Source organism: Microcoleus sp. B4-D4, assembly GCF_036705185.1.
In the GTDB taxonomy this organism is placed as follows: Bacteria; Cyanobacteriota; Cyanobacteriia; order Cyanobacteriales; family Microcoleaceae; genus Microcoleus.
Genome location: NZ_JAUBTX010000028.1, coordinates 1 through 47,331 on the forward strand (window position 1 = coordinate 1; position 47,331 = coordinate 47,331).

Annotated in this window: 37 protein-coding genes and 1 pseudogene; 20 read left to right on the forward strand and 18 right to left on the reverse strand. The window is 46.4% G+C overall.

Annotated features, from left to right (window positions below; translation table 11 throughout):
• Together QUB13_RS19585 and QUB13_RS19590 are read right to left on the reverse strand one after the other, a co-directional pair.
• Positions 1–1,863: DUF4347 domain-containing protein (locus QUB13_RS19585; RefSeq protein ID WP_333383663.1), on the reverse strand; the 1,863-nt coding region annotated here is incomplete at its 3' end.
• Between the two features lie 171 nt (positions 1,864–2,034).
• A complete protein-coding gene (locus QUB13_RS19590) occupies positions 2,035–2,292 on the reverse strand; it encodes a hypothetical protein (protein WP_333383666.1) in 258 nt (85 codons plus the stop codon).
• A gap of 298 nt (positions 2,293–2,590) precedes the next feature.
• Between QUB13_RS19590 and QUB13_RS19595 the strand changes: the two genes are divergently transcribed.
• On the forward strand, positions 2,591–2,848 hold the full coding sequence (locus QUB13_RS19595; RefSeq protein WP_333383669.1) for a hypothetical protein: 258 nt from the start codon (positions 2,591–2,593) through the stop codon (positions 2,846–2,848).
• Positions 2,849–2,956: 108 nt separating this feature from the next.
• Here the strand turns inward: QUB13_RS19595 and QUB13_RS19600 are convergent, their stop codons facing one another.
• Positions 2,957–3,937, reverse strand: a complete 981-nt coding sequence (locus tag QUB13_RS19600) for an ABC transporter ATP-binding protein (protein WP_442921575.1) — start codon at positions 3,935–3,937, stop codon at positions 2,957–2,959.
• A gap of 257 nt (positions 3,938–4,194) precedes the next feature.
• Here QUB13_RS19600 and QUB13_RS19605 point away from each other — a divergent pair, with 257 nt between their 5' ends.
• On the forward strand, positions 4,195–4,383 hold the full coding sequence (locus QUB13_RS19605; protein WP_194070604.1) for a hypothetical protein: 189 nt from the start codon (positions 4,195–4,197) through the stop codon (positions 4,381–4,383).
• A 162-nt stretch (positions 4,384–4,545) separates the two neighbouring features.
• On the opposite strand, the gene QUB13_RS19610 is transcribed toward QUB13_RS19605, so the two are convergent.
• Positions 4,546–5,475: a phosphoribulokinase gene (locus QUB13_RS19610; RefSeq protein WP_333383672.1), complete on the reverse strand. Its 930-nt coding sequence runs from the start codon at positions 5,473–5,475 to the stop codon at positions 4,546–4,548.
• Positions 5,476–6,217: 742 nt separating this feature from the next.
• The gene (locus tag QUB13_RS19615) at positions 6,218–7,849 is read right to left on the reverse strand and encodes a YcjF family protein (RefSeq protein WP_333383673.1); all 1,632 of its coding nucleotides are present in this window, start codon (positions 7,847–7,849) and stop codon (positions 6,218–6,220) included.
• A 531-nt stretch (positions 7,850–8,380) separates the two neighbouring features.
• Between QUB13_RS19615 and QUB13_RS19620 the strand changes: the two genes are divergently transcribed.
• Together QUB13_RS19620 and QUB13_RS19625 are read left to right on the forward strand one after the other, a co-directional pair.
• The gene (locus tag QUB13_RS19620; RefSeq protein ID WP_333383674.1) at positions 8,381–10,201 is read left to right on the forward strand and encodes a sensor histidine kinase; all 1,821 of its coding nucleotides are present in this window, start codon (positions 8,381–8,383) and stop codon (positions 10,199–10,201) included.
• A gap of 532 nt (positions 10,202–10,733) precedes the next feature.
• Complete coding sequence (locus QUB13_RS19625; RefSeq protein ID WP_333383677.1) at positions 10,734–11,267, forward strand: hypothetical protein; 534 nt, start codon at positions 10,734–10,736, stop codon at positions 11,265–11,267.
• Positions 11,268–11,324: 57 nt separating this feature from the next.
• On the opposite strand, the gene ilvD is transcribed toward QUB13_RS19625, so the two are convergent.
• A complete protein-coding gene (gene ilvD / locus QUB13_RS19630) occupies positions 11,325–13,010 on the reverse strand; it encodes a dihydroxy-acid dehydratase (RefSeq protein ID WP_333383679.1) in 1,686 nt (561 codons plus the stop codon).
• A gap of 375 nt (positions 13,011–13,385) precedes the next feature.
• On the opposite strand from ilvD, the gene QUB13_RS19635 reads away from it, so the two are divergent.
• The 3 genes from QUB13_RS19635 to QUB13_RS19645 all read left to right on the forward strand — a co-directional run bounded on the left by QUB13_RS19635 (position 13,386) and on the right by QUB13_RS19645 (position 15,483).
• Positions 13,386–14,228: a pentapeptide repeat-containing protein gene (locus QUB13_RS19635; RefSeq protein WP_333383807.1), complete on the forward strand. Its 843-nt coding sequence runs from the start codon at positions 13,386–13,388 to the stop codon at positions 14,226–14,228.
• Positions 14,229–14,378: 150 nt separating this feature from the next.
• On the forward strand, positions 14,379–15,239 hold the full coding sequence (locus QUB13_RS19640; protein ID WP_333383682.1) for a sulfite exporter TauE/SafE family protein: 861 nt from the start codon (positions 14,379–14,381) through the stop codon (positions 15,237–15,239).
• Positions 15,232–15,483 (forward strand): hypothetical protein, encoded by a 252-nt coding sequence (locus QUB13_RS19645; protein ID WP_333383685.1) that lies wholly within the window; start codon positions 15,232–15,234, stop codon positions 15,481–15,483. Before QUB13_RS19640 ends, QUB13_RS19645 begins: the two co-directional genes overlap by 8 nt.
• A 94-nt stretch (positions 15,484–15,577) precedes the next feature.
• Here the strand turns inward: QUB13_RS19645 and QUB13_RS19650 are convergent, their stop codons facing one another.
• The gene (locus QUB13_RS19650; protein WP_333383687.1) at positions 15,578–16,420 is read right to left on the reverse strand and encodes a hypothetical protein; all 843 of its coding nucleotides are present in this window, start codon (positions 16,418–16,420) and stop codon (positions 15,578–15,580) included.
• A 136-nt stretch (positions 16,421–16,556) separates the two neighbouring features.
• On the opposite strand from QUB13_RS19650, the gene QUB13_RS19655 reads away from it, so the two are divergent.
• Together QUB13_RS19655 and QUB13_RS19660 are read left to right on the forward strand one after the other, a co-directional pair.
• Positions 16,557–16,883 carry a hypothetical protein gene (locus tag QUB13_RS19655; protein WP_333092324.1) on the forward strand — a complete coding sequence of 109 codons (327 nt, stop codon included), beginning with the start codon at positions 16,557–16,559 and terminating at the stop codon, positions 16,881–16,883.
• A 59-nt stretch (positions 16,884–16,942) separates the two neighbouring features.
• The gene (locus QUB13_RS19660) at positions 16,943–17,482 is read left to right on the forward strand and encodes a GIY-YIG nuclease family protein (RefSeq protein ID WP_333383691.1); all 540 of its coding nucleotides are present in this window, start codon (positions 16,943–16,945) and stop codon (positions 17,480–17,482) included.
• A gap of 376 nt (positions 17,483–17,858) precedes the next feature.
• Here QUB13_RS19660 and QUB13_RS19665 read toward each other — a convergent pair whose 3' ends face one another.
• Positions 17,859–23,372 carry a PAS domain S-box protein gene (locus QUB13_RS19665; protein ID WP_333383694.1) on the reverse strand — a complete coding sequence of 1,838 codons (5,514 nt, stop codon included), beginning with the start codon at positions 23,370–23,372 and terminating at the stop codon, positions 17,859–17,861.
• A gap of 380 nt (positions 23,373–23,752) precedes the next feature.
• Between QUB13_RS19665 and QUB13_RS19670 the strand changes: the two genes are divergently transcribed.
• Entirely contained in the window at positions 23,753–27,604 is a 3,852-nt protein-coding gene (locus QUB13_RS19670; RefSeq protein ID WP_333383697.1) for a glycoside hydrolase family 2 protein, read from the forward strand.
• A 41-nt stretch (positions 27,605–27,645) separates the two neighbouring features.
• On the opposite strand, the gene QUB13_RS19675 is transcribed toward QUB13_RS19670, so the two are convergent.
• From QUB13_RS19675 to QUB13_RS19700, 6 genes are all read right to left on the reverse strand, one after another.
• A complete protein-coding gene (locus QUB13_RS19675; protein WP_193972755.1) occupies positions 27,646–27,891 on the reverse strand; it encodes an HNH endonuclease in 246 nt (81 codons plus the stop codon).
• Positions 27,888–28,328 (reverse strand): KGK domain-containing protein, encoded by a 441-nt coding sequence (locus QUB13_RS19680; protein WP_333383701.1) that lies wholly within the window; start codon positions 28,326–28,328, stop codon positions 27,888–27,890. Before QUB13_RS19680 ends, QUB13_RS19675 begins: the two co-directional genes overlap by 4 nt.
• A gap of 28 nt (positions 28,329–28,356) precedes the next feature.
• Positions 28,357–28,722, reverse strand: a complete 366-nt coding sequence (locus QUB13_RS19685; RefSeq protein ID WP_193972757.1) for a type II toxin-antitoxin system PemK/MazF family toxin — start codon at positions 28,720–28,722, stop codon at positions 28,357–28,359.
• The gene (locus QUB13_RS19690; protein WP_193972758.1) at positions 28,703–28,906 is read right to left on the reverse strand and encodes a hypothetical protein; all 204 of its coding nucleotides are present in this window, start codon (positions 28,904–28,906) and stop codon (positions 28,703–28,705) included. The genes QUB13_RS19685 and QUB13_RS19690 overlap by 20 nt, the downstream gene beginning before the upstream one ends.
• 38 nt (positions 28,907–28,944) lie before the next feature.
• A complete protein-coding gene (locus QUB13_RS19695; RefSeq protein ID WP_333383704.1) occupies positions 28,945–31,380 on the reverse strand; it encodes a dynamin family protein in 2,436 nt (811 codons plus the stop codon).
• A gap of 179 nt (positions 31,381–31,559) precedes the next feature.
• Positions 31,560–32,621, reverse strand: coding sequence for a DnaJ C-terminal domain-containing protein (locus QUB13_RS19700; RefSeq protein ID WP_333383706.1), 1,062 nt, complete (start codon positions 32,619–32,621; stop codon positions 31,560–31,562).
• On the opposite strand from QUB13_RS19700, the gene QUB13_RS19705 reads away from it, so the two are divergent.
• Positions 32,620–32,832 (forward strand): hypothetical protein, encoded by a 213-nt coding sequence (locus QUB13_RS19705; protein WP_333383708.1) that lies wholly within the window; start codon positions 32,620–32,622, stop codon positions 32,830–32,832. The genes QUB13_RS19700 and QUB13_RS19705 overlap by 2 nt on opposite strands.
• Here the strand turns inward: QUB13_RS19705 and QUB13_RS19710 are convergent.
• Both QUB13_RS19710 and dnaK read right to left on the reverse strand, forming a co-directional pair.
• Positions 32,820–33,173, reverse strand: a pseudogene (locus QUB13_RS19710) (four helix bundle protein). The gene QUB13_RS19705 and the pseudogene QUB13_RS19710 overlap by 13 nt on opposite strands.
• 170 nt (positions 33,174–33,343) lie before the next feature.
• Entirely contained in the window at positions 33,344–35,464 is a 2,121-nt protein-coding gene (gene dnaK / locus QUB13_RS19715) for a molecular chaperone DnaK (protein WP_333092333.1), read from the reverse strand.
• Positions 35,465–35,735: 271 nt separating this feature from the next.
• Here dnaK and QUB13_RS19720 point away from each other — a divergent pair, with 271 nt between their 5' ends.
• The 7 genes from QUB13_RS19720 (at position 35,736) to crtB (ending at position 42,876) form a co-directional block, all read left to right on the forward strand.
• On the forward strand, positions 35,736–36,986 hold the full coding sequence (locus QUB13_RS19720) for an FAD-dependent oxidoreductase (RefSeq protein ID WP_333383711.1): 1,251 nt from the start codon (positions 35,736–35,738) through the stop codon (positions 36,984–36,986).
• A gap of 55 nt (positions 36,987–37,041) precedes the next feature.
• Positions 37,042–37,272: a hypothetical protein gene (locus QUB13_RS19725; RefSeq protein ID WP_333383714.1), complete on the forward strand. Its 231-nt coding sequence runs from the start codon at positions 37,042–37,044 to the stop codon at positions 37,270–37,272.
• A gap of 168 nt (positions 37,273–37,440) precedes the next feature.
• Positions 37,441–37,563: a hypothetical protein gene (locus QUB13_RS19730; protein WP_333092337.1), complete on the forward strand. Its 123-nt coding sequence runs from the start codon at positions 37,441–37,443 to the stop codon at positions 37,561–37,563.
• Between the two features lie 150 nt (positions 37,564–37,713).
• The gene (locus tag QUB13_RS19735; RefSeq protein ID WP_333383718.1) at positions 37,714–38,802 is read left to right on the forward strand and encodes an SPFH domain-containing protein; all 1,089 of its coding nucleotides are present in this window, start codon (positions 37,714–37,716) and stop codon (positions 38,800–38,802) included.
• A 188-nt stretch (positions 38,803–38,990) separates the two neighbouring features.
• Positions 38,991–40,199 carry a hypothetical protein gene (locus QUB13_RS19740; RefSeq protein WP_333383721.1) on the forward strand — a complete coding sequence of 403 codons (1,209 nt, stop codon included), beginning with the start codon at positions 38,991–38,993 and terminating at the stop codon, positions 40,197–40,199.
• A 165-nt stretch (positions 40,200–40,364) separates the two neighbouring features.
• Positions 40,365–41,738, forward strand: coding sequence for a 15-cis-phytoene desaturase (gene pds / locus QUB13_RS19745; RefSeq protein WP_333092341.1), 1,374 nt, complete (start codon positions 40,365–40,367; stop codon positions 41,736–41,738).
• A gap of 208 nt (positions 41,739–41,946) precedes the next feature.
• Positions 41,947–42,876, forward strand: a complete 930-nt coding sequence (gene crtB / locus QUB13_RS19750) for a 15-cis-phytoene synthase CrtB (RefSeq protein WP_194065592.1) — start codon at positions 41,947–41,949, stop codon at positions 42,874–42,876.
• Between the two features lie 46 nt (positions 42,877–42,922).
• On the opposite strand, the gene QUB13_RS19755 is transcribed toward crtB, so the two are convergent.
• A complete protein-coding gene (locus QUB13_RS19755; protein WP_333383724.1) occupies positions 42,923–43,393 on the reverse strand; it encodes a hypothetical protein in 471 nt (156 codons plus the stop codon).
• Positions 43,394–43,408: 15 nt separating this feature from the next.
• On the opposite strand from QUB13_RS19755, the gene QUB13_RS30525 reads away from it, so the two are divergent.
• On the forward strand, positions 43,409–43,615 hold the full coding sequence (locus QUB13_RS30525; RefSeq protein WP_442922183.1) for a hypothetical protein: 207 nt from the start codon (positions 43,409–43,411) through the stop codon (positions 43,613–43,615).
• 125 nt (positions 43,616–43,740) lie between these two features.
• Here QUB13_RS30525 and QUB13_RS19760 read toward each other — a convergent pair whose 3' ends face one another.
• On the reverse strand, positions 43,741–46,530 hold the full coding sequence (locus QUB13_RS19760) for a valine--tRNA ligase (RefSeq protein WP_333383728.1): 2,790 nt from the start codon (positions 46,528–46,530) through the stop codon (positions 43,741–43,743).
• Positions 46,531–46,685: 155 nt separating this feature from the next.
• On the opposite strand from QUB13_RS19760, the gene QUB13_RS19765 reads away from it, so the two are divergent.
• The gene (locus QUB13_RS19765) at positions 46,686–47,063 is read left to right on the forward strand and encodes a GxxExxY protein (protein WP_194063366.1); all 378 of its coding nucleotides are present in this window, start codon (positions 46,686–46,688) and stop codon (positions 47,061–47,063) included.
• Positions 47,064–47,331 lie beyond the last annotated feature (268 nt).

Sequence of the window (47,331 nt, forward strand, 5' to 3'; positions counted from 1 at the left end):
AGTTGTTGGAGTCGGAGTTGTTGGAGTCGGAGTTGTTGGAGTCGGAGTTGTTGGAGTCGGAGTTGTTGGAGTCGGAGTTGTTGGAGTCGGAGCTACAGCGATGTCAACTTTCGCATTATTGTTCGTAATATCAGGGTCATTGCGATCCGCAGCAGCGATCGCGACTGTGTTACTAATAGTTTGCCCACCACTACCAGGATTGACTGTAGCTTTGAGAGTCAACGAGGTAGTATCATTAACCGCTAACTTGCCCACATCCCAAACACCTGTTACAGGATCGTAAGTGCCTTGGGTTGGAGTATTGCTTGTAAGACTGAGAGTTGTAGGTAACAAACTTGTCAACTTGATATTGGCAGCATCATTGCCTAGTGCCACATTTTTTGCACTGACAGTGTAGGTAATGACATCCCCTTCTTTGGGTGCGGGGTTGTCCACCGTGACAGTTACCCCCAAGTCAGCATTTAATTTCCAACCTATATCTTCCAGTATGCCAAGTGTAAGAGGCCCAGGGTCATGGATAGCTACTCCCAAACCTCGAACGTTTGTCATCAACGAATTAGTGCCATCTCCATAGGTGGCTTCGTCTAGGTGAGCGATGCTTGCACCGTCGTTAAAAATGTTAGGTGCGTAAATTTTAAGTTTGCTGCCGCCATTTGCTGCGACAGCTTTCGGGCCATTGAAGAACAGGTTATTGCTGATTAGCTGGTTTCCTAGTGCGACAGAAGGCAGGGGAAACAGCGCTGTGTCAGTGATTTTTTGACCTGAACTATTCTCAATAAATTTGTCGTAGATTCTGGGATAGTTACTGGCACTAACCAAACTGCCCTGTTGATTGCCTGTATTGTACACAAAAGAGTCAGCGAATCCCATTCCGTGAGCAATTTCATGGAGGAGTGTACTAACCAAATCCGTTTGATTAGCACCGGGATTAGCATCGGTTCCAAAGTACCAAGAAATTCCCGGCGAACTAGCGCTGGGATTGTTGTTAACACTGACGGTAATATCAGGGGAACTTCCATTTAAATCCGTCCCTGCTAATTGGTTGGCTAACGCCATTCGATAAGTAGTATTTGTTAACGGTGCGCCCGTAAAGTTTGCTGTGCTAGAGCCTCCTCCTTTTGCCAAAAAACCAGTTACAGTTTCCCAAGTTGCGTCAATTACTACATCTACTTTCGAGGTGTCGATGAGTCGGTTCCAGATATTAACCGCGTAATCAAAAGAATTTTTAGCTTGCGGAGGAAATACTGCATCGTAAGTAACTTTAATCGCCAAAATCCCTTGGTAAGCCTCTTGCACCTGTGGCCCAAACGCCAAAGAGGCATCCATCGCCCCAGTGGCATACCCCAATTCCCAGTCGCCGCCTTTCTGGGCACTACCAGTCAGACTCGTAGAAGCTGCCACATTAGCCCCTGTTAGCTGACTCAACCGCTGTGCGAAAGCAGCACCCAAATCTCCCTTTGCTACGTTGCAGCCATACAAAAGAATCTCAGCATTACTTGCCAGCCCTTTTGCCCATTCCTTTACCCACATCACAAAGTCGCAATTTCGGGAGGGGGAAAGAGACACTACACCCCGGTTTTCTTCGTTTATGATATTGCTTGGAGTGGAATCGCTCAATGTATCCAAAGTCAACACCGTATTGCCAAGTTGCAGAGAACCGACAGCGCCGTGGGATACAACGTGAACTGCTGAGAAGTTACCGCCCCGCAGTTTTTGAGCAATTTGTTCTACCCCGTTGCGGTTAGAATCCAGCAGGATTACTTCTGTTCCAGGGGTAACGCCGTCAACTAGAGTCTTCCAATTAGGGACAGCAGTATCGATAAATGCGATCGCTTTCGGAGTTTCAGAGATTTTGTGTGACATGATCTACCTTTAGCTATTTGGAAAATGGGAAATTATGGACTTGCAACTTTGTCAGTTGCTTTAATTGAGTTTAATATTGTTTAGATTAAACTCAGTAATTTTGCAGCAAAAAAGCTTGCTTGAAGAGGATTTTTTTTGAATCTAACTATTACTTGTGTGAACATAGCGACTCTAAATCAGTTTGGCAAAAGCATCATACTTTTTGAAGTCAGGAGAATTAAAAAGTTGATATTTGAAGAAAATCTCCACCAATCGTTTAACTGAAGCAAAACTCTTACAGCGGTAAGGCCAACGCCTAATAAAGTTTTTAACTTGTAGCCCAATTCCCTCAACGGGATTTCTCGCTATACCTAATCTTTGATGATTTTGAGGATCGGTGCTGCTCAAACTTCCATCAATCGTTTGCCCTAAGCTAAAATTCGTCATCATCCCATCTCCTCAAAAATATAGTTGCGTCAAAACCAGCAAAGCCCGCCTAGCAAGCTTTCCTAAATATCTATCAGGGCCTTCCTCTGCTTTTTATGCAGAGCGCCCTATTTTGTTACAAAACTTTACATTTCTCCCAAGAGCAGATAAGCTGTATGCCCGATCGCCCGCCAGATGCACCGTCACCAGATGCACCGTCACCAGATGCACCGTCCAACCTAGCTGACAGCCAGAGAAATCATTTCACAATCCTCGACAATCCTTAATCTGTACCGCCCACAACCAAGCTTATAATTATTATATGAGTATTCCCCTGAAACCAGAATCGGAATGGCAAGATATCGAGGATATTCAGCCCTTAATCAGAGCGCATTATCATGCCTCCAAAGCAGAAAAATTAGATACGGCAAATGCGATTATTTCTAAAGTTTGTGAATATTTGCGACAGTGGAATTGTGCAGAGTTGGCGTGTGGAAATTTACAGTGGCTATTGTTAAAGGAAGTAAAAAATATTAGCCTTTCAGACACGGAAAATATGCCCACCCCACAAGAAAATTAACCTCTTGTGGAACGGGCATCTTGCCCGTTTTCTTAGTCCGCGAAGGCGGACTTCGTTTGTGTAGACGCGGTTTCAACCGCCCGGTTTCAACCGCCGATTTTATCAACTTCAACTGCTCGAATAAATGCCTCTTTCTTGCAGTTGCTGCATAAAAAACTCTTCCAAAGAAGGCTTAGCCAAATTCATCCCAATTAGCTGCCCTCCCGTCGCGCTCAGACTAGAAATAAACTCCTTCGGCTCGCCCTGCAAATGCCCGTACCACAAATCATTATCAACTTCCATATCCGGTATCCATTTTTTGAGGATATTCAAGTGGCCGCCCCTACCTTCAACCCGGTAAGTTTTAGTATTTCCCAGAAGTTCGTCGATCGCACCAATGCAGATTAACTCACCGCGAGCCAAAATTGCCACCCGATCGCAAATCTTCTCCACATCCGACAGTACGTGCGAATTAAAAAAAATCGTTTTTCCTTGATTTTTAAGCGATAAAATTATCTCCCGCATCTGATAGCGCCCCATCGGATCTAAACCAGACATCGGCTCATCCAAAAATACCACATCTGGATTGTTAATCAAAGCTTGAGCCATGCCGATCCGTTGCAGCATTCCCTTAGAATACTGGCGCAACTGTTTTTTGATTGCCGCCGATTGAGATAGCCCAACTAAGTCCAACAAATGCGGAATTCGCTGCCGCTGAATCGAGCGGGGAATTTCAAACAAGCCCGCCGCAAATTGCAAGAATTCCCAGCCCGTGAGATAATCGTAAAAGTAGGGATTTTCTGGCAAATAACCGACTCGCCGCTTCACGTTGCGATCGCCCAAAGGCCTCCCCAACAGCAGCCCCCTGCCAGAAGTCGGCCGCACTATCCCCAGCAAAGCCTTCAGCAGCGTAGTTTTCCCCGCTCCATTCTGCCCTAACAACCCGAAAGTTTCCCCCTCAGAGACAGTCAGAGTGCAACTTTTGAGCGATTCTATTTTTTCGTTCATCCAGAAGCCGGTACGGTAGAACTTCCCCAGATTGAATATTTCCACCACAGGGGTAGCTCCGGGCATCTCGGTGGAAGTTGGCGCATCTATAAGAGGTTCCATTTTCGTCATCTAAATAAGCAGCATCTGATTATATTCTATTGCATTACAGAGAGTCATTAGTCATCAGTCATTAGTCATCACGAAGAAGGAAGAAGGAAGAAGGAAGAAGGAAGAAGGAAGAAGGAATGAAGAAGGCAGAAAAAGATACACACAACAAGCTTTTTAATAGCCCGTATTTTATATTGAATTAGGTGGATTTACTGAATTGCTCTTTTTAATGTTAAACTAATACTACCTGCCATTGATTTTTACTGAATATGGAACGTTCAAAAATTATTGCTATTATCACCGGCGTGATTTCTATAGTCTTAGCAGTTGCCTACCTGCTACTCGTTACCCTCCTCGACTTCCGAGGCGAAATGTTACCCGCACCTCAAAGTCAATTGCCATTCTCAATGCAGCTTCAGCAATTAGCGACTTTTAATCTGAATTTGTTAGTACATTAGTCATTAGTTAGTTGGCAGTAGTTAGTTGGCAGTAGTTAGTTGGCAGTAGTTAGTTGGCAGTAGTTAGTGGTAATTGGTAATTCGGAATTAGAACCAACTAGCAAAATAATAACAAACAACAACTAACAACTAACAAATAACAACTAACCAACCACCAACTAACTAATACAAATGGATTGCTTTCATCATGTGATATGAAACTAGCAACTGCGTCAAAGCTAGCGGGTAACTTTGCAGAACTTCACCAGTTGTCCCGATTAGTTTGCCAATTTCCGGGTTGCCTTGGGCGCTGCAAAATCCCCGCAGGTGCGGCATTTCGTTGCACAAAATCTTTTCCAGTTCGTTTACTTGTTCGTTAGTAGCGTGGGAGTCTACTTCCAACACGTCAACCGGTTTGCCCATATCGCGATCGAGTCCTAGGCGAATTGCAGGTTTAAAATTATCGCTGCCTCGGGCTAAAATCTCAGTAAAATCCGGGTGAGGAATTGTCGGTCTCAGCACTAAACGGACGTTCAAATTTACTTCATTGTCCTCTTGAGGTAGGTAAAAACTAACTACAACATCGGCAAACTTACGCTGGGGACGAATAAAATCTTCTGAATCATTTTCCCGCTTTTTCATTTCTGCAAGCACCTGTTCATCAGTATAACCGCGCTTCATGGTATCGCGCTTAACTTTCCACTGAGTTCGCAACTCTTCTGGGGGAGCGAGATACACTTTTACATCGTAAGCATCGCGGATTGCACGAGTTGAGTAACCAAGCAAACCTTCAACTATTACAAATTTATTGGGCTGGATGTATTCCGGCGGATCGAATGTACCTGAGTCGTGGTTGTAAATAGGTTTAAGAATTGCTTGTCCGGTACGCAACAGGCCCAGGTGCTGCTGCATGATGTCTAGATAATTGCAGTCAGGATGCAGTGCTGTAATCCCGATTTCTGCCCGCTGCTTTCTGTCGTACCTATGATAGTCGTCCGTGCAAATTATCGTGACATTTTCTGGCCCCAATACTTGGGCAATTCCCCGCGTCAGGGTGGTTTTTCCCGCTGCGCTGTCTCCGACAATACCGAGAATGATTGGTCGATCGCTCATTGTTTTTACCCCGACGGACAATAGCAAATTTTTTATCAACCTTAAATCTTATCAAAATTCGGTTCGATCCGATCGCTAATTGCATAGTTTGACTTGAACCCCCCGGATTCTCCCCAACGTGTAAAATTATTGTAAAATTTCTTAATAAAATGCGGCACCGGAGACTCCCAGAACATCTGATTAAAAAATCACGCTGATTTCTCAATCTCCCGCGAGGTCGATCGCACTTTTGAATCTGGCTACAGTCAAAAATTAGGGGAAAATACCGCTGTCAACTGTCCCCCTCGTCTTTGAGTGTAGTACAAATTGCAGCAGCCGTCGGACTGGTGGGTGCTTTTTAGTTTTAAAACTGGCCGCTAGCAGTGCATCAACTTGCCGATAAATCTACGCGGAGGGCGATCAAATTTTCCCTAAATATAAAGTTTTAACCAAAGCTTTCCCCGTGCCTGAAAAATTAGGATAAATTCAAATTGACGGTGTACTCCCGCCCTCTGAAATTAATTATTTTTGCTCTTTTTGACCTGCTGCAATCAAATGTTTTCGTGAATAAACCCGATTTCGACGCACCAGGGCATAAATTCTAAATTTAAACAAATCTTAAGTTGAATTAATACTGCATTATAGAGCGGACTCGCATTCCGCACGCGCGATCTAATTCTGTCGCGTGGTGGGGGCGGGTTGATGTAGATTATTTGTCTGAATCAAAGATTGTTGGTGAACCCGCCCCTGCAGGATTTACGTTTTACCAGTCATCTTGGCGCTTGTTGCTGTTGATTTCCCAATCATCGCCTTGCTGCTTATACAATAGTTCTGGTTCCACTTCTGCTGGCATTTCTAATTCGGGTTCCACTTCTTGTTGCTGATAAATGTTCAGAGGTTCGACAACGCGGGCGATCGCATCTTTGACAAATGCTTTGACAAACTCGTCTTTCCGGTTTAACTGAAACTGCCTTTGCACGACTTCGGCGATGCCGCCGTCGCCCCAATCTTGGTCGTGTCGGAAATATTCAATAAAACTTTTCCCGGCAATTCTGGTTAAATAAGCGGCGCTGACTGCTTGAATTGCTTTGCCGAGCACAAACCCAGCTACGCTTAATTGCAGCGCCCTTGAAACTACTTGAATTACGCCTTCTACTATTCCCAAACTTGCTAGAGTTTTTGCCAGAGACAATGCCAATTCTTTGGCGCGATCGATATTTAATTCGCAGCCGTAAATCTTGGCAATTTCTACTACCATTTGAGCGTTAACTGCTGCTGTCGCTAACAAATCCACAACGGGCAAAGGCGTGACGGCAATTACTCCGGCTCCGATCCACTGAAATCGCTCTACTACTTTATCAGCGGCGCGCCGTCTTTGAGCGTCAATTAACTTGCGCGCTTGGTCTCCCAAGTGCTGAGATTGCAACAAAATATTGTCGGCAATTAAGTCTTCGCCTTCGGCTCGCAAAATTGCTGCGATGCGCCGAATTAATGGCATCATATCCGGGTCTGGTTGAAATATTGTGCCGCTTTCTAGTACAAATTTTTGCGGGTTGGCGCTAATTGCAACTACATCCATTGCTGATACAAAACCTTTGACTCGCAGCCGCAGCCGATCGAGAATTTCGTCTCTGTCGCTGTCGGGATAAAGGTCAACTTTATTAAAAACCACGATCGACCTTTTGCCAATTTCTGCCAAAGTCCGCAGCGGTTCGTACTCAGATTTACGCAAATCGCCGTCCAAAACAAATAAGATCAAATCTGCCCGGGCCGCCAACTGACGTGCCAATTCCTCTCTGTAAGTCCCCGCTACTCCCGCTTCCAAGATGCCTGGGGTATCAGTAATTGCTAATTCGCGATCGATTCCTTTCAATGAAAGAGTGTAAGTTTCTCCAACTTCCGTAGTTCCCATCGGCGCGCCCACCTCTCCCGCCATCCGCCCCACCAACGCATTGACAGCCGAAGTTTTCCCCGCAGAACCGGTGCCGAAAACCACGATCCGAACATTGCCGCGGGCCATGTTAGCTTCAATTTCGCGGGCTCTCAACAGCAAAGCTTGCCGCGCTACTTCATCTTGAATGCGATCGACTTGCTGCCTAATTGCTTGAAGATTTTCCGAAGCAGCCTCACTTTTGACAACAGGAACCTTCGGATTAATCGCCCGTTTTCCCTTGACTTTTCCCGGACGTTGCAGCAGCTTAAAATAATAAAACAGCGCAAAAATTAGCGTTCCCAAAAGTATAATTATTAGGAAAATCAGCAAATTAGCCAGCAACGGAGAAGCAGACAGCGCAACTTGACTGTAAAGCCCTGTCAAGGAACTTATCAGGCCAATAATCAGCCCCAGGGTGAGGCAGAAAGCAGCAATTAAGGTTAACAGGCGCGGCAAAGGCATGAGGGGGCGGCAAATAAAAGGGTTATACTTTGATTCTTACATTGTGATGATAATTCGGAACCGATCGAGTGCCCGATCGCACTGCTTAGTCTGCAAATCCCGATTTGCGGGGATTTGAGCGCCAGCGGGACGGACAAGTGCGATCCTCTTCGAGGGCTTCGCTAACGCCCTCTTGCTGCAATTGTAGCTTGCACGATAACTTAGCTACAGCTTATCACCCGCCCGAACGGTAGACTGGTTTATTTGCATCTACCTACTTATTTATGCGGTGATTTATTCGATCGCCAGTTTAGCCATACTTTTTTATTAACAAACAAATCTGACATTAAGTACACAGAAACCAGGTTTTTTAACGGCAGTGCCTCCTGGAAGCTCCGAAAGCGGAAACGAGAAACCGGGTTTATTAGGCAGGCTAAGAGCGTCTTTATTTACAAAAACTTTATATTAAGTATCGATGCGGTACTTTCTAATGATCCGCGAGTTAAGTTAGACTTAATTCTCAGTGCGTGAATTATTCACAGGTTCGCATCTATGCAGCTCAAACATCACAAACAGGCTTCACAAGAACTTCCTACATCTTTCGACTATAAAATCAAACAGAGCCACCCACCAAAGCTTAATTATTTTGCTCAAATAGCCCGCTCCTTCGGAAACCTCAGTATTAGCGACAAAATCAGCCGCGGCTACGCATTGGCTCTTTGTGTTGCGATTGGGGGCACGACTATCGGGATGCTGGCGGGGAATCATTACTATCGCAGAACTAACAATCAACTACACATCGATCGAGAAAGTCAGCTTTTAAATAAGTTGCAGGTGGCTTTGCTGCGGACGCAAAACAGCCAACAGCGATTGATTTACGGGATAGAAAAGCCCGAAATTTTTGACAGCAAATACCAACAGCTACAAAATAATATCTACATTTTGAAGTTGTCGCTATCTGAAGTTAAAAATCAGAAAGAGATGGAACAGGCAGCAGGCTTACAGGCTTTTATAAAAAGTTATAATTCGCTTATTTCAAATTACATTCAGCAGCTAGAAACAGTTAACGTTCAAATTAGTAAAATGCCAAATTCGCTAGCTCAAACAAGTGTGAAACGCAAGTTGCTGTTGAATTTAGAGCGAAATAAAATTGGGTTGAAATTAGAGAAAGCGACTAATGATTTAGGAGCAATTATCGATCGCGCCCAAGAGCAAGAAAATGCAGCACGGGAAGCCCTGCTCAGAGCGCAGACACTGCGGGTGCAAATAATTTTTGGTAGCATGGCACTGTCGATCGTAATTGCAGCACTGCTGGCGAGCTTCACCAGTCGGGCGATCGCCAAACCCCTCGCCGCTGTCACCAAAATAGCGCAGCGAGTCACCGAAGAATCTAATTTTCAGTTGCAAGTACCAGTTACTAGCACCGATGAAGTGGGAGTATTAGCAGCTTCGTTCAACCAACTGATTCAGAAAGTAAATAACTTGCTAGAAGAATTGAAATCTGAGCAAGAAATTCATATCCTTCAAAATGAGAAAATGGCAACTTTGGGGAGGATGCTGGCCGGTGTTGCTCACGAAGTTAACAACCCAATCAATTTTATCTATGCCAACATCGATCCAGCAAAAACTTACGTTGAAGATATTTTAGATTTGCTCAAAACTTACGAAACAGAAATACCCAACCCGCCTGCTGCTGTCACCGCCAAAGCAGAAGCCATAGACCTCGATTTTCTCCAAGAAGATTTGATGAAAATATTTAACTCAATGCAAGTGGGTGCTGAAAGAGCCAAAGCCATTATCTTGAGTTTGAAAGATTTTTCTCGCCTCGACGATACAGCGCCTCAGCCAGTCGATTTACACGCCTGCATAGATAGCAGTTTGCTGATTCTCAACAGCCGTGTCAAACAGGGCGTTGAAGTGGTACGAAATTACGGGAAAATCCCAAAAATTGAAGGCTATATGGGTTTGCTTTACCAGGTGTTTGTCAACCTGATCAGCAATGCACTAGATGCTGTGGAAGAGAAAGCAAAACTTGAAAAAATTAGCTATGAAGAGGCGAAAAAACAATCTAATTTTGAGTCAAAGCAAGCAGAAACATCTAGTTTTTCGCCGAAAATTTCAATCACTACAGAATACTTGGACGACGACTCTGTGGTAGTGCGAATTTCCGATAACGGTACGGGGATACCTGCGGCCAGTCAAGAAAGAATGTTTGAAACGTTCTTTACGACTAAACCGAGGGGTGTCGGTACTGGTTTGGGATTGGCAATCGGCCGCGAAATTATTGTCAAGAAACACGGCGGGACGATTAACTGTTGGTCGGAGGTGGGAAGGGGAACAGAATTTGCGATCGCCCTACCGATCAAACATTAGTAGTCAGTAGTCATTAGTCAATAGTCAGTAGTCAGTAGTCAGTAGTCAGTAGTCAGTTGGTAGGGGCGGTGGATGGTGCGTGCCCGCCCTCTTAGTAGTCATTAGTCAGCAGTCATACCAAATCAGAGTTTGCCACCCCCTTTATCTTCTGACTCTTCTGTTTCCTCTTCTCTTCGCGTTCTTTGCGTCTTCGCGGTTCAATCATAAAGGAGGTATATTACCTAGATTTGGTATCATTATTTATGGCAGCCGTAAATCAGCAGCAAAATCGATTTAGACTCGAATATTTTTAGTGTAAGCATCTTGCTTGCGTAGGATTTTTCAAATGATTTAAGATTGCTATAGCAGTCATTAGTTATTGGCAATTGGGTTAACCTGTCAATAATTGCCTAAAACCAACAATTTAGTCAACCCGTCTCGGTCGGATATTATAAGTAATTACCCGAACTTGATATAAGTTCTGTAATGGGGAATTTGGCAATTGGCGATCGGTTAATCTAGAGTGGAACAAATACGGCAAGGAGCAAAAATTATGGGACTATTTGACCAAATTTTGAACGCGATCGACAATCCCAACCAACAAGCAAGTTCCAATCAGTTGGGCAACATTATCGGTGCGGTAGAGCAGTTGAGCGGCAACCAGGGCGTAGATGCGGGTACGACTCAGTTGGCGATGTCGGTTTTGGGCGGATACGTGCGATCGGCATTGCAAGACGTGCGATCGCAGTCGGGAGAAGCACAAGCTCAACAAGTTGTCAACCAATTTAGCGGCACAAATCCCAATCCGCAAGCAGTACAGAGTTTGTTCGGAGCCGGTCAACTAACGCAAATAATCGCCGATATCGCCCAAAGAACCGGTTTAAATAACACAACAGTGCAAGCAATGATACCTGTTTTAGTGCCGATCCTGCTGAATTTGCTGCAAACCGGCGGCAACGCTCAAAATAATCCAGCCCAAGGCCAAAATCCCGTTTTGAATACGTTTTTAGATGCCGATGGAGACGGCGACGTAGATATTACTGACGCCATGTCGATGGCTAGCCGCTTTTTGAATCAGCGCCGTTAACTTAGGATTTTGTAACCGCAGATATCTGCCTTCATCTGCGGTTACAAAAACTCCAAATTAACCCAAACCCAAATCAGTCACAGCACCAACACTGCTAGAAGAAACCAATTTAGCGTATTTAGCCAAAACGCCCCTAGTATAGCGAGGTTGAGGAGCTTGCCAAGCTGCTCGGCGCTGCTCTAATTCTGCATCAGCAACATTGAGCTGCAACAACCGATTCTTAGCATCAATCGTAATCGAATCGCCCTCTTTTACTAAAGCAATTGTGCCTCCAACTTGCGCTTCTGGTGCAACGTGACCTACCACCATGCCGTAAGTTCCGCCAGAGAAGCGGCCGTCAGTAATTAAACCCACAGAATCGCCCAAACCTGCGCCAATAATTGCCGAAGTTGGTGCTAACATTTCGCGCATTCCCGGCCCGCCTTTGGGCCCTTCGTAGCGGATGATAATCACATCTCCGGCTTGAATTTTGCCCGCTAAAATTGCATCCAAACAATTTTCTTCAGATTCAAATACGCGGGCCGGGCCGGTAATTTGCGGTTTTTTAACGCCAGTAATTTTAGCAACGGCTCCTTCTGTTGCCAGATTTCCCCTCAAAATTGCTAAATGTCCTTGGGCGTACATCGGGTTGTTCCAAGGGCGAATTACGTCTTGGTCGGTTCGGGGTTCGATGGGAATATCTGCCAACACTTCAGCAACAGTTTTGCCGCTAATTGTTAGGGCGTCGCCGTGGAGCAAACCCTGTTCTAGCAGCATTTTCATTACTAGAGGAATGCCGCCGGCTTTGTGCAAATCGACGGCTACGTATTTGCCACTTGGTTTGAGGTCGCACAGCACGGGAACTTTGGCTCGAATTGTTTCAAAATCGTCGAGGGACAGTTCAACGCCGATCGCATTGGAAATCGCCAATAAATGCAGCACAGCGTTGGTTGAACCGCCGATCGCCATAATTACCGCGATCGCATTTTCAAAGGCCTTGCGTGTCAAAATTTGGCTCGGCAACAACTGTTTGCGGATCGCTTCCACCAAAACTGTGGCAGATTCGGCAGCGCTGTCAGCTTTTTCGGCATCCTCAGCAGCCATTGTCGAAGAATAGGGCAAGCTCATGCCCATCGCTTCAAAAGCGCTCGACATCGTATTTGCCGTGTACATTCCGCCGCAGGAGCCGGCACCCGGACAAGCTTTTTTTTCTACTGCGGTGAGCTCTGTTTCATCAATTTTGTCGGCGCTGAATTGACCGACTGCTTCAAAAACGCTGACAACGGTTAAATCGCGTCCGTTGTGGTGTCCGGGTTTGATCGTGCCGCCGTAAACAAAAATAGCAGGAATGTTCATGCGGGCGATCGCAATCATCGCCCCCGGCATATTCTTGTCGCAACCGCCCACAGCCAGCACACCGTCCATACTTTGGCCGTTGCAAACAGTTTCTATCGAATCAGCAATTACATCTCTCGACACCAGAGAATATTTCATCCCTTCAGTTCCCATCGAGATCCCGTCGCTGATCGTAATCGTACCGAACATCTGCGGCATCGCGCCGGCTTCTTTTGCGCTGGCAATAGCCCGCAAAGCCAGGTCGTTCAATCCCATATTGCAGGGCGTAATCGTGCTGTAGCCGTTGGCAATTCCCACAATGGGCTTAGTGAAATCGCCGTCGCCAAAACCGACGGCCCGCAGCATTGCTCGGTTGGGCGCGCGCTGTACGCCTCCAGTCACAGCTTGGCTTCTCAAATTTTCAGGCATTCTCAAACATCCTTTGTCAGTGGTGGGAAAAACAGTCAGCAGTCAGTTGTTCTGATACCAGTTTCCCAAAAAAAAGACAACTGCGTACAACTCCCAAACCTATATCCAGTCAGTCATTCGCATCTCTAATCGCCAATGGAAAATCAAAAATGGTATTGACTGCTGACTGCTGATATCTTTACCCTATTTTTGATTCTCTCAGAAGCGCTGACATTTGTGAGGCCATCTAGAATAGATTCGCACAGCAGTGCCAGGAAAGCAGAGTGCAAAGATTCTGCCGATACTGCACCGTGTGGCGTGAATACCGTGGTTATCTGGGATGATGTGGTAACACCCATCACTCTAACGTTTGAAAAAAATTGCGAGGCGAATGACATGGAGGCCGATCGAATTCTGAGGCAATATGCGGCCGGAGAAAGAATTTTTCGAGAGATTAACCTCGCCGGGGCCGACTTAAAAGGGGTAAACCTTAGCGAGGCTAATTTTACCAGAGCGAATTTCCAAGACGCAAATCTCAAGGGCGCTAACCTGACGGGAGCGAACTTGCGCGAGGTGAAATTGGCAGGGGTGGACATGACGGAAGCCAACCTCACCGAAGCAAATCTGATCGGTACCGATTTGAGCCGCGCCAATCTCAGCGGGGCAAACCTGATGGGAGCCAACCTGCGCGGCTCAATGGCGAGAGAAGTCAACATGACCAAGGCTAATTTGACTGAAGCTAATTTGACGGAAGCCAACTTTACCGAAGCGAATTTGTTTGCGGCCAACTTAACCGACGCTAGCATGATTCGCATTAATTTGATGAAGGCCAATTTGAGTTGGTCAACTCTCAAAGCGGTAAACCTGACAAATGCCATCCTCAGCGATGCGCTGTTAGAAAGAGCTAACTTAACTAAGGCAATTTTGAGCGGAGCAATGCTCAGCGGGGCTAACTTGACTGGTGCAGACTTGCGCGAAGTAACGATGGTTGGATCTAATCTGAGCAATGCTAATCTGAGCAATGCTAATTTGAGAGTTGCCAATGTGAGTTGGTCAACCCTGCGCGAGGCTAATTTGAGCGGTGCTAATTTGTACCGGGCGAAGCTGTGCTGGTCTAATTTTAGCGGGGCTGTTTTGGTGGAAGCGGTTTTGATTGATGCTAATCTGAATCGAACTAACTTACGCGATACAGATTTGAGGCGGGCAATTATGCCCGACGGCACAACTAATGATTCTTAAAATTTGATTGTTAACTGTTGACTGTTAACTGTTGACTGTTAACTGTTGACTGTTAACTGTTGACTGTTAACTGTTGACTACTAACTACTAACTACTGACCACTGACTACTGACCACTGACCACTGACTACTGACTACTGACTAATAACTAATGACTATTAGTGAATTATTGATTTTAGTTGCATCTGGACTTTTTGCCGGAATTTTAGCGGGTTTTTTGGGTATCGGTGGCGGTACGGTGCTGGTGCCTTTGTTGGTGGCTCTCAAGTACGCCCCGGTGCAAGCGGTTGCTACTAGCGGTTTGTCGATCGCCATTACAGCTATTTCTGGCAGCATCCAGAATAGGCGCATGGGCTACCTCAGCATGAGTAAAGTCGCTGGCATCGGTTTTCCAGCCGTCATTACAGCACAAATCGGTGCTTATTTGGCTGGGATATTTCCGCCTTATTTATTGTTAGTTTCTTTTGGCTTGTTATTGTGGTTAAATATTTATTTAATTGAGGTTCGCAAGCACATAACAGCGAATGGGAAAGGCGAAGGAAAAGGGGAAGACGATCCGATCGCGCAAGCGGCAACCAATCCCCAATCCCCAATCCCCAATTCCCAATTACCCAATAATTCAAATATTTTAAGCAATCCAGCTTTTGCTAAAATTGCTACCGGCAGTGCGGCGGGTTTATTAGCGGGTTTGTTCGGCGTAGGCGGTGGCGTGATTATGGTTCCCCTGCAAATTTTGCTGTTAGGAGAAAGCATTAAAACTGCCATTCAAACCAGCTTGGGTGTAATCGTCATCACTGCTATTTCGGCGACGGCGGGACACGCGGCGCGCGGGAATGTTTTGTGGGTTGTGGGGTTGATTCTAGGCGGCGGCGGTTTGTTGGGGGCGCAAATCAGTACGCGGTTTTTGCCGAGATTGCCCGATCGCATTATTAGTTTAGCTTTTCGATCGCTCTTGGCAATTCTATCGATTTATGTTTTCTGGCAAGCTTGGCAAATATTTAGTCATGGGTAATGGGGGAATGGGGGAATGGGGAATTGGGAATTGGGAATTGGGAATGGGGAATTGGGAATTGGGAATTGGGAATTGGGAATTGGGAATTGGGAATGGGGAATTGGGAATTGGGAATTGGGAATGGGGAATTGGGAATGGGGAATGGGGAATTGGGAATTGGGAATTGGGAATTGGGCATCGGCCCGCGCAGGGAATGGGGAATTGGTTATTGGTTGTGCTCCCCAACTACTCACAAAAAACCTAGAAAAAAACCACAAATAACAACCAACAAATAACTAATGACTAATGACTACTGACTACTGACTAATGACTAATGACTACTGACTACTGACTACTGACTACTGACTGAGTTTTTTGACGGCGCGAGTCAAACGCTGCAAATAAGGCTTGACAATTTCTTGATTTTGCCGCTGCAACTCGGAAACTTGCTCGTGCAAATGCTTAATCTCGGTTTGCATTGCCCCTGCGTCTATTGCCGGTCGATCGAGCAAATGCTGCAATTGCTTCGGAGAACCTTGGATTTCATTCAATTCTACATCGCTCGATCGCTCCTGCAACTGAGCTGTAATAGTTCTCACCTCAGTTAACTTTTCGTCCATCAATAAAAATCGGACGTTGACATTTTGCCAATCATCCTCTCTGAGGGCGCTATTTTCCAAGATGCGGAGGTTTTCTCGCAAATCCGACAGGATGGTGTAGAGATCTTGAGAATCAGCAGGTAGCGCCTGCGCTCGTTCTAGGGATGCTACGGCTGCTTGCAAGTCGCTGATAGCACTCGATTCCAAACTGAGGATTTTTTGTTTCAAGTCGGATACTGCCGTGTAAAGTTCTGCTGGTTCTCCAGGTAGCAACTGAACTTGCTGCGATCGACCTGCTGCTGCGGCCTGTACCTCCGCGATCGCAGAATTTGCCTTTTGTTGCATTTGTTGCTCAAAACGCTGGCGATTGGCTATATTCAGCGATATCGCTGCGGTTAAGGGGGCGGCCGCGTAGAGAATTTGGCCCGACAATCCCGCAGCAATCGTGCCAATCGCTGAACCGGCAATAGAGGCGTATTCTGCCAATTCTAGCCAATCCGGCTGGTTTGGGGAAATTCTCAAAGCTGGGAGTGATGCGTTTTCGATTTTCTGCATAGACTTGTAGTCGTTGTCTGGTAGATGATTCGTTTTCGATACGGACATGATAAAAGCGATCGGCAAATAAATCCGGGCTATTTCTTAAAAATTCGAGACTGTGATATTTTAACTGACCTTTTGCCGATCGCCGCTTTCGGGTAAAATTCAGAATGCGCCGGTGTCTGTCAGGAGTATATAGAAAATGGGTCTCAAGATTATTGAAAGCTACGATAACAGTTTTGTCCTCGAACCGGATGCTAAAGCTCTACTGTTCGGTTTGTTGACTGGTGAAAGCTTTCTCCAACAAATAGCGCTGCAATTACAGTGTTCGCGCCTTGAGTTTGCGGAGTTACTTTTTCAGCCAGTGCCCTACAGCAGCGACACGCCGAAGGGAATGCCTGCAGAATTTGAACAGTATCACCAATCGAGGGATTTTGCGATCGTCAACGTCCCGCCCAATTTCATGTTTCAAGCCAAAATATTTAAACCCAGCCGCCTCTGTGCAGTTTATCGCGTTTTTAGGAATTAGGTAAAGGTCGGTTAATTTGTGGTTTAATCTAAAATCTAAAATCTAAAATCTAAAATCGGATGACAGAAGACATTCAGCCTCTCGCTAGCTTAGAATTCATTCCCTACATTGACTCCGAGGGAAAATTGCCCGATTTTGTCCAGGGAAAAATTGGCGTTTATGCGATTTTTGACAGCGATAAAATTCTGCAATTTGTCGGCTATTCTCGCGATACTTACCTCAGCCTGAAACAGCATTTGGTACGCCAAACCGAATATTGCTACTGGCTGAAAGTCCAAATTATCGATCGCCCAAACCGCACTATACTCGAAAACATCCGATCGAGTTGGATTGCTGAAAACGGCTCGCAGCCCCAGGGAAACGGTGCCGATGCAGCCAAGTGGAACGATCCCATCGACACCAAAACCGTGATGACAGCCCAAGAAGTGGCAAATTATGAAGGTATTGTTGCTGATGAACTTGCCAAAGATAAATTGTTAAAAAATGTAGCGCGCCGGGTGGAAAATCAAATTTTATCGCTGCTCAAAGCTCGCGGTGTAACTGAAGAAATCCGGTTTAATCCCAAGTTGAAAACTAGCGGATTGTTGGATCTAAAATAAGGGCGTTGCTGATTTTGGGTACGTTGTCATGTTCTGTCTACGATCGCAACAAAAAAGGTTCGTAGTGAGGAATTGATATCAATTCCGGTTGCATTCATACATGATGTTAACAGTTAACAGTTAACAGTCAACAGTCAACAGTTAATTTACTATTCCGGTGAAGAGAGGATTTGATATGATATCGTTTCCGCTTGCATCGGAATGATTTAACCTTATTAGTACGCAGAGTACACAGAGGGAGAGAATATATATCTGAATCATTCCGATGCTAACCGATTTGATATGATTCCGTAAAACGTAACAAAAACGGTTCGTTCGCAGTGCGGAATTGAGTCCGTAAAAAGCTGCTGACTCAAGTCCTGTCTACGAACCTGCACTACTTTTGCACGTTTAATTTGGCTAAAACTGAGGCGAATCGAGCAGGATCGATCGGCTTTGCTAAATGTTCGTCGTAACCGGCGTCGATCGCCCTGGCGCGGTCTTGTTCGCTAGCATAGGCTGTCAGCGCTACCGCCGGCAAGCGCTTGATTTTGTCAGATTGGGACGATCGCACTTGGCGGATCAGCGAGTAGCCGTCCTCAACCGGCATCCCGATGTCGCTGACTAGAATATCCGGCGGCGACTGCTGCAAAAGCTCGATCGCCTCCGCAGCCGAAGCAGCCGCTGTCGTCTGCGCCCCCAACTGTTCGAGGGCGACAATCAAAAACTCCCGGTTGTCGGGTTCGTCGTCAACAACCAACACTTTTAAACCGGCTAACATACCCGGACGGATTTGAGGGGCTTTCCTTTCCTCTCTCAACTGCCGCTGCTTGCCGATCCGCTGTTTGAGGGGCAGCATGACGGTGAATGTCGCACCCTCGTCTTTACCCGGACTTTCGGCGCGTACAGTGCCGCCGTGGAGTTCCACCAAGTGCCGCACGATCGCCAATCCCAGTCCCAAACCGCTGTCAGCCCTTGTAATCGACCCGTCTGCTTGTCGGAAGCGATCGAACACGTAGGGCAGAAACTCTGCTGAAATGCCTTTTCCGGTATCGCTGACAGTAATTTGCAGGTAATTAGGTGATGCGGAATTAGCCACAGCTACCGCAGACAAACGCAGTTTCACGGTTCCGCCCGTTGGCGTAAACTTGACGGCGTTTGTCAGCAAATTCGAGACTACCTGCTGCAACCTCTGGGCGTCGCCCCACATCAATTTGACTGTAGGGTCTAATTCCGAGGAAACAGTCACAGACTTAGCCTGGGCGGCGAACATGACTGAACTCAGAGCAATTTCGATCGCGTTTGCCATGACGAACCAGCCTGGTTTGATAGCTAGCTTGCCTTGAATAATCCGGGAAACGTCGAGCAAATCTTCGACTAGCTGCACCTGCACCCTTGACTGGCGCTCGATCGCTTCCAAACCGCTAGCTAAATCATCTTCAGTGTAGGGGAGGCCGCGCAGCCTCTGCGCCCAGCCCAGAATCACATTTAAAGGCGTGCGGAGTTCGTGGGAAAGCGTGGCGAGAAACTCGTCTTTCAGGCGGTTGATGTCTTCTGCTTCCGCGCGCGCGGCTTGTTCGCGATCGAGCAACTGAGCGAGTTCTGCCTCTACTTGCTTGCGATCGCTGATGTCGGCGACGATCGACATACAATTTATATTGCCTTGAGCGTCGCGGACTGGAGTTGCCCACAAACTGATGTCGATCGTGGTGCCGTCTTTCCGTTGGCGCTGGGTTTCCATCCCCGCGATCGCCTTTCCTTGACTAATTTTTTTCAATTTTGCCGTGAATTCCTCCTGCTTGTCTGGGGAAATGGAGGGCGAAAATTGATTTTTCGCCTCTGATTCTGACCAGCCAAAAATCCTCTCTGCCGCTGGGTTCCACATTTTCACAATGCCGTCGTCGGCGCTAACAACGGTAATTCCTAGGGGACAAGCTTGAATCAAGGCTTCCAAAGTTTGGTTGGTTTGCGATCGCGCTGCTTCTGCTTGTTTGCGATCGGTGATATCGACGTTTACCCCGATCGCCCGCTGGGACAAACCGCTCTCGTCCTGAAACACCTTAGCCCTGCAAGCAATCCAGCCGATGCTGCTGTCGGGACGGCAAATGCGGAACTCAATGTTTAATTCCTCCCCGGATGCCACCGCGGCCTGCAACTGCTGTTGAGTGAAAGCGCGATCGTCTGGATGCACCATTGCCAGCAAATTCTGATAGCTGCTGTCGAAACCGCCGACCGGCAGCCCGTACAAAGCCTCTAATTCCGGCGTACACGCGAGTTCCCCGGTTTCGACGTTCCATTCAAAAGTTCCGATTTTGCCTGCTTGCTGAGCGATTTGCAGCCGTTCTTGATTGTTTTTGAGTTCTGCTTCCACCCTGGAGGTTTCGGTCAAGTCGATGTAAAATGCGACGATCGTCTCTGGTTCGCCCTTGTCCGGGCACAAAGTCGTCCCGCCCATCAGCATCGGCACGCGGCTGCCGTCTTTGCGGATGTACTCTTTCTTGAAAGGAGTTGCGACTCCCGAAGCCCGCAGTTCTTGGGCCGCCAAGGCGTCGAGGTGCAGGTATTCGGGGGGTGTCATCCTGTCCCACCGCATTTGACCAGAGAGCACGTCCGATCGGGTGTAGCCCACCATGTTCAGCAGCGAGTCGTTGGCGTAGGCGATGCGGCCGCTAAAATCTCCGATCGCGACTCCGAAAATATTGGAATTTAACAGCCGCCGGAATAAAGCTTCGCTTTGCTGGATTACCCGTTTTGCTTGGTTGCGATCGGTGATTTCGGCGATCGCGCTGCTGACTCCCAACAGCGTTCCCGATTCGTCGCTTACAGGGTAAAAGCTGACTAGCCAATCCCGCACTAATCCCGGCTGTTGCAGCGTTTCGGCCTTAATTTCTAAGTCGAGCACGGGGGTTTGCGTCGCCAGCACTTGCAGGTAAATCGGCTCTAGTTTATCGGCGATTTCGGGAATCGCTTCTCTGATGGTGCGCCCGATGTGATCTGTGATCGATCTGCCGTTGATCTGAGCGAGGCATTTGTTGATGCGGATGTAGCGCAAATTGGTATCGACAAAGGAGATCCCGACCGGTGTGGTGTTGTACACTAAGTCGAGTTCTGCTAGTTGGCGGCGAATGCGGATTTCGTTTTCTTGGAGCTGGTTTTGAGCTTGTTTGCGATCGGTGATATCGAGCACGAAGAACGATCCTTTGTCTGTGAATCCTTCCAAGTTTCCGGCGCCGATTAAAATTGGGAGGCGCGTGCCGTCTGAGCGGATAAATTCTTTTTCATAAGGCTCGCAACTTCCTGCGGCTGCGACTTGCGCTACAGCGGCGCGATCGATTTCTGCGTATTCCGCAGGCGTGATATCCAGCCAGCGGATCTGTCCCGAAACCAACTCTTCCCTCGTATATCCGATCATTTCCAGCAAGGCGTCGTTAGCTTCAGTAATTTCGCCGTCCGCATCCCAGAAACCGATGCCGATCATGTTAGATTCTACCACGCTGCGGAAGCGCGTTTCGCTTTCTTTCAAAGCTATTTCGGTTTGTTTTGCTGCGGTAATATCTGCGAAAATTATGCCGGCACCGATGATTTCTCCCCTTTCATTTTTGACTGGGTAGTAGTTGGCGAGCAAATAGCCCAACTCTCCGATTTTTCCAAGATTTTCGTCGCTAATTTCTACGTTTAAAACCGATTCGCCGGAGTCGAGAACTTGCTGAATTATTGGTGCAAATTTGTGCGCGGATTCTGGGAACAATTGGCGGAAGTCTTGACCGATATGTTGCCCTGCGGACAAACCGTTGAGTTCTGCTAACACTTGATTGATACGGATGAAGCGCATTTCGCGATCGACAAAGCAAATCGCCAAGGGAGATGCTTCTAGGAGCGAGTCAATTAAGGCAAACGATTGCGCTGTTTGAGATAGTGCTTGTTGCGCTTCTGCATAAAGTCTGGCATTGTCTAGGGCAAAAGCGACATGGTATGCTAAATCTTCTAACATTGCCATGTCTTGGGAATTGTAGCGACTGCCAGATTTAGATGTAAAGCAGGTAATAGCACCTATTACCCGCCCGCGGGCTAAGAGCGGTACGCAAGCGTGGGAGCCGATATTGAGCGAGCGCAATGTTTCCATTTCTGCTGTATCTTCGGCTGCTGCTGCTGCTAAAATCTCTTCATCCACTTCGACAATTAGTTCCGATTTGCCGGTGCGAATTACCAGCGGATAGCCGTTAACAGCATCAGAGGCGATCGGGCTGCGGATTTTCAAGTTATTCAGAATATCAACCGCAGAGGCTTGGGCGTGAGCTACAGCCGCGCGGCGCACTTTTGATCCGGTTTCGGTCAAATAAATGCAGCACCCGTCAGTGATCGATTTTACCGCTAGTTCTGCGACATTTTGCAGCACCGTTTCCCCGTCAAATGCCGCAGTCAGCATTTTGCTAGCTTCTGCTAAAAATGCCGACCGCTGCTGTTCTCTTTCTGCTTTTTCCCTGGCTGCTAGCTCGATTTTTAACTGCAATCTTTGAGTTTCTGCAAGTTTGAGTTCTGTGATATCGCGGGCGACAATCAATGCCGATTCTGCTGCGCCCTCTTTGTTAAATTCTGGAACTACGCGAGATTGATAACTTCTGATACCCTCCGTTGAGTGCGCCTGAAATTCGATGATTTCTTCTCGACCTGTTTCTAACACTTTGTACAGGGTTTCGTCCCAAATCTGGCACAGTTCTGGCGGCATTCCTAAGTCTTGACTGGTTTTGCCGAGGAAGAATGAAACGGGTTTTCCTTGGCTTCTGGCAACTGCTTGATTGACATAAATATAGCGCAGTTCTTTGTCCGTGCGGATAATGATATCTGGCGTATTTTCTAGCAGCGTTCTCAGTTGCTGTTCGCTGCTAGACAAAGCTGCTTGCGCTTGTTGTCTTTCGGTGACATCTCGCACCGTGCCCACATATCCGATGAGTTCGCCGGAGTCGGAGAACATCGGCGAGGAACAAACGTTAATCCAGCGGACAATTTTCTCTGCTGTTTGCAGGCGATATTCGATCGCGTATTCCCCACCTTTTCGAGTATAATCCAGCCATCTGGTCAATACGCGATCGCAGTCTTCCGGGTGAATGCAATTCTCCCAACCGTTTCCTAAAATTTCTGCCAAACTCAAGCCGAAAATCGCCTGAGCGCGCGGGTTTGCATAGGTGTAGCGCCCCTCGAAATCCGCCATGAAAATCCCCATCGGCGAACAGGAACTCAAACAGCGAAATCGTTCTTCTTGAGCTTGCAGTGCTTCTTTAGCTACTGTCAGTTCTGCCGTCCGCTGTTTGACGCGGGTTTCTAGCTGGGTGTAGGATGAAGCTAGGGCTATTTCTGCTGTTTTGCGATCGGTAATATCGATGCCAGTGGTGATCGCATATTCTACCACACCATCGCCATCGACCATCACTGTATTAGACCAAGAAATGAAGCGCCTGTCGCCGTTTTTAGTCCGCCAATAATTTTGATATTCGCTGTAATAATTTTCCGCGTTGAGTTTAGCAAAAACTGTTTGAACAGGTTCTATTTCTTCGGGAATTAAAAATAGATCCCAAACATATTTATCCACAACTTCTGCTGCCGAGTAGCCTGTGGTTTTTTCACAAGCTTGGTTGAACCGGACAATCCGTCCTTGGCTGTCAAGAACTACAATCAAGCAAGCCGAAGTGTCAATTACTTTTTTAATAATCTGGCGTTCTATTTCAAGTTCTTGTTCAGAGGACTTTAAGCCAACATACCAAGCGCTAACCATTGCAACGGCCAAAAGTAATATTGCAGGAGTTGCCTGGAATGCAAAGATTAACAAAGTTGTCAGCAGTAAGGCCGTGGCGGCGCTAAATGTAGCAAGGCTGTAGGATTTAATGGGTAAGGGCAAGACCTGAAACCAACTCATTTTTTGTTGACCTGTGGCGATGGCGCGATCGTGCTATTTCTTCTGCGGGTGAAACAAGAGTGTTAAAACTAACTATGGGTTTTTTCTATACCAAACCAGATTTGTCCGCGCCGTGCCATCTTCCCAGAGACAGATTTATGGAAGTCATCAGTCAACAGTCAACAGTCATCAGTCATCAGTCATCAGTCAACAGTTAACAGTCAACAGTCAGAAGCAAAATAGAATCTTTTTCCCACTCTCCCCATCTCCCCCTCTCCCACTCTCCCCCTCTCCCCCTCTCCCACTCTCCAACTCTCCCACTCTCCCCCTCTCCCCTCTCCCCTCTCCCTCTCCCCAGTCGCCGGAACCGAGCAATTTATGGAGGCTGCAGCTTATTATAAATGAAGGGAAAAATTCGCTCCACCCCTATCTGGGAGAAACTTAAGGTGAATCACAAGCTGGCAAAAATTATCGGATTATTCTTCGCAGCCGCCACCGTCTTCGGATTCATGGGTTACGCGCTTCAAAATGCCAATTCGGTCAGTAACAGTGCGATATCGTCGATCGGCTTTCCCAATCTTACCATCGCGGCCATTCGGGCGATCGACAACAAACGCGACCAAATCTATCTCAACGGAAAGTGGCAATTTGTCCCCGCAGTTGGCAACACCCAAACCCCCCCCACATCCCCAAGCTGGGGCTCCATCTGGGTGCCCGGAGACTGGCAAAAAGAAAACAAGCAATCCGTACCCGGAATCATCACTCGCGGCAGTGGCAAAGATTGGGAAAACTTCAACCGCGAACAACTATCAAAAGCTTGGTACCAACAAACAGCCAACATTCCCGACAACTGGAAAAACCGCCGAATTTTTATTGACTTAGCCAGAGTCAGCACCGATGCAGTAATCTTTGTCAACGGCATTAACTGCGGTCAAATCGAATGGCCTTACGGTACTGTTGAAATTACCAAAGCAGTCAAACCAGGTCAAAACACCCTATCTATTTTAGTTGTGGCAGTCTCCGATGAAAAGGAAAAAGCCGTCATCATGGGCCCCACAGAAATCTACACAGAAAAAGCCAACTTGCAATCGCGGGGAATTATCGGTGAGGTACGGCTTCTGAGCCTTCCCCCCGGCCCGCTGATTAGCGACGTATTCGTCCAAACTTCCACCAGAAAAAAGCAAGTTAAATTAGATGTTGAACTCAAAGACGTTGCCCAAAACGGTCAAGTTGAATTAATCGCGCAAATGCTCGACGAAAAAGGCAAAGTACAACAAAAATTCACCGCAAATGCCAAGGTTCAAGCTAAACCCATTCAAACCGTACAAGTTCAGTGGAATTGGCCAAATCCCCGCCTTTGGGATGTCGGTCAACCAAACCTTTACACCCTGAAATTAGAAGTAAAAGGAAGCGGGATTAATACACAATACGATCAACCCTTCGGCTTCCGAGAATTTTGGATAGAAGGACGCAAGTTTTTCTTGAACGGCACGGAAATTCGCCTGCGTCCCATCTTGCATTCCGAAAATTGGGAAGGTGGCACAGTAGAAGTTTCCGATAAATTAATTGACAGTTACCTGAAAGCAGGTTTCAACATAGTAGAAACCTGGCCTTGGAATCACGATGAACGAGGGAAATGGCACTTCCGAGAACTGTTTTCTGAAAGAGCAGACCTCAAAGGCTTTCCAGTTATGGTACCAGCTTTAGACATTAGTTTACTCGCTTCAAATGGCAAGTGGAATAACCGCCAAATTAGAGACCGCTGGAAATCGCGAATGACGACAGAAATGCGTCGCTATCGCAATCATCCATCAATATTAATGTGGGCTACAAGTCCTAACTTTTTTGGAAATACTGATGACCAAAATCCCCGTCGCATCGGAAAAAAAGAAGTAGCAGGAACTCTTGATAAGAATCGTTTGCGCGACATTACAACCTTGGCAAATGAATCTTTTGCAAGGATGAAATCCGTTGATCCAACCAGACCTGTGATGGTACACCAGGGCGCAAATTTTGGCGATGTTTATGCGCTGAATTCTTACTTGAATATAATTCCATTGCAAGAAAGAGAAGAATGGATTTCTGAGTGGAGTAAAACTGGAGAAATGCCATACATGGTAGTGGAATTTGGGACACCACTACAGGCCACGATGATGCGAAATCGAGCGGGATTTAATAAGGTGATTGTTAGCGAACCTTTGATGACCGAGTTTGCAGCAATTTATTTGGGTAAACAAGCTTATGAACTAGAAACTACGGCATATAAAAATAAAATTCGTGAGCAATTTGTCAAAGGTCAAGAATATAAAAGTTGGCATTTTAATCAAGAGTTAGATTTTGCACCAGCTTTTCAAAAGTTGCAGCAGTTATTCAGTACGAATACTTGGCGGAGTTGGCGGACTTTTGGAATGTCTGGAGGGATGATTCCTTGGAGTGAAGGACATGGTTGGCAAGTTTCGGATGCTGGCAAAACTAAGGTGGATATTGGAGAATTTAAACCGGGAAGACGAGGCGTTTATGTGAAGCAAGTCTCCAAGAAGATGCTTTATTATTTGCAGCCAGAAGCCTACACTATTCGTCCTGGCGGCGAGGCAATTATCAAAAATAACGGCCCGACTTTGGCTTGGATTGCTGGTTCTAATCCAGCTTTTACTGCGAAAGACCACAGTTTTTGGGCTGGCGGAAAACTGGCGAAGCAGGTAGTCTTAATTAACGATACTAGGGCGAAACAAAATTTTGCTTTTACTTGGCGAATTTTGGCTGGGGGGAAAGAGGTTGGAAAGGGCGAAAAGCAGGGAACTATTGACACGGCAGGTACACTGTTTTTCCCGATCGAGATCAAATTACCAAATGACATCTCAAGTAAGGCTGATGGCGAAATTAGCCTAACTGCGAAAATAGGCGATCGCACTCATGTCGATACTTTTGCCTTCCGGGTTTTTGGTACTCCCAGCAAAATCAAGGATACGATCGCAATATTTGACCCAGTTGGCAAAACATCGGCAATGTTAAAACAGCTAGGTCACGAACTGATACCGTGGAACGGTTCGCAAGTTTCATCATTATTAGTTATCGGTCGGGAAGCATTTTCTAGCGGGCAAAATATGCCGGGAAATTTAGAGAATTTTGTGCGGGATGGCGGCAAAGCAATCGTGTTTCCCCAGCGCCGAGAATGGCTACAAAATAAGGGTTTGCGGGTTGCAGAACATATTAGTCGTCGCGTCTATCCAATTGATATTAACCATCCAGTAATTAGCAGTTTGGATGAAACTGATTTGCGCGATTGGACTGGGGAAAGCACATTGCTGGAAGCTTACCCAGATACAATTCAAAAACCGTCAAGATTGAGTCCGGCACGTACGCCTTGGTACGGCTGGCGTTGGGGAAATCGCGGCGGTGTCAGCAGCGCTGCTATTGAGAAGCCACACCGCAGCGGTTGGCGGCCTATTTTGGAATCTGAGTTTGATTTAGCTTATTCGCCGCTGATGGAATTGGATTATGGAAAAGGGCGGTTGATTTTAAACGAGTTGGATTTGGAAGATCATTATTCTGTAGATGGTGGGGCGGCGCAGTTAGTGCAACAAATTATGAGTTACGGGATGACTTCTCCGGTGCTTGGAAAGCCGGATAAAGTTGTTTTAATTGGGGGAGACAATGATGCACAGAGGTTGGACAGTTTGGGGGTATTTTATCAGCGGGCTAATGCGCTTTCTCAGGATGTGGGTTTGGCAATTGTGGGGGCCGAAGCGAATCTGAAAGATGCCGATTTGCGCGGTTATTTGAATGCTGGCGGGAAGGCGTTTTTCTTGCCGCGTCAAGTGCCTGTGGCGGCGTTGGGCGTGGGTTTGCAGCAGGCGAAGGATTTCGGTGGTTCGCTGGCGGTTCCGAGTTGGGATGAGGTGAAGGGGCTTAGCGGTTCAGATTTGCGATCGCGCTCTTTTTATGATACTTGGTTGATTAAGTCTGGGGGAGAAATCGGTGGTGACGGTTTGTTAAGTCGCGTACAAGTTGGTAAGGGTGTGGCGATTTTCTCTCAAATTGACCCGGACAGTTTGAATGCGGATGATAAGACTTATTTGCGTTTTACTCGCTGGCGGCAAACTCGGGCAAATGCTCAGATTTTGGCTAATTTAGGGGCGACTTTTAAGGCGGATGGATCTGTGTTTAACGGTTCTAGTCGGGAGTTTTATCACTGGGATTATAAGGCGGATTTTGAGAATGGGGACGATCCTTATCGGTATTATCGATGGTAGGAGTTTTTAACCACAGATTAACGCGGATGTTATGGAGGATATCACAGGTCAAAGTGTCGCTTAAAGCGCGGGTCTAGTTTGTCGGTTTTCCTTTGGTTGCAGGGGCGGCAGAGGGTTTGCAGGTTGCTGATGTCGTTGCTGCCGCCGCGCCCTAGGGGGATGATATGATCGATCGTCAGTTCTGCTTCTAGTTTGGTTTGGCCGCAGCTTTGGCACTGGTATTTGTTGCGAGTGAATACGTATTTTCTGACTTCGGGTGGAATACGAATTCTAGGGGTTTTAGTCATGAATTGTGCGGTTGATTTTCCGGGTTTAGTAGTTGGCGGCGCAAATCGTCAAGGGGTGATTCTGGAGGGCTAATTTCTAATTGATTGTTTTCTGGTGTTTCTTCAACTTTTGGTTCATCTGGACAAAATTCTATAGTGACATTGAGTTTGAGCTTAATCTTTCCTTTTTTCCAACCCGGAGCACCCACTCTGAGAATTTCACAATCTATACCTTGACTAAACCATTCTTCGTATGACCAATTTTTTTGGGGATGATTGCAAGGAACCTCTATATTTAGGTTTTCTTTTCTTAATAAATCATCAAGTGTTTCTCCTAAATCCCACCCAGAAAAAAGTTTATTTACTGTTTTTTTGAGTTTTTCCATTTTAAGCATTGTCATACCGAAAGATACAGCATCATTATTGTCACAGTTGTGGAAATCAACTTTATTTTTCATATTTTTGCCACCCTCATGTAAGTCCTATTTAATCTACTATTTCTAATTCCAAAGCTACCATTAAACAGCGATTAACGTGGTTTATAGCCTCAGTTGAAAGAGAACCCAGTTTGCGAGTAATCATTGATTTATTTAGGGTAAAAATGGACTCGCATCTAACTACAGACTCCACTCTAATACCAGCTAATGCAATTTCATCTCCTGTTATCAAATATTGAGCCACCCTCAAAGGGCGAGTTGTCTTAGAAGTACAAGGTACAACCATCACATCGTCAAGAATTTGGTTTAGATTATCTGCCGAAATTATCACAGCCGGACGCAGTTTAAACTGTGTTAGCTGACTAGAAGGCATTGGCACTTGAGCCAACACTACATCACCGCGCCGTAAGTTCATCGGCAAATATTTCGTCATAAATGTCATTTTCCGCACTCAGCCAATCTTGATAAGCTTGAGATTCAAGCATCGGTTGAACAGATTCTTTCCCTCTTGTCAAAAACAGCGCGAGGTTGAGAAGTATTGCCAACTTATCATCTGGAAGTTGCTCGATTATTGTTAGAAGTTTTTGGCGAATGTTCATATAATTAAAGTCGCTCTTTGCTGGCTATTATAGCACAATTACTCAAAATCCACCGCAACGCTATTGTTTTCTACAATTACAGGCAACAAATGCTCGTGCAACTTCATCGCCCGCAAACAATCATTAATCCCAGAAACCGCCCGATCGTACTCTTGAATTTTCTCTTCATTCTCATCTTGCAGCCGCCGATTCTTGGCAATTTTCTCCTCAGCTTCCTGTGCTAAAGTTTGTTCCAAATAATCGCGGGCTTGACTGTATTTCTGCAAAATATCATCAGCTTGCTGTTCCGCCATCGGTAACAAATGCTCTTTCAGCGTTTGGTTGACAGTTTGGCGGAAAGTTTGCCGAATAGTTCTAGATACTTTTGGCTCAAAATCTAGCCGCAACAATTGCCGAATTGCCGGTTGCGCGTCCACCATGTTTTCGCAATCGTAACCTTGAGATGTTTGCTGTAATGTTTCCCGGAATTGGTAAATCGAAAACGTTCCTTCGTCGTAAAAACGGGGACTTTCTCGCACGTAGCGATCGCACTCCACGCCCGCTGCATTCACCAAAGCATTAGAAACCCGCTGCGACAACTCCTCTAACTGCTGTTCAATTCCCCCATCGTTCCCCAACAACCGATAAAGCAATCGATAGTATTCCGACTTGCGAACGCTGTCTTTCAGATACTGGAAATAATTATCAATCAGTGACTTAGTAGCCTCTACTAAAATATCTTCCAACTGATTCGCTAAATAATAAAGCGCTTCCACTAAAACAGCAATTAAAGGTGCTGTAGCATTGCGGGGATGAGTCATCAAAGTGCGTCCGTAAGCCGCCTCTACCGAAAATCCGTCTAACAATTCATCCAAGCGGCGGATCATCCGAGATTGCAGTTGTCGAAAATCAATGTCAAAGATATCGCATTTGTTCATAATCATTTCATTGATTTCTTTGGCGATATGTTCCCGAAAATCTTGTCCAACTTGCTGCAATTCTTGATTTAACCGCAAAAGTTCTTGGGCTTTCATCGCTTCAATTTCGCGGGGCTGGCTGTCCAAACTCCGCTGGATTGTTTGGTATTGTTTCCGCAGTTGAATGCACAAATCTTCTAAATCGTCAGCGAGATTTTTGAACAGTTGCGGGCGCTTTTCTTTGGTGAGATAATCGGTGATGGCTGTGCGAAAATCTTCGATGCCGCTATCTTGAATTAATTGCTGGATTAACGGTTGACCTTGTTCTGCAAGAATCCGCACGTAGTTTTGATTTGGGGTTTCGTAGCTGTTAACTGAAATCCGAAATTGACTAGCAGACAGTTTGCCAGAATTGGCGCAGTAGCGGTTAAATTCGTTGACAAATTGCGGTGTGTCTTGACTATTTTCGCTGTTGTTACCCGAATTTGTGTCTGCATCAAGGCGATCGCGACTTTCGGCAAATATTGTATCCAAACCAAAGCGATCGCGCCCGGTTGTCCCTCTAATTAAACTCCCGTAAAATCCCAGCAATCCGCTGGTTTTATAGACTCTGGTAGTGTCGCGAAAGTCGGAATTAATCAGATTTTCTAAGCGCTGTCGCAGTTGCGTGTTGTACCAAGTTTCGTCAATGCGGTTGAAAATGTAAAACAGCCGATCGCGAATTCCGGGATTCGATCGCGTTTTCTCCATCAACTCCGTCTCTTCCGTCGTCATTTCCCCAGACGACGCAGCCTTCAAGACGCAGACAACCGCCGAAGTATCCGGGCTTTCAATCTTATCGTAGGTCAATTCCGCATCCTGTTTGACAGGCGCATCAATTCCCGGCGTATCGATAATAATATTGCCATCTTTCAGCAGCGGATGGTAACAGTAATATTCAACTCGCTTCAGCACAGCACTGTTGCTACCGCGCCGCGCATAACTAGCAGCTTCCTTGAGATTGGAAAAGTTAAACTGTTCCATCGAATAAGTAGCGTTATCGACAGTTTGGATGCGCTCGCGATTAGCTTCAAAACCTTCTAGCAACAGTATCAAAGCCTTAGCTTGTTTGGCTAGCTCCGATTTATTTTCTCCGCCTTCCTTTTCGATAATTATCAAACATCCCTGAGATAAAATCTTTACTACATCTATGTGATTAATATTGATTTCAGTAGTTAAATTCAACTGCTCGCACAGAGCATAAACTTGAGTCCTAATCTCAACTTCGCTCAAAAAAGTGAGAACAACGCGCTCTTTTTGGGCCGATTCAGCATAGGCGATGTAACACTCAGTACCAGTTGCGTGTCCTTCAGCACTGTAGAGCAATTCTCGCTCCAACAAAGCATTAATCAGCATCGATTTTCCCGCACTAAAAGCGCCCGCAAACACAATTTCAAATTCAGGAGAAATTGCCTTTTTTAGAGACGCTTGTACCGCCGTAATATCTTGTTGTCGCAAAGACGGTTCTTGACGCAGCAGTTGCAGTAAAGTGTCAACTTGCTCTTGCAGATTGTTGCATTGGGGCGGCATTTGAGTCATGGCGGCAGACTGCTCCTGATTGTAGAAAAATTAGCTTAGGGTTAATTGTCCGCTAGTTCCTGAAGAATTGCAACAGTAATTTTACTTATGTTATCAATAATTGCTTAACATAATTAGTCGTAAGGTGCTATAATAGCGTACCTTACATCATTAAAGGTGCGCTATTATAGCACCAGACATTAAACCGACAAATCTTGACGGGGTTTAAAAGTCTCAATCTGCCGCAATTTTTCGTATAATTCCCGTTCCTCTTCACTAATTTCCTTGGGAATTAACACCTGAATTTCTACTAGCTGATCGCCCCGATCGCCATTTCCAGTCGGATAGCCTTTATTTGCCATCCGCAACCGCTTTCCAGAGGTTACTCCCGGCGGTAATTTCATCTTCACCGGGCCATCCAGCGTCGGCACTTCCACATCTCCACCAAGCACCGCTTCGCAGGGTGTCAGCAGCAATTGGCAGCAAATATCCGACATTTCCAAGCTAAAAAATGGATGGGGAGAAACTGTGATTTTTAAGTACAAATCCCCGCCGCCAATACCTTGATTTCGCAGGCGAATTTGCTGGCCCGATACCATCGCCCCAGGCATATTTACCTCGATCCACCGCCCGTCATCCAAACGAATGCGCTCGGTACCGCCGGAATAAGCTCTTTCCAAAGGCAGAGTCAGCCTGGCCTCGATGTCTCTTCTGATTTCGCGATCGTCTATTTCTCTAGTTTCGCGTCGCATTTCGCGATCGTCAAAATCCCTTCTATCTTCCCGAGAATTAGCAACATAACTCGTTTTCTTAGAAGCCGTACTCCACGGTTCCGAGGCGGGAACTCGCGGTGCATCATTCGCCGTCGCCATCCTCACTTCCCGTCGCCTTCCAAGCACTTGATCGAGAAATTTATTAAAATCCGAGTAATCGCTAAAATCGATATCTTCGGCTGATTTTTTGCGGCTAGCTTTGTTATTTCCCCAAGTTTTGAAATTGGGAAGTTTTACGCCTTGTTTCCCTTGAAATCCCTTTTGTTTCCAGAATTTACTAAACTGGTCATATTGAGCTCGTTTTTCGATGTCGGAAAGAATATCGTAAGCTTCATTAATATCCTTAAAGTTATCTTCAGCAAATTTGTCACCCGGATTCACGTCAGGGTGTAACTGTCTCGCCAGTCGGCGATAGGCTTTTTTGATCTCCTCAGCCGTAGCGTCTCTGGGAACTCCGAGTATTTGATAGTAATTACGAAAGTTTTGCATGATTGGAGAAGGAAGAAGGAAGATGAAAGAGGGAAGATGGAATAAGGAAGAAGGAAGATTTTTGGAGATGGAAGAGGGAAGATGGAAGAGGGAAGATTTTTGGAGATGGAAGAGGGAAGATGGAAGAGGGAAGATTTTTGGAGATGGAAGAAGGAAGATGGAAGAAGGAAGATGGAAGAGGGAAGAATTAAATAGGTCTTATTCGGATTGAAGTTTATTGATAGTGCTGACAATTAGTCGTGTGACTTCATCCACTTCTTTAACAACAGGTGATATTTGCTCGTGTGTTCCTAACCCCACTTTTTCCGAAATCACTAAATGAGTATCCAGTTCTCGCAGTGAACCAAGAGCTATTTGTAAGAATCGAATATACTCTTTCGTGCTAACACGTCCCTATCCCTCAGCAATATTAGCTGGTACTGATACAGATGCACGGCGAATTTGACTGGTAAGACCATATAGTTCAGATGGAAGAAAAGATTTGGTTAATTCGTAGCAAAGTTGATAAAGATAAATACCCCGCTGCCAAATGTATTGCTCTCTATGACTCATAAAATATACTTTTCTCCCTACCTGTGATAGTAACTCCAATTTAATTCAAAGAATCTTAGTCCTAGATATAGGGAATAAAAAGCTTTGAGAAGTTGCAGGAAAAAAGCTGTCATATATTCTGAGAATTAAGACCTGCTCTTTTCCTTCTTCCTTCTTCCTTCTTCCTTCAATTACAGCCAATCGTCATCATCATCCCAGTCGTCGCTTTGATTTTGATAGGGGCGAGTGGGGCGATTGGTGCTGGTTCTACGATCGCCCTGACGATCGTATGAACGATCGCGATCGTCAGGGCGATCGTAGGAGCGATCGTAGGAGCGATCGCGATCGTAGGGGCGATCGGGAATTGGATCGACAGTCGATCGCCTGTACGGCTTAGCATTGGTATAATAGCTGCTGTCATCGCTGCGGCGCTTAGTACCGTCGCCCGTAAAAGTGCGCTTCACAGACTCAAAGAAATCATCATCATCGTCATCCATCGCAAACGCTGCAACTTCGCGGTTCAAATCGTAAAGAGCATCTTGCAAATCCGAACCAACTTGGTCAACTCCCCGCTCGTCGTTGCGTTCCAAACTGTCTCGCAACTCCCGAATTAACGTTTCAATTCGCTGGCGGCTTCTTTGAGCAAACTGCATTCCGCGATCGAGCGCCACCTCTCGCAACTGCCGCTCAGCTTGATAAGCCAAAGCCTCAGCGCGATTGCGTTTTTCGACTTTTTCCCGCTGCAACTTATCAGCTTGAGCAAACTGTTCCGCATCGCGAATCATTTGATTCACTTCCTGCTGAGAAAGCGTCGAAGCACCTTGCACAGTAATGCTTTGTTCCCTGCCGGTAGTTTTGTCCAAAGCAGTCACCAACAGCATCCCGTTAGCATCAATATCAAAAGCTACTTGTACCTGCGGAATCCCTCGCGGTGCCGGCGGAATTCCACTTAGTTTGAACCGTCCCAAAGACTTATTATCTCTACCTAATTCCCGTTCCCCTTGGATGATGTGAACTTCTACCACAGTTTGGTTGTTTTCGGCAGTGGAAAAAACGTCCGATCGCCTAACAGGAATAGTAGTATTCCGAGGAATCAGTTTTTTCATCACCCCGCCGATAGTTTCCAAACCCAGCGAAAGCGGCGTTACGTCCAACAGCAGCACATCGCGGACATCCCCCGCCAAAATTCCCGCCTGAATTGCCGCACCCACCGCCACAACCTCATCGGGATTCACATTTTGATTCGGTTCGCGATCGATCAAACTGCGAACAATTTCCTGCACCAAAGGAATCCGAGTCGAACCGCCGACCAACACAATTTCATCAATCCGAGAAGGATTCAAATTTGCATCAGCCAAAGCTTGTTTCACCGGCCGACGCATCCGCTGCACCAAATCGCTGCACAGCCCTTCAAATTGACCGCGAGTCAGTCGCGTTTCCAAATGCAAAGGCCCATCTTCATTCGCATCGATAAACGGCAAATTAATCTCGGTAATCCCGACTCCCGAAAGCTCAATCTTAGCTTTTTCCGCCGCTTCGATCAACCGCTGCAAAGCTTGGCGGTTTTTTCGCAAATCCACGCCTTCTTTTTCTAAAAATTGTTCTGCCAACCAATCAACAATTTTCTGGTCAAAATCATTGCCTCCCAATTGAGTATCGCCGCTAGTTGCTTTGACTTCAAATACTCCGTCTCCCACGTCTAAGATAGATACATCAAAAGTACCGCCGCCCAAATCAAAAACTAAGATCGTTTGACTTTCTCTTCTTTCCAAACCGTAGGCCAAAGAAGCCGCCGTCGGTTCATTTAAAATCCGCTTCACATCAAGTCCGGCAATTCTGCCAGCATCCCGCGTCGCCTGTCGCTGGGAGTCGTTGAAATAAGCGGGAACAGTGATTACAGCCCCCGTGACTTCTTGTCCGAGATAGCGGCTGGCTTCGTCGGCCAACTTCCGCAACACCATCGCCGCAATTTCCTCTGGGGCAAAATCTTTTTTCAGGCGAGGGCATTTGATTTTGATGTTTCCGTTGTCGTCGCGGCGAGTTGTGTAAGGGACGCGCTTTGCTTCTGGAGTCAGTTCGGTATATTTGCGTCCGATGTACCGTTTGACAGCGTAAAAGGTGTTTTGCGGGTTGAGAACAGTTTGGCGTCTGGCCATCTGTCCGACAAGGCGTTCTCCTTCTTTTGTGAAACCAACCACCGAAGGAGTTGTCCGCATCCCTTCTGCGTTGGCAATCACAACCGGTTTGCCGCCTTCCATGACGGCTACTACTGAGTTTGTCGTTCCGAGGTCAATGCCAACTACTTTTCCCATACGTCCGTTGTCTCCTGTGGCGTTGTGTGTAGCTTTTTAAATATAAGCGTTAAGTACGATCGCATTTATTGTACCTTGTCGAGCCACGGGGCTGCGGGCGGTTCTCTCACTCGTGGCTGAAACGGTTCGTAGTAGGGACTTGAGTCCGTAATAGCCGGCGGACTGAAATCCGCACTACAAACGATCGCACAGGATATAACTCCCATTCTCTAGCAAAGCCATACAATGTAAGTAATTAGCAAACTTATTCATCAAGCGGGAGCCGAAAAATATGGCTGTCAACTCGGTTGAGAATTCAGAATTCACTACAACTCATTCTGTCATTGACTCGCAGGAAACAAGCTGCTGCATAGTAGGAGGCGGGCCCGCTGGCGCTGTTTTAGCACTGCTTTTAGCGCGGCAAAACATTCCGGTGATCCTGCTAGAAAAACACAAAGATTTCGATCGAGAATTTCGCGGCGATACCCTGCATCCGTCAGTAATGGAAATTATGGATCAATTGGGAATAGCCGACAAATTACTGGAACTGCCCCATACCAAAATGCGTCGCCTCACCATCCAAGCAGGTGAAAATACTGCCGCCCTCGTAGATTTGAGCAGTCTCAAAACCAAGTACCCTTACATTACAATTCTTCCCCAAGTCAAGTTTCTCGAATTAATCACCGCCGAAGCGCAGCGCTACCCCAATTTTCAGCTAGTAATGGGAGCTAACGTACAAGAAATAATTATAGAAAATGAAATAGTGTGCGGAATTCGATATCGGGGACATGGGGGATATCATGCAGTGCGATCGCCCCTGACAGTTGCAGCCGACGGTCGCTTTTCCCGCCTGCGCCAATTAGCAGGTTTTGAACCGATTAAAACTTCGCCGCCGATGGATGTTCTGTGGTTCCGTTTGCCGCGCAGTCCCCACGATGTCAAAGATTCCGGTGTGGGAGGGCGAGCTGCGGGAGGTCATTTATTAGTGGTTATTGACCGCTTGGATTACTGGCAACTAGGTTATGTAATTCTCAAAGGCAGTTATCAGAAATTACGCGATTTAGGCATAGAAAATTGGCAAAAATCAGTGGCTAAATTAGCACCAGAATTTGCAGATAGAGTCGAGCAAATCAAAGATTGGTCGCAAGTTTCATTTCTGTCAGTAGAATCGAGCCGCCTTCCCCGCTGGTATCGTCCCGGCTTGCTCTTAATTGGGGATGCGGCTCATGTCATGTCGCCCATAGGTGGCGTGGGAATTAACTATGCGATTCAAGATGCTGTCGTCGCGGCCAATGTACTGAACACACCCCTGAAAAACCATCACTTGCACCTGTGGGATTTAGCAGAGGTGCAGCGACAGCGAGAATGGCCGACGCGCATTATTCAAGGATTTCAGTCCTTGATGCAAGACCAAATTATTAAGGGAGCCTTGGATAGCGATCGACAGTTTACACCTCCAGCTTTGTTGCAGTTGCCAATTGTCCGCAATATAGCAGCGCAATTAATTGCTTTTGGCGCCACTCGGGTTCGCGTGGAAGAGTAATCAGGTTTTCAAGTATACTTAATTTATACCTGTCATCAAAGTAGAGGGAGCCTGAATGACCGGATTAGAAGTATTGCAGTCCGTTGAGTTTCTCAATATAAAAGGCAAACAAGTTGCTGTCTTAGATGTCGAAACTTGGCAAGCACTCATCGAATGGTTAGAGACTTTAGAAGATTTACAAATTGCCAAACAAGCATTCAAGGAGTTAAAGGCTGCTGGTGGAAATCGCGATCGCACCTGTTGGTTAGATTGTGAAACAGTTAAAAATAAGCGGGATGAAAATTAGACTTGTATTGCATTAATTCGGAAACAATCTTGAAATACATCTGCGTTTATTTGTGTTAATCTGCTTGACATCTGCGGTTTACCGATAGATCCGGTCATTTATGCAATGCCAGTCTATTGAGGTGATTAGAAGATTAAATTTCCGTACAAACTGAAGGAACTCTCAGTTATGCAAAGTATTAAAGCGCGATCGCGCGTCGGTGCAGACGGGATGCTGCATTTGCAAATCCCCGTTGGTATCAAAGATACTGATTTGGAAGTTATTGTAATTTTCATTGAACCCGAATTGTGAGGGAAACCATTGCTGAGAGGGATTGAGGGAGTGAAGGGCGATCGCCCCCATCAGAGCGCGGCGATCGCACCTAAAAACTTTACAAAGGCGATCGGGAACATCGATCGCTCCTATTGAAGTTAAAATTTAACAAAAGCTCAAAACAAATATATGGGACTCTTTGACAAAATTCGCGGCGAATTTATCGATATCATCCAATGGTTAGACAACACCAACGATACCATTGCCTATCGATTCGAGCGCCACCAAAACGAAATCAAACAAGGTGCTAAACTAACTGTACGACCAGGACAAATAGCAGTCTTTGTCAGCGAAGGCAAAGTTGCTGATGTCTTCGATCCTGGAATGCACGAACTGTACACCCGCAACTTACCCCTTCTTAGCACCTTAAAAGGTTGGGCCTACGGTTTCAACTCTCCCTTCAAAGCAGAAGTTTACTTTTTTAACACCAAGATATTTACCAACCTGAAATGGGGAACCGCTAACCCTGTAATTATCCGCGATCCAGAACTCGGCCCAGTGCGAATGCGGGCTTTTGGCACCTACAACATTAAAGTTTCCCATCCCGAACAACTTTTAAAGCAATTAATCAGCACAGACGGACTATTTCAAGTAGATGAAATTAGCGAACAACTCCGCAATACAATAGTCAGCGCTTTTGCCAATTGGGTTGGTAATTCCCGCGTTCCCTTGCTGGACTTTGCAGCCAACTACACGCAAATGGGCGAACAAATACGCATTGCCCTACAGCCAAATATTCAGCAGTTCGGGTTAGAATTAACTCAGATATTAATTGAAAATATCTCGATGCCGGCTGAAGTGGAAGCAGCACTCGACAAACGAGCCTCGATCGGACTTCTGGGAAATATGCAGCAATATACCCAATATCAAGCTGCTAATGCTATAGAAGCATCAGCCAATAACCCCAGCGGCGGCAATCAAGCATTAGAATTGGGCATGGGAATGGCAATGGGTCAGCAAATGACAAATATGATGCAGTCACCAGCATCGCAAACACCGCCGCCACCGCCGCCAATAACACAAACTCAGTGGTACATTGCCCCCAACGGTCAACAATTAGGGCCCTTTGAATTGCATCAACTTCTGCAAAATGGTTTGACACATCAGGTAATGGTTTGGCGGGCGGGTTTTGATGGCTGGAAATTAGCATCGCAAGTGCCGGAATTAGCCTCTTTGTTGGCAACAGTACCGCCCCCGCCCCCAACCGCAGCAGCCTAAAATTTTGGATCTTTAGTTAATTGGCAATTGGTAGGTTTTCCCGATTACCGATTGCCAATTACCAGTTATAGCGGTTCTCAAGCGTCGTGAGGTATGCCCAATGACCTGTTTGGCCAATGACCTGTTTGCCATATACCCAGTGACACCTCATCTTTCTGAGAAATGCTATATATCACCAATAAACTATTATGAATACTTCTGAACCTGCTATTAAACGTTTTCCCTGTCCTAGCTGCGGGGCTTATTTAGAGTTCAACCCCCAAGCAGGAAAGCTCAAGTGCGGTTACTGCGGCTGGGAAGATGCAATTCCTCAAACTGCGGAAGAAGTAAAGGAGAATTCCTACGAACAATATCTAAAAAACGATCGCACGGCGCTGACAACTTTATCCACAACAGCCCTGGAAGTAAAATGCAATGATTGCGGAGCAAGTATTACTTTTGAACCGCCGAAAGTAGCGGGTAGATGCCCGTTTTGTGCTTCTCCAATTGTGACGCAACCTGTAAAAGCCAGCCCTAGCGTGCAGCCAGAGGGAATTATACCCTTTGAAGTTACTGATAAACAGGCCAGAGAAAGCATTCAGAAGTGGCTCAGCAACCGCTGGTTTGCTCCTTCTGCTTTGAAATCTCTGGCGCAACCGGAGAAAATTCAAGGGGTTTATTTGCCGTTTTGGACTTACGACTGTTATACGGTGAGTTACTATAAGGGCGATCGCGGAGAGCATTACTACGTGACTGAGAGTTATACAGAAACTAATGCTAACGGCGAAACTGAAACTAAAACTCGCGAAGTCCAACATACCAGGTGGTGGCCTGCTTCTGGCAGAGTCGATCGCACTTTTGATGATATTCTGATTCCGGCGACAACTTCAGTCGATCGCCCGCGTCTGGATGCACTAGAACCTTGGCATCTCAAGGAGTCATTGCGCCCTTACAATTCTTCTTATTTAGCTGGATTTGAAGCACAGCGATCGCAAGTTTCTCTCCCTCTAGGATTTGACTCTGCTAAAAATATCATGGCGGGTGCTATTCACTGGGATGTTTGTAGACATATCGGCGGCGACGAGCAGAGGGTTCACAGCGTTTCTACAGATTACAATGCTATCACTTTTAAGCATATTTTGCTACCAGTGTGGATGTGCGCCTATCGCTATCAAAACAAGCAATATCAAGTAATAGTTAATGCTCGCACCGCCGAAGTTCAAGGCGAACGTCCCTACAGTGCTTGGAAAATTGCTGGTGCTGTTGTTAGCGGTATCGTGTTTGCGGGTGCGATGTACCTATTGTTTAGTGGTAATTGGAGATATCTCCCTATTCCCGGCCTACCCGATCCCGACGAATACCAACCAACTTCCTTTGTGGGCGATCGCGCAAGATTGTCGGAAAAACCAGGTTTTTGAGTTGTAGTGGCGCGGCCTAGAAACCGGGTTTTTTGCCAATTTTTTCGATGAAAGCCCAAGATTGTCGGAAAAACCCGGTTTCTGAGTTGTGGTGGCGCGGCCTAGAAAATGTAACGACTTGTAACGTATAATTAAGGCGAAGCGAACAGAGGGCAGTAGTATTAAATGCGAGTTGCGATCGCCGGAGCCGGCCTAGCAGGGTTATCCTGTGCAAAATATCTCACCGATGCGGGTCACACCCCCATCCTCCTAGAAAGTCGGGACGTACTCGGCGGCAAAGTAGCCGCTTGGAAAGATGCAGACGGCGACTGGTACGAAACCGGCCTCCACATATTTTTCGGTGCATACCCAAATATGCTCCAACTATTCAAAGAACTAGACATCGAAGACCGGCTGCAATGGAAAGAGCACTCGATGATTTTCAATCAGCCGGAAACACCCGGAACCTATTCGCGCTTTGACTTTCCGAATATTCCGGCTCCCTTCAACGGCCTTGTGGCTATCCTCAGAAACAACGATATGCTCACCTGGGCCGAAAAAATCAGTTTCGGCATCGGTTTGGTTCCGGCGATACTTCAGGGCCAGAAATACGTCGAAGAAATGGACAAATACTCCTTTTCCGAGTGGCTCAAAAAGCAAAACGTCCCCCCCAGAGTCGAAAAAGAAGTATTCATCGCCATGTCCAAGGCGCTGAATTTTATCGACCCCCACGAAATATCTGCAACCATTCTGCTGACAGCCCTCAACCGCTTCTTGCAAGAGACAAAAGGCTCGAAAATGGCTTTTTTAGACGGTTCCCCTACGGAGAGGTTGTGTCAGCCGATGGTAGACTACATAACTGAGCGCGGTGGCGAAGTCCGGCTGAATGCACCCATCGGGGAGTTTTTGCTCAATGATGACAACACGGTGCGCGGTTTCCAGATTCGGGGTGTCAAGGGGGCAGAGTCAGAAGTTCTGACGGCTGATATTTACGTTTCGGCGATGCCGGTTGACCCGCTGAAGTTGATGATGCCGAAACCTTGGGCCGAAATGGGTTATTTCAAAAAGCTCGAAGGTTTGGAGGGTGTACCGGTGATTAATGTACACTTGTGGTTCGATCGCAAGTTAACAGATATCGACCACTTGCTGTTCTCGCGATCGCCCTTGCTGAGCGTCTATGCCGACATGAGCAACACCTGCCGCGAATATGCCAACCCAGACAAATCCATGCTGGAACTGGTACTCGCACCGGCCAAAGACTGGATAGGCAAATCTGACGAAGATATCGTCGCAGCCACAATGGTCGAGTTAGAAAAACTCTTTCCCGACCAAATCCCAGAACCCGCCAAACTGCTCAAATATCACGTAGTCAAAACCCCACGTTCCGTCTACAAAGCCACTCCCGGCCGTCAAGAGTGCCGTCCGACCCAAACCACTCCCATTAGCAATTTCTATCTAACGGGGGATTATACAATGCAGCGTTATCTTGCGAGTATGGAAGGTGCTGTGCTTTCTGGTAAGCTGACAGCGCAGGCTATTTCAACGGCCAATAACAAATGAAAAATTAAGAATTTTTCATAAATACTGGGATTTGCGCGCGGGCGACGTGAAACCGGGTTTTTAGCCAAAATATTTGCTGAAAACCCTCAATCTCGGTTCAAAAACCAGGTTTCTCGGTTCGGATGCGTCATTCCTAAAGACGTAAAAGAATCTCCCGTTGTCTCAACGGGGGAATGTCAGTTCTAATCTTTAAATTTCTTATTCTCGGATGCTGCAACTGTCAAAACTCCAGTGCATGAGAACTCTGGCTTCTTTGGAAGAATCCTACGAATTGTGCCGCCAAGTCACAGCGAGTTATGCCAAAAATTTTTATTTAGGCACTCAACTCATGCCCGAAGCCAAGCGTCGGGCTATCTGGGCGATTTACGTTTGGTGCCGCCGCACCGACGAACTCGTAGACGGGCCAGGTTCTGAGGCCACAACCCCTGAAACTCTAAATCTGTGGGAAAAACGCCTAGAATCATTGTTTGCCGGCCATCCCCACGACGATTACGACGTGGCTTTGGTGGATACCTTGTCTCGTTTCCCGATCGACATTCAGCCGTTTAGAGAGATGATTGCGGGCCAGCAAATGGACTTGTACCGCAGCCGCTACGAAACTTTTGAAGAGCTCAATCTTTACTGTTATCGAGTAGCGGGTACTGTCGGGCTGATGTCGATGTCTGTGATGGGTGTAGACGAATCGAACCGGGCTGCCAACTGGAATTGGCACTGGGGAAATAAAATTCCCAAGGAAGAAGCAATCGCCCTCGGTATAGCCAAGCAGTTAACTAACATTCTGCGCGATGTCGGAGAAGACGCCCGTCGCGGCCGCATTTACCTGCCCTTAGAAGACTTAGCGCTGTTTAACTACACCGAAGAAGATTTATTCAACGGTGTGATTGACAACCGCTGGCGGGAGTTGATGAAGTTTCAAATCCAGCGAGCTCGCAAATTATACGCCAGCGCCGAGCCCGGAATCAAAGTTTTGAGTCCCGATATCCGCTGGACAGTTTGGGCTGCTACGATGTTGTACAGCAGAATCTTAAATGCGATCGAACGGAATCAGTACGATGTTTTCCAGAAGCGGGCTTATGTCAGCAATTCTCAGAAATTGCTGTGTCTCCCCGCCGCTTGGATCAAGTCAAAAGTGCTTTAGCCTCCGGCAATATTGCTTCGATATCAGTCCGCGCCGGCGGACTTTGTTATGGCGCATCAAAATTCAATTGGGAGGGCTGATTTTTGGTTTCCAGCAATTCTTTTTCCTGCTGGAGTTTGGCTTCTAAATTTTGAATTTGTTCGCGGCGGGCTTCAAGTTCGATCGATCTGCGAGACAATTCTTGACTTTGCAAAGTGAGAGATTGGCGGCACTCTTCTGATTTGTTGGCTTCTTGCTGAAAAAAATCGGGAGTAAAGCCTGTGGTTAAATACTTTTCAACTAATTCTAGTACCCAGTTTGTAGCTGTTTGAACCTGCAAAATGTTGCGATTTTCGCCAATATCTGCTAATACTAGCATTCCTTCATTTAACACATTTTGATTACAATTTGGCGGCACTATCAAAACAGTTTGTTCGGGAAGAATAGCCCAAGTCTCATCAGCATTTTGACAAGCCAGTAATTGCAGACTTATTTCACCTAAAATATCCTTCTTTTGTACTTGGGCTAAATATAGCATAGGGGTTATTAGTTATTGGTTGTTGGTTATTTGTTATTGGTTGTTTGTTATTGGTTATTAGTTATTTGTTATTGGTTATTAGTTATTAGTTATTTGTTATTAGTTATTTGTTATTTGTTATTGGTTGTTTGTTATTGGTTGTTTGTTATTGGTTATTGGTTATTGGTTATTTGTTATTGGTTGTGGCCGAGACTCGATCCCCCTCGCATCCCCCTTTTTTAGGGGGGTTAGGGGGGATCGAGAGGATGGGGACTCAGATAGAAGACTGATACTACCTTGACTGTAGAATTTAGATGCGCCTCAACTTAGCTGTCAACTTTCAACTGTCAACAATCAACCGTTAACTATTAAAACAACTTTAGCCGATCGCGCAAAATCTCAGCTTGTTTTTCGGCTTCTGCCAAACCATCCCGCGCCACCTGAACAACTTGTGGATCGGCTTTTTCCACAAACTTCTGATTAGTCAAACGCGCCGCAGTATGCTTAATTTCCCCTTCTATCTTAGCCAACTTCTTCTCTAATTTACCGCGCAAAGCCGCAATATCAACCACTCCAGCCAGAGGAATTAGCAATTCCACTGTGCCGATAACACCTGTAATACATCCCCCCTGACCAAATCCTCCCTCACCAAAAGGTCTCATACCGAATCCTGCACTATTCCATGAGACTTCATAGCCACTCCGAGTATCCGAAGCATTTTCTAAACTTTCCACTCTTGCCAAATCCTTAATGTAGACTTCTCCTGTTGAGACAATTTCTTGTTCCTTTTCGTTTTTACTTTTCCAAACCACCGTCACCTTCACACTGGGTTTGATATCAGCATCTGCCCGCAAATTGCGGATTGTACGGATTATCCCGAACAGCAACTCAAACTGCTGTTCTAATTCTGGATCTATCGTGGAGATATCCGCTTCAGGATAAGCTTGCAAAGCCAAACATCGATCGTCACCTGTTTGAGTCAGAGTGTGCCAAATTTCCTCAGTAATGTGTGGCATAAAAGGATGCAGCAACTTCAGAATTCCTTCCAACACAAAAGCAAAAGTTTGCTGCGCGACTTTCTTAGAAGTTGGTTCAGCATCCTGTTGCAAGCGAGATTTGACTAACTCAATATACCAGTCGCAGAAATCGCCCCAAATAAACTCGTAAAGATTCTTAGCCGCTTCTCCCAAGCCGTAAGTTTCCAAAGAATTGCGACTTTGTTGCACAACTTGATGATAGCGAGAAAGAATCCAGCGATCGCACAATTCCAAACCAACACCTTCTACAGCCGGACTTCCCAACTGCTGCGGAGTCTGTCCTTCCAGATTCATCATCACAAACCGGGCCGCATTCCACAGCTTATTTGTGAAATTCCGGGAAGCCTCGACTGATTTCGATTCATCAGTTTTGCGATCGTACTCCATGCGAATATTTTGACCGGCCCCTACCACTTCCTTAACCAAAGTGTAGCGCAAAGCATCAGTCCCGTACTTACCAATTAACAGCAGCGGGTCAATACCGTTATTTTTACTCTTAGACATTTTTTGACCTTTTTCATCCAACACCAAACCGTGAATGTAAACAGTATCAAAAGGCATCTTTTCAGTAAAATGTCCGGCCATCATCGTCATTCTAGCAACCCAGAAAAAGATGATATCAAAACCAGTCACCAGAGTAGTTGTGGGATAGTAAAAATCGAAATCCTGAGTTTTTTCCGGCCATCCCAAAGTAGAAAAAGGCCATAATCCAGACGAAAACCAAGTATCCAATACATCTGGATCTCTGACCAACTCAACATCTTGCCCAAATTGAGCCGCAGCTTTTTCCCTAGCTTCAGCTTCAGTTTTAGCCACCACAAACGGCGTTGTATCAGTAATTTCGCCGTTAGTTTCGCTAACAGCATACCAAGCAGGGATTTGGTGTCCCCACCACAATTGGCGGGAAATACACCAATCTTTCAATTTCACCAACCAATCGCGATAAACCTTTGTCCATCTGTCAGGAACAAATACAGGCGAATTACTTTTATCTAATGCTTCTAGCGCGCGTTGAGAAAGCGGATCTATCTTCACAAACCATTGGGTTGATATCAACGGTTCGACGGGAACTTTGCCGCGTTCGCTGTACGGAACTGTATGTTTGTAATCTTCTATCTTAACCAAAAACCCGTCAGTTTCTAACCGCTTCACCACATTTTTGCGGGCAACAAATCGGTCTTGTCCTTGGAACTCTCCGGCATTTTCATTTAAAGTGCCGTCCTTGTTCATGATGTTAATAAACGGCAAATTGTGGCGCTTACCCATCTCGAAGTCATTCGGATCGTGGGCGGGAGTCACTTTGACACAGCCAGTTCCGAAAGTTGGGTCAACTAATTCATCGGCAAAAATTGGAATTTCGCGATCGAGAATGGGCAAAGTGACAGTTTTACCGATAAGATGCTTGTAGCGATCGTCCTGTGGATTCACCGCCACCCCAGTATCCCCCAACATCGTTTCCGGCCGAGTCGTCGCCACCTCCAAATAACCAGAACCGTCCGTCAAAGGATAGCGGAAATGCCACAAATGCCCGTCAACTTCCTGCTGGTCTACCTCCAAATCCGACACAGCAGATTGACTCGCCGGACACCAATTCACCAGGTAATTACCGCGATAAATCAGCCCCTCATCGTACAGGCGGACAAACGCTTCTAAAACCGCAGCGGATAAGCCTTCATCCATCGTAAAGCGTTCACGCGACCAATCGACAGACACGCCCAAACTGCGGAGTTGATTAGTAATAGTATTGCCAGACTCAGCTTTCCATTCCCAAGCCCGTTCTAAGAATTTTTCTCGCCCTAAATCGTGGCGAGTTTTGCCTTCTGCTTTGAGTTGTTTTTCTAGAATAGTTTGAACTGCGATGCTAGCATGATCCGTTCCCGGCAACCACAGGGTATTGCGTCCAGTCATGCGGTGATAGCGGACGAGGACATCAATCAACGTCTCTTCAAAAGCGTGTCCCATGTGGAGGCTGCCGGTGACGTTGGGCGGCGGAATGACGACGCAGTAAGGTTCGCCGCCGGCTTCGGGGTCAGCTTTGAAGGTTTGATTGTCTTCCCAGTATTTTTGCCACTTGGTTTCGGTGGCTTTGGGGTCGTATTGGGGTGGTAGGTTTGCGGTCATGGTGGCTTGAGGGTTTTATCTTATTTATGATTGTGCCACAGCGGGGGGAGGAGAAGAGTTTTGAACCGCAGAGGGCGCAGAGGGCGCAGAGGGAAGAGTGTTGCGAGGGTTTTGGATTATGATTTTGATATTGGTTTGAAAAGAGGAGAGGGGAGTTGGCAGAGGATCTTAATGAATTGAGTTACGCTGTGATTGGGGCGGCGATGGAGGTTCATAAGGAGTTGGGGCCGGGTTTTTTGGAAGCGGTATATGAGAATTCGTTGCGTGAAGAACTTTCGCGCCGGGGAATTCCTTTTGAACCTCAGCCTGCGGTGAATGTGCTTTACAAGGGTGTTGTGGTTGGGGAAGGCAGATACGATATGCTAGTTGCCAACACTCTCGTTATTGAATTAAAGTCTGTCCAAACTATACTTCCTATCCATGAGGCTCAAGTTATCTCCTACCTGAAAATGACTGGTTATCCTCTCGGTCTTCTCATCAACTTCAATGTCCGCTTTTTAAAAGAAGGAATCCGCCGCCTCATCCTCTCCTAACAAACCCTCTTATCCCTCTCCTCTCTGCGCTCTCTGCGCTCTCTGCGGTAAAATCCTCTTAATATCTATTTCACCTCTTGATAATCCACTCCATCAAGAGAAGAGTTTTGAACCGCAGAGGATGCAGAGGGCGCAGAGGGAAGAGTGTTGTGAGGGTTTTGGATATCGTAAAAAAACCTCTTATCCCTGCCCTCTCTGCGCTCTCTGCGGTAAAATCCTCTTAATATCTATTTCACCTCTTGATAATCCACTCCATCAAGAGAAGAGT

Bases quoted from the DNA above. Each gene is read 5' to 3' on its own strand.
- QUB13_RS19590 (WP_333383666.1), bottom strand. From the start codon at position 2,292: ATGATGACGAATTTTAGCTTAGGGCAAACGATTGATGGAAGTTTGAGC.
- QUB13_RS19595 (WP_333383669.1), top strand. From the start codon at position 2,591: ATGAGTATTCCCCTGAAACCAGAATCGGAATGGCAAGATATCGAGGAT.
- QUB13_RS19600 (WP_442921575.1), bottom strand. From the start codon at position 3,937: ATGGAACCTCTTATAGATGCGCCAACTTCCACCGAGATGCCCGGAGCT.
- QUB13_RS19605 (WP_194070604.1), top strand. From the start codon at position 4,195: ATGGAACGTTCAAAAATTATTGCTATTATCACCGGCGTGATTTCTATA.
- QUB13_RS19610 (WP_333383672.1), bottom strand. From the start codon at position 5,475: ATGAGCGATCGACCAATCATTCTCGGTATTGTCGGAGACAGCGCAGCG.
- QUB13_RS19615 (WP_333383673.1), bottom strand. From the start codon at position 7,849: ATGCCTTTGCCGCGCCTGTTAACCTTAATTGCTGCTTTCTGCCTCACC.
- QUB13_RS19620 (WP_333383674.1), top strand. From the start codon at position 8,381: ATGCAGCTCAAACATCACAAACAGGCTTCACAAGAACTTCCTACATCT.
- QUB13_RS19625 (WP_333383677.1), top strand. From the start codon at position 10,734: ATGGGACTATTTGACCAAATTTTGAACGCGATCGACAATCCCAACCAA.
- ilvD (WP_333383679.1), bottom strand. From the start codon at position 13,010: ATGCCTGAAAATTTGAGAAGCCAAGCTGTGACTGGAGGCGTACAGCGC.
- QUB13_RS19635 (WP_333383807.1), top strand. From the start codon at position 13,386: ATGGAGGCCGATCGAATTCTGAGGCAATATGCGGCCGGAGAAAGAATT.
- QUB13_RS19640 (WP_333383682.1), top strand. From the start codon at position 14,379: ATGACTATTAGTGAATTATTGATTTTAGTTGCATCTGGACTTTTTGCC.
- QUB13_RS19645 (WP_333383685.1), top strand. From the start codon at position 15,232: ATGGGTAATGGGGGAATGGGGGAATGGGGAATTGGGAATTGGGAATTG.
- QUB13_RS19650 (WP_333383687.1), bottom strand. From the start codon at position 16,420: ATGTCCGTATCGAAAACGAATCATCTACCAGACAACGACTACAAGTCT.
- QUB13_RS19655 (WP_333092324.1), top strand. From the start codon at position 16,557: ATGGGTCTCAAGATTATTGAAAGCTACGATAACAGTTTTGTCCTCGAA.
- QUB13_RS19660 (WP_333383691.1), top strand. From the start codon at position 16,943: ATGACAGAAGACATTCAGCCTCTCGCTAGCTTAGAATTCATTCCCTAC.
- QUB13_RS19665 (WP_333383694.1), bottom strand. From the start codon at position 23,372: ATGAGTTGGTTTCAGGTCTTGCCCTTACCCATTAAATCCTACAGCCTT.
- QUB13_RS19670 (WP_333383697.1), top strand. From the start codon at position 23,753: ATGAAGGGAAAAATTCGCTCCACCCCTATCTGGGAGAAACTTAAGGTG.
- QUB13_RS19675 (WP_193972755.1), bottom strand. From the start codon at position 27,891: ATGACTAAAACCCCTAGAATTCGTATTCCACCCGAAGTCAGAAAATAC.
- QUB13_RS19680 (WP_333383701.1), bottom strand. From the start codon at position 28,328: ATGAAAAATAAAGTTGATTTCCACAACTGTGACAATAATGATGCTGTA.
- QUB13_RS19685 (WP_193972757.1), bottom strand. From the start codon at position 28,722: ATGAACTTACGGCGCGGTGATGTAGTGTTGGCTCAAGTGCCAATGCCT.
- QUB13_RS19690 (WP_193972758.1), bottom strand. From the start codon at position 28,906: ATGAACATTCGCCAAAAACTTCTAACAATAATCGAGCAACTTCCAGAT.
- QUB13_RS19695 (WP_333383704.1), bottom strand. From the start codon at position 31,380: ATGACTCAAATGCCGCCCCAATGCAACAATCTGCAAGAGCAAGTTGAC.
- QUB13_RS19705 (WP_333383708.1), top strand. From the start codon at position 32,620: ATGATTGGAGAAGGAAGAAGGAAGATGAAAGAGGGAAGATGGAATAAG.
- QUB13_RS19700 (WP_333383706.1), bottom strand. From the start codon at position 32,621: ATGCAAAACTTTCGTAATTACTATCAAATACTCGGAGTTCCCAGAGAC.
- dnaK (WP_333092333.1), bottom strand. From the start codon at position 35,464: ATGGGAAAAGTAGTTGGCATTGACCTCGGAACGACAAACTCAGTAGTA.
- QUB13_RS19720 (WP_333383711.1), top strand. From the start codon at position 35,736: ATGGCTGTCAACTCGGTTGAGAATTCAGAATTCACTACAACTCATTCT.
- QUB13_RS19725 (WP_333383714.1), top strand. From the start codon at position 37,042: ATGACCGGATTAGAAGTATTGCAGTCCGTTGAGTTTCTCAATATAAAA.
- QUB13_RS19730 (WP_333092337.1), top strand. From the start codon at position 37,441: ATGCAAAGTATTAAAGCGCGATCGCGCGTCGGTGCAGACGGGATGCTG.
- QUB13_RS19735 (WP_333383718.1), top strand. From the start codon at position 37,714: ATGGGACTCTTTGACAAAATTCGCGGCGAATTTATCGATATCATCCAA.
- QUB13_RS19740 (WP_333383721.1), top strand. From the start codon at position 38,991: ATGAATACTTCTGAACCTGCTATTAAACGTTTTCCCTGTCCTAGCTGC.
- pds (WP_333092341.1), top strand. From the start codon at position 40,365: ATGCGAGTTGCGATCGCCGGAGCCGGCCTAGCAGGGTTATCCTGTGCA.
- crtB (WP_194065592.1), top strand. From the start codon at position 41,947: ATGCTGCAACTGTCAAAACTCCAGTGCATGAGAACTCTGGCTTCTTTG.
- QUB13_RS19755 (WP_333383724.1), bottom strand. From the start codon at position 43,393: ATGCTATATTTAGCCCAAGTACAAAAGAAGGATATTTTAGGTGAAATA.
- QUB13_RS19760 (WP_333383728.1), bottom strand. From the start codon at position 46,530: ATGACCGCAAACCTACCACCCCAATACGACCCCAAAGCCACCGAAACC.